The following is a 57,140-nucleotide window of genomic DNA, read 5'->3' as shown; positions in this document are numbered from 1 at the left end:
GGAGCAGCCGTTGCCTGATCGAACTCGCGCCCCGCGCAAGCTGCGCCTGTGGGAAGCCCTGGCCCTGTCGGTGGGCCTGATGGGCCCGACCCTCGCGATGGGCCTCAACGGCGCGGGCGTCGCGGCCACCGCCGGGAAGGCCGTGCCGCTCGTCTTCGTCCTCGGGCTGATCGGCGTTGCCCTGGTCGGCTACGGGTTCTGGCGGCTCACGCAGCACTTCAACCACGCCGGTTCGGTCTACGCCCTGGCCGGGGCGACGATCGGGCCGCGCGCCGGGTTCTTCGGCGGCTTCGCGCTGCTGGGCACCTACCTCTTCTTCCTGACCTGCACGCTCGCCGCGACCGGCGTCTTCGCGCACGCGTTCCTGCAGGCGCTGGGGATCCCGGCCGCGACGCCGTGGCTGGTCGTGGCCCTGCTCGCCGCCGTCGCAGTCGGCCTGCTCAACTCGCGCGACACCCGCATCACCGCGCGCACCCTGCTGATCGTCGAAGGCGTCGGGATCGTCGCGATGGCGGTGCTGGCGTTCGTGGTCATCGGCCGGGTGGCGGGCGGCTCGGCTCCACGCGGGCAGACCCTCGACCTGTCGGTCTTCACCGCGCAGGGAACGACGCTCGGCGCGGTCATGACCGCGACCGTGTTCGCGTTCGTGTCCTGGGCGGGCTTCGAGGCGTGCGCGTCGCTGGGCGAGGAAACCGACAACCCGCGCCGCAACATCCCGCGGGCGCTGGTCGGCAGCGTGCTGCTGACGGGCGTGCTGTACGTCTTCTTGATGTTCGCCCAGACCATCGGTTTCGGCACCGACGAGGCCGGCGTCGCGGAGTTCGCCGGCTCCGAGGCCGCCCTCGCGACGCTGTCCGAGCAGTACGTCGGGGCCTGGTTCGCGCTGGTCATCGCGTTCACCGCGGTGGCATCGGCGTTCGCCTCCGCGCTGTCGTCGTCGGCCGCCGCCGCGCGGCTGGTCTACGCCCTGGCCCGCGACGGTTTCGGCCCCGCCCGCCTGGCCCGGACCAGCCCGCGCACCGGCGCACCGACCGCCGCCTTGGCGTTCGTGTGCGCGGTGGCGGCGATCCTGGTGGCTATCGTCGCCGGGTGCGGGGTTTCCGCGTTCGACGCGTACTACTGGTTCGCGACCATCGGCGTGCTGTGCATCCTGGTCGCCTACGCCGTCGCCGGGGCCGGGGTCATCGCGTTCACGCTCTCCGGTCGTGCCTCGATCCCCAAGTACGAGATCGTGCTGCCGATCGCGGGCATCGCCTACCTCGGCTTCGTGATCTTCACGCAGTCGGCCGGTCAACCCGCGCCGTTCTCCTACTTCCCGTGGATCGCCGGGGCCTGGTGCCTCGCCGGCGCCGTCGTGCTGCTGGCCGCCCCCGGGCTGGCCCAGCGCATCGGCGAGCGGCTGACCGCCGAACTCGCCGCCCAGGAACTGCAGGCCGAGAGGAGCGCGCTGTGACCACCGTTTTCGTCGCCACCTGCGATCTCGCCGGGCTGACCCGCGGCCGGTCGGTGCCGGCCACCGAGCACGACGCGGTGCTGCGCAGCGGCGTCGGCTGGGTGCCCGCCGACCTGGCGGTGTCGGCTTTCGGCCCGATCGCCCCGGACAACGTCTTCGGCTCGCAGGGCGACCTGCGGCTGCGCCCCGACCCCGCCACCGGCATCGACATCCCGGCCGACGGCGAGCAGCCGGGCCTGCGGCTCTACCTGGCCGACCAGACGCTGCCCGACGGCAGTCCCTGGCCGTGCTGCCCGCGCACGTTCCTGCGCGACGCGGTGGACGAACTGCGCGCCCGCACCGGCTTCGAGGTCGTCGCGTCGTTCGAGCACGAGTTCGTGCTCTCAGGGCTGCCCGCTTCGGCGCCCTTCTCGCTGCACCGGTTCCGGACCGCCGAGCCGTTCGGCTCGGACCTGGTACGGCTGCTGGCGGACGCCGGGCTGCGCCCCGAGACGTGGCTGCCCGAGTACGGCGACGGGCAGTTCGAGATCACCCTGCACCCGGATTCCGCGCTGGTCGCGGCGGATCGCGCCGTGCTGCTCAAGGAGCTCGTCCGCGACCTGGCCCGGCGGCGCGGGCTCGGCGCGAGCTTCGCGCCCCTGCTGGATCCGGCCGGGGTGGGCAACGGCGTGCACATCCATCTGAGCCTGCGCGACGCCGATGGCAGGCCGGTGTTCTTCGACGCCGGACGGCCCGGGCGGCTGTCCACAGTGGGCACCCGATTCGCGGCGGGCGTCCTGCGGCACGCGGCGGCGCTGACCGCCTGGACCGCGCCGAGCCCGGTGTCGTTCCTGCGGCTGACCCCGCACCGGTGGAGCGTCGGCGGCGCGTTCCTCGCCGAGCGCAACCGCGAGGCGATGCTGCGGATCTGCCCGACCTCCGGCCCCGACCCGGCGGCGCAGTTCAACCTGGAGTTCCGGGCCGCCGACGCCACCGCCAACCCGTGGCTCGCGCTCGGCGTGCTGATCCGGGCCGGACTGGCGGGCCTGACCTCGGACTACGACGAGCCGGTGGTGTGGCCGGAGGACACTGCCGAGGCCGATCTCGCCGGGGTGCCCGCGCTGCCCGACTCGCTCGAATCGGCGCTGAAAGCGCTGGAATCCGATGATGTGGTGCGATCGTGGTTCGGCCCGTCGCTGCTGGCCACGCAGCTCTCGGTGAAGCGCACCGAGCTCGCGCACCTCGACGGACTCGACGAAGCGGAACGCACCCGGAGGATCGCGGATGTCTACTGAGGACCTCGCGGCGGCCGTCGACGGCCTGCCGCTGGTGGACCACCACGTGCACGGCGCGCTGGCCGGTGAGGTGGACCGCCCGGCGCTGGAACTGATGCTCACCGAATCCGACCGGCCGGTGCCGGCGTGGATGACCCAGTTCGACTCGCAGCTGGGCTTCGCCATCCGCCGCTGGTGCGCCCCGCTCCTCGGCCTGACCGCGCACGCCGATGCGGCCGACTACGTGGCGCGGCGGGAAGAACTCGGGGCCGAGGAGGTCACCCGGCGGCTGCTGGCCGCCAGCGGCATCGGGCACTACCTGGTCGAGACCGGCTACAAGGGCGACGAGATCCTCTCCCCCGACGGGATGGCGTCGGCCTCCGGCGTCCCGGCCGACGAGGTGGTCCGCCTGGAGGCGGTGCTGGAAGACCTCGCGCGCAGCGGAGTGGGCGCGGCCGAGCTGCCGTCGCGGTTCCCGGAGGTGCTCGCGCAGCGCACGGTCGATGCGGTCGGGCTCAAGAGCATCGTCGCCTACCGCTACGGCTTCGACTTCGATCCGCAGCGCCCGTCGGAGGCGGAAGTCGTCGCAGCCGCCGGGAACTGGCTGCGGTCCGGCTCCACGCGCGTGGACGACCCGGTGCTGCTGCGCTTCCTGCTGTGGTCGGGCGTCGACCGGGGCCTGCCGTTGCAGCTGCACGCCGGGTACGGCGATCCCGACGTCGAGCTGCACCGCTGCGACCCGCTGCTGCTGACGCGGTTCATCAAGCTGGTCGAGCCCTCCGGTGTCGACCTGATGCTGTTGCACTGCTACCCGTTCCACCGCAACGCCGGATACCTGGCCCAGGTGTTCCCGCACGTGTACTTCGACGTGGGGCTCGGGGTGAACTACAGCGGCGTCCGCTCCGACGCCGTGGTCGCCGAGTCGCTGGAGCTCGCGCCGTTCGCGAAGATCCTGTTCTCCTCGGACGCCTGGGGCCCGCCGGAACTGCACTACCTCGGCGCGCTGCTGTGGCGGCGGGGAATGCGCAAGGCGCTTTCGGAGTGGGTCGAGGCAGGCGAGTGGTCCGAGCCCGACGCGTTCCGGGTGGCCCGCATGATCGGCCAGGACAACGCGCGCCGCGTCTACCGGCTGGACCAGCAGTGAAGCGGCTGCTGGCGGAGCTGGAGCGGCAGCTGGAGTCCGCAGTGGACATCCGCCACCAGATCCACGCCCGGCCCTGCGTGTCCGGCGCCGAGGGCCCCACCCTGAACCTGGCGCTGGCGAACCTGCCGGGAGCGGTGACCAGGATCGGCGACACCGCCGCGGTCGTGCGGGTCGGCGGCGAGGGCCCGGCCGTCGCGGTGCGAGCGGAGCTCGACGCGCTCGCGATCACCGAGCGGACCGGCGTCGACTGGGCATCGCGGCATCCGGGTGCGATGCATGCGTGCGGCCACGACGTGCACCTCGCCGCGTTGATCGCGCTGGCGCGCGCCGTCGACGCGGTCGGTGGCCCGGCGCCGCTGCTCGCGGTGCTGCAACCGCGCGAGGAGACCTATCCTTCTGGGGCGGCGGAGATCGCGGAAAGCGGTGTCCTGCAAGCAGAACAGTGCCGTTCAGTGATCGGCGCGCACGTGCAGCCGCTGCTGCCCGCGGGGACGGTGGCGTGCACGCCGGGCGTGGTCAACGGCTCGTCGGACGAGTTCACGCTGACCGTGCGCGGCGAGGGCGGGCACGCCGCGTACCCGCACCGCACGCGCGACCCGGTGATGGCGCTCGCGCACGTGATCGTCGCGCTGCAGAGCATGATCAGCCGGGCCATCGACCCGATGGCCTCGGTCGTGCTCAGCGTGACGACCCTGTCGGCGGGCACCGCCGCGAACGTCGTTCCAGGGCAGGCCGTTGCGCGCGGCACGGTGCGCGCGATGACGACCGCCGACCGCACGGATGTCCACAAGAGACTGGTCGAGGTCGCCGACCTGACCGCCCGCGCGCACGGCTGCTGCGCCGAGGTCGAGTTCGTGCACGGCGAGCCGGTCCTGGACAACGACGCGAATCTGGTGAAGGCGACCGCCCCGCTGCTCGGCGAGCTGGGCCTGCGGGTCTCCGAGGACCTGCGCTCGGCCGGGTCGGACGACTTCTCCTACTTCTCCGAGCTGCTCCCGTCCCTGATGATGTTCGTCGGCACCCACGGCGGCGCGGAACAGCTCCACTCCCCCACGTTCCTCCCGCCGGACGACCGGATCCGCGACGTCGCCCACGCCATGCTCGCGGGCTACCTCGCCGCCACCTGACGCCGCGCCCCAGGCTCGTGAGTACTTTGTGCTGCCATAGCGACACAAAGTACTCACGGGCCACTACCAGCGGAAACGGAACCGCTACTCCGCGACGTCGTCGGCCAGGTCGTCGTAGCGGGCCAGGCGCTTGCGCGGTTCGTCGCCGAGCTCGTCGACCAACGCCGCCACCACCGCCTCGACCAGGGCGAGGGCCGGGACCAGGGAGTCGAACGGGGACGGCGCCTGCACGCTGGCGGGCAGCACGATGTCGGCCGAGCTCGCCAGCGGCGACAGCCACGGGTCGGTGAACAGGATCAGCGCCGCGCCCTGCTTCTTGGCGAGGTCGCCGAACCGGATGGTCCCCTTCTCGTACCGCCGGTAGTCGAACGCCACCACCACGTCGCGGCGCCCCATGTCGAGCAGCGCGGCCGCGCGGTCGCCGCCGCCGTCGGGCACGTGCGCAGTGCGCGGCCGCAGCTCGCGGAGGTGCCCGGCGAGGTACTGCGCCAGGATCCCGCTGAAGCGGCCGCCGATGGTCGTCACCGGGCGGCGCGCGTCGGCGAGCAGGGCTACCGCCGCGTCCACCTCGGCGGCGGGCACCGCTTCCAGGCTCGACCGGATGCCCTGCGTGAAGGTCTCCACCGACCGGTCGAGGGCGTGATCGCCGCCCCGGCCCGCGGTCCTGGCGTACATGTCCAGCGGCGAGGACAGCCGCTCGCCCAGCTCGTCCTTGAGCGCCTGCTGGAACTCCGGGTAGCCGACGAAACCCAGCTTGCCGACCAGCCGGAGCACGGTCGGGGCACTGACCCCGGCCCGGGCCGCCAGCCGGGCCACCGGCTCCAGCCCGGCGAGCGGGTAGTCGGCCAGCAACAGCCGGCAGACCTTCCGCTCCCCGGCGGTGGCGGTGCCCTGCTGCTGCCGGAGCAACTCCACCACGGGAGCTCGACCACTCATGAAGAACCCCACCAAGTCCGCGGAACCCCACCACATCGGACTATAGAGCCTGCTTCCAAACTTGCTCTGCGTGGCGGTGCGGGTAGCGGCCCCCCTGCGGGAATTACGGTCGCCTTCTCGCTGTGGGATCCCCGACTCATGAATGCCAATTCACCACGTCGGGGCTGTCCTCGCGAGAAGACACCTGAGAACCCGCGGCGGTGCAAGCTGCGAGGGCGGCTAAGCGGCGCCGCTTCAAAGACAAAACCCCGCGATACCACACCTCACACCACGACATCCAAAACAGCCTCTATAGCCATCCGGCGGCGGCCGCGGGCGGTCCTCAGTGGACCGCGGGCTTGACCGGGCGAGGACGGGGCGTTTAGGGTCGCTGGGTTCTGGGCATCTGAAGTCGCGCGAGGGGGTCCGGGTGTCGCTGCCGGAAGAGCTCGCCGAGCGGCTGCTCGGGGCGATCATCGACGGCACCCATCCGCCCGGGGTCGCGCTGCCGTCCGAGAGCGAGCTCGCCGAGCAGTTCTCCGTGAGCCGGCTGACCGTCCGCGAGGCCGTCAAGGCGCTCCGGGTGCAGAACGTCGTGCGCATCCAGCGGGGTCGCGGAACCTACGTGAACCCGCCCGCGCAGTGGACCGCGCTGGATCCGATGATCCGGGCCGCCACCGCGCCCCGGTCGAGCCGGGTGGTCTCGGAGAGCCTGATCGACGCGCGCCGACTGCTGGAGGTCGGGGCCGCCGAGCTCGCCGCCGTCAAGCGGACCGCGACCGACCTGGCGCAGCTGCGCGAACAGCTGCAGGACATGCAGTCCGCCGCCGACACCGACGACGTGGAGCTGTTCGTCGCGGCCGACATCGCCTTCCACAACACCGTGATGCAGGCGACGGGGAACGCGTTCATCCCGCTGATGTTCGAGCCGTTCGGGCGGCTGCTGGTGGAGGGCCGGCGGGAGACCTCGTCCGTCCGCGAGATCCGCGCCAACGCGATCGAGCACCACACCAGGATCCTGCACGCGCTGGAGTCGGGAGATCCGGCGACGGCCAGGCAGGCGATGATCGACCACCTCGCGCAGACCTCCGAAGACCTCCGCACCCACGTGATCGACAAGCGCCCCTGAAGCTAGCGAATACGCACTTTCAGGCAAAGTCGGGCACCTCTCGAGGCTCCCAATTTTAGGCAAAATTGGGAGCCTCTCCGGATTCCAGAAACGATTCCCAATTTTAGGCAAAATTGGGCGACCGCTCGCGGGGCCCCAGGTGGAGGTCGGACCAGGGGTCGGTGGGGACCACCTCGGTGCTGCGGCCGAGGTCGTCCAGCAGGCGGGACTGGCGCTTCAGCTGGTGCAGGGTGATCGCGCGTTCCGCCAGGGACAGCGACGGCAGGCGGGCCGCCAGGCGCTCCTCCAGGTGCTGGCTGTCCTCCGTCGACCGCAACCAGACGATCATCACCAGGTTGTGCCGTCCCGTCACCGCCGCGCAGAACCGGATCTCCGGCAGCTTCGCCAACGTCCGGCCCACCGCGGCGAGCTCGTCGGGCGGCACGTTCGCCCAGAAGATCGCCGAGATCGGCCAGCCGGTGAGGCTCTGCGCGACCTCGCAGCGGATCGACACCAGGCCGTGGTCCACGAGCCGCACCAGCCGCCGCCGCGCGGTGGACACGCTGGTGCCGGTCAGCGCGGCGAGCTCCGCCACGGAACGACGGCCGTCGACGCTCAGCGCGACGAGCAGGTCGCGGTCCTGCTCGGTCAGCACGCCCTGGCGGGCGCGCGGCGGCGCGTGGTCCGCCAGCTCGGCGCGCTGTGCGGGGGTGAGCGCGTTCAGCCGCCAGTGCGCGCCCTCGCCGTAGACCGTGGTGGCCGTGTGCACGCTGGTGCGCCGGACGCCGGGATGGTGGCTGAGCTCGTCCAGCACGAACCGGGACAGCGCGGGCAGGCTCCGCGCGTTGATGATCACGAACAGGTCCCGCCCGCTGCCGACGTGGTGCACCGAAACGACCTGCGGCAGCCGCGCGAGCAGCATCGCCAGCCCGTCCCGCTCGGCCGGCAGGCAGTCGATCTCCACGCAGCCGAGCACGTGCGCCGACGGCGCGGTCAGCCGCGCGTACGCGGTCATCCACACCAGGCCTTGCTCGGTGATCCGCTGCCACCGGCGGGCCACCGTGCTCGGGTCGACTCCGAGCACCGCGCCGAGCACCTGCCAGGAGCCGCGCGGGGCGATCTGCACGGCGTTGACCAGGGCCAGGTCCAACTCGTCGAGATTGGACGAATCTTGCATGCAGGAACCTTCATGTGACCGTTTCCGGCAATCCAAGCAGCGCGACTGACGGCTTGTCCACCCTTGCCCCACTGCGGGTTCGAGCCCGCGACGAGTTCGACTGCGCCCGGAGATCACATGGACACAGCGCGTACCCGGCCCACCCGACTGGATCGGGTCTTCGCCGGGATCGAACGGCTCGGCAGCCGGATTCCCGAGCCGTTCTTCCTGTTCGTCTACCTGCTGACCGCGCTGGCGGTGATCTCCACCGCGGTGGCGGCATTCGGCGTCACCGTCGAAGTGCCGGGCAAGCCCGAGCCGATCCCGGTGCGCGCGGTGCTCAGCACCGACGGCCTGGTGTGGTTCCTGACGAACTTCGTGGACAACTTCATCGGCTTCCCGCCGCTGGGCACGGTGCTGGCGATGATGCTCGTCGTCGGATTCGCCGAGCGGACCGGGTTCCTGACCGCCGCGGTCACCCTCGTCTTCGGCCGCGCGCCGCGCTGGCTGCTGCCCTACGTGGTGGCGTTCGTGGCGTGCCAGGCGCACGTGATGTCCGATCCGTCGCTGATCGTCATCCCGCCGCTGGCGGCGCTGATGTTCAAGGCCGCCGGGCGGCACCCGGTGGCCGGCCTGATCGGCGCTTTCGCCTGCGGCGCAACGGGTTACGCGGGCGGCATCCTGGTCGGTTCGCTGGACGGGCTGCTGGAGGGCATCACCCGCAAGGCGCTGCAGATCGCGCCGCTGGCCACCGAGGTGCACACCCACATCGCGATGAACTACTTCTTCGCCGCGACCGCGGGCCTGCTGCTCCCGCTGGTCGGTGGATTCCTGATCGACCGGGTGCTGGAGCCGCGGCTCGGGCCGTGGACCGATCCCGACGGCGAGCAGGTGGCGGAACTGACCGCGCGGCAGCGCAAGGGCGTGTGGCGGGCGTTCGCGGTGCTCGCCGGCTACGTCGTGCTGGCGTTCGGCACCTGGCTGCTGCCCGGCAGCTTCCTGCGCGGCGACGGCGGCGCGCTGGTGCCCTCGCCGTTCCTGGAGAGCATCGTCCCGCTGATCATCATCGCCTTCCTGCTGGCCGGGCTGGTCTACGGGCGCACCGCGGGCACCGTCGCCGAACGCGCCGACGTGCCGCGGATGATGACCGAGACGGTCAAGGACATGGCCGGCTACATCGTGTTCATCTTCGTCGCGGCGCAGTTCATCGCGCTGTTCACCTGGTCGAACCTGGGCACGCTGATCGCCGTCGGCGCCGCCGACGGGCTGCGGGCTGCGAACCTGACGGGCTTCCCGGCGATCATCGTGATGGTGCTGCTGGCGACCGTGGCGAACCTGTTCGTCACCTCGGGTTCGGCGCTGTGGTCGCTGCTGGCGCCGGTGATGATCCCGGCGTTCACCATCCTCGGCTACGACCCCGCGTTCATCCAGGCCGCGTACCGGATCGGCGACTCGACCACGCAGGCGGTCAGCCCGCTCAACGCCTACGTCTACATCCTGCTGAGCGTGAACCGGAAGTACCAGCCGGAGACGCAGCTGGGCACCCTGCTGGCCCGGCTGAGCGTCTTCGTGCTGCCGTTCTTCGCGGTGTGGCTGCTGATCCTCGCGGTGTTCTACTTCTTCGACCTGCCGGTGGGACCTGGCGCCGGCATCCGACTGTGACCGTCTACAAAGGAGAGATGATGCAGTTCGACGAGCTCGTGGCGCTGCGGCGCGACTTCCACCGGTACGCCGAGCCCGCGTTCCTGGAGATCCGCACGTCCAGCATCGTCGCGTCGCGGCTGCGGGCGCTGGGCCTGGAGCCGCTGACCGGCCGGGCCGCGATGCGGGCGGACGCCGTGGTCGACTACCCGACCGCCGAGCGGCGCGAGCTGTTCGCGGAGCGGGCCGTGAACACCGGCGCCGACGCCGCGGGCGTCGAGCACGCTGCCGAGTTCGGCACGGCGGTGATCGCCGAGGTCGAGGGCAACCGGCCGGGTCCGGTGTGGGGCCTGCGGTTCGACATGGACGCCCTGCCGCTGGCGGAGTCCGACAGCCCGGAACACGCCCCGACGGCAGGGGGATTCCGCTGCGACTACGGCGCGATGCACGCCTGCGCGCACGACAGCCACACCGCCATCGGCCTCGGCCTGGCGAGCCGATTGGTCGCCGACAACGACTTCGCGGGCACGGCCCGGTTCCTGTTCCAGCCCGCCGAGGAGGGCGGCCGCGGGGCCGCGTCGATGATCGCCGCCGGGGCGGCCGAAGGCATCGACCGGTTCGTCGCGGTGCACCTCGGGCTCGACGAGCCGGCGGGGAAGGTCAGCGGCGGGATCCAGGGCCTGCTCGCGACCACCAAGATGCGCGCCAGGTTCACCGGCACGGCCGCGCACGCCGCGGGAGCGCCGGAGCAGGGCGCGAACGCGCTGGTCACGGCGGCGAGCGCGCTGCTCAACGTGATGGCGCTGCCGCGGTACTCCACCGCGGACACCCGGATCAACGTGGGCACGCTGCACGGCGGCGACAACGTCAACATCGTGCCGTCGTGGGCGGAGATGACGTTGGAGGCGCGGTCCACGGACTCCGACGTGAGCGCCGACCTGACCGAGCGCATCAAGACCGCGCTGCGCGGCTCGGGCGCGATGCACGGGGTCGGCGTGGACGTGGTCGAGACCGGCGGATCGGCCACTATGGACTGCGACGCGGAGCTGGTGGACGCCATCGACCGGATCGCGGCGGAGCTCCCCGACGCCGGAACCACCGACGGGTTCAAGCAGATGGGCGGCAGCGACGACGCCAGCCTGTTCGCCCGCGAGGTCCAGCGCGCAGGGGGCATCGCCACCTACATGACGGTCGGCGGCGGGAACACGGCGCCGCACCACAACCCGCTGTTCGACATCGACGAGTCGGCGATGCCGGTCGCCCTCGACGTCCTGGACCGCCTCATCCGCAGCTGATCGGGTGAACGTCCGCAATTTCAATGGAAATCAGAGGTCCGATTTCCATTGAAATTGCGGCACCGGCGAACAGGAATCAGCTCCCGCAGAGCTGCGCGCGCAGGAGCTCGAAAACCCACTGCTCCCACTGCTCCGGCTTCCAGCCGCGATCGCGCACCACGAGCAGGTAGAGCTCGGGGCTGAGCAGCCCGAACAGCACGTCGGCGGCCTGTTCCGCGGGCACGTCGGCGCGCGATCCAGGCTTGGCGACGAGGGCCTCGGCAGCGGCGGCCTGGACGGTGTAGCGCGGGTCAGGCCCCTGCGGCCACAGCTCGGTGACCTCGGGTTCGGTCGCGGCGGCGATGCGCAGCACCTCGGTGATCGCCGCGACCCGCTCCATGATCAGCCGCGTGCCCGCGACGTGCGCCCGCAGCTGGGCCTCCGCGGTCTCGGCTCCGAGGGCCTCGCGGAACCACTGCCGGTCCATCGTCGCGATCGGCTCGTCGTCGCCCGCGATTGCGGTGTCCACGACCTCCTTCAGCAGGTTCCGCTTGTTGCGGAAGGTGAAGTAGATGGTCTGCACGGCGACGCCGGCTCGGTCGGCGATGTCCTGCAGCGGCGTCGCGCCGTAACCGCGCTCGACGAACAGCTCCCCGGCGGCCTGCAGCATCCGCAGCCGCGTCTGTCTGGCCTTCTCGGCCCGCTTGCCGCCCTTGTTGACCGAACTCATGACCGGAGTCTATAACTAGAGTCGTTCTCTAGAGTTCAACTCTAGTCAATTCGGAAGGAGTCACCGATGCGATCCGTGGCCAACACCCAGCAGGCCGAGGCGTGGAACGGCTGGGAAGGCGAGCTCTGGGCGGAGAACTCCAGCCGCTACGACGGGATGCTCGACGACTTCAACGGCCCGTTGTTCGCCGCCGCCGAGATCGGCGAGACCCACCAGGTCCTCGACGTCGGATGCGGAACCGGGCACACCACGCGACTGGCGGCCGGACTCGCGGCACGAGCCGTCGGCGTGGACATCTCGGCCCCCATGCTGGCCCGCGCCCGCGCCGACGCGGCGGAAATCCCGAATATCGAGTTCGTGCAGGGCGACGCCCAGGTCCACCCGTTCCCGGCCGGCGGGTTCGACGTGGCCATCAGCCGGGGCGGCGTGATGTTCTTCGCCGATCCGGTCGCCGGATTCGCCAACATCCACCGCAGCCTCCGGCCCGGCGGACGACTCGCGTTCATCGCCCCGACCGCCCCCAACCCCGACGGCGACTACGCCCGCGCGACCGCGGCCCTGGCCGAGTTCCTCCGCGGTCCGTCCCCGGCGGCGCGCGGCATGATGTCCCTGGTCGCCCCGGACCGCATCCGAGAGGTGCTCACCGAAGCCGGATTCGGCGACATCACCATCGACCGGACCGAAGCCACCGAGACGCTGGGCGCGAACGCGGCCGACGCCGCCGAGTTCGTGTGCTCGCTGGGCCCTGTCCAGTTCAACCTCCAAGACGTCCCGAAATCCACTGTGGACCGGATCAGGAACGAGGTGCGCGCCGGATTCGAGCCGTACGAAACCCAGCAGGGAGTCCAGGTCCGCGGCACGGTCTGGCTCGTCCGGGCAACCAGTTGATCGAGGAGAAAACCGTGAAGTCCATCGTGAACACCGGCCAAGCCGAAGCGTGGAACGGCTACGAAGGCGAGCACTGGGCCGAACACCAAGACCGCTACGACGCGGTGAACAGCGGCTTCAACGAGCCCCTGCTGAACGCCGCGAACATAGCCGAGCAGGACCGAGTGCTCGACATCGGCTGCGGCAACGGGCAAACGACCCGCCTGGCGGCAACACGAGCCGCACACGCGGTCGGGCTCGATCTCTCGGCACCCATGCTGCAACGAGCACGGAACACCGCGGCCCGAGCGGGCATAGCCAATGTGTCTTTCGAGCAAGGCGACGCCCAGGTGCACCCGTTCCAGGACGGCGAATTCGACGTGGCCATAAGCAGATTCGGAGTGATGTTCTTCGCCGACCCGGTCGCCGCATTCACCAACATCCGCCGAGCCCTGCGCCCAGGCGGACGCCTGGCCTTCGTGTGCCTGCGCGAGCGGAGCGGCAACGACCTCGGGGCCGTGCTGGATGCGGCTGCGGAGCACCTGCCGGCACCGGAACCTGCCGCCCCGCACGCCCCAGGGCCGATGTCGCTGGCCGACCCGCAACGCATCCGCGAAGTGCTGACCGGTGCCGGCTTCTCGGACGTGAACGTGAGCCCGGTCGATGCGCCGCAAACGTGGGGCCGCGACGCGGCGGACGCGGCCGATTTCCTCTTCGAATGGGGCCCCGTCCAGGCGATGGTCGGCAACGCCGATCCGACCGCCGCCGAACGAGCCCGCACCGCACTCAGGGCGGCGATGCGGCAGCACCAGCAGGCCAACGGCGTCCGACTGCGCGGCACGGCATGGCAAGTCACCGCCACACGGTGAGGCCAAGCACCGATCACCCTCTGTGAGCAGCCTTCCTGATCACAGTTCGCCGAAACCGGTTGATCACCGGTTGTGCGTGCCCTAGGACTGCGTGGGGTGCCGCAGTTCTAGGGGGAATGGGATGGACCGGTTCGCTGTCCGCTACGCCGCGATCGGTGAGGCGTGGGAAAGCGTCCGCGATGCCACCGGGCAGGTTCGGACCAAGCTGGCCGATCTCGACGGATCGCTCGGGCCGCTGCGGGCGTCCTGGACCGGACAGGCCGCGGACAGTTTCGAGGTCGCGCGGGCGACATGGGTTCGCGAAGCCGAGGAGATGACCGAGTTCCTCGACGGCATGGCGGACCTGCTGTCGCTGATCGACGAGAACTACCGCAGCGCGCACCAGGCGAACCTGGCCATCTGGGACGCCCCCACAGGTTCGTCAGGCGGCTCTTCCACCGTGCCGATGTCGGCAGGCTCGGCCGGCGGGCCCGGCGGCGAAGTCGACGTCTCCATCGAGGAACTGCGCCGCGCCGCGCGGTCGTTCCACGGACTCCAGCAGCAGCTGGCCGACAACATGGGCTGGATCAGCCGGAACCTGCACGGCAGCGCCACCGGTATGGCCGGAGCCGACCCGGTTCTGGCCCCGTGGCGCACCCTCTACGACGAAACAGCGCGGGCGGTGTGGGCGGTGCTCAGCGCGGCCACCGATCTGCTGGGCGGCATCGCCCAGGGCATGACCGACACCGGCAACAACTACGTCGACTCCGAAGAAGCCTCCACCGCCGGACACGGCGCCACGCTGCCGGAACGATTGCCGCAGCTCCCGGTCGACACCGTCAGCCCCGGCCCCGAACCACCCCCCAGCGGCTCGGGCGCCCCGGCGCAGAGCTTGGAGGACTGGGGCTACGAGTACTGGCCCGACGGTGACCCGGCGGGGCTCATGTTCGCCTACGACGAGTGGAGACGCTTCGTCGAAACCCTGACGGAGGTCTCGCGGTCCGGGGACGGACTGATCAACGGCTTGGTGGAGTCCAACCACGGTGCGGTCTTCGACAGCATCCGCCAGTACTGGGCCACCAAGTCCCAGATCTGCGGAACCTCGGAAATTCTGCCGGTCCTCACGTCCGCATGCAGTGCGCTCAGCGAATCGTGCAAGGTGATGTCCAAAGCGGTGCGCAACGCCCAGGCAAGCATCGCGAGGCTCCATCAGATAGTGGGCGATCTGGACATCTTCTCCGCGCTTGGCTTCTGGCGGCAAAATCCGCTCGCCACAGCCGCTGAGCTCGGCGCCGAAGCTGGCAAGTACATGGCCGTCAAGACGATCACGCCCAGAATCAAAGAAACGTACGAATACGAGCGCGGCGACGCCATGCAGCTGCTGACCACCGGAATCGCCGACCAGTTGCACACCTGGGCACGCGATGCCGAGGCGGTCACACTGGAGTCCGAGCGGCGGGCCTACCATCAGGCAGACCATGGACTCGAACAACACCTCGGCACCGCGCCGTACGACGCCTGGGCTGGAGTGGACGAGCCGCACCCCGACCCGGCATCCGTGCACGTCACCGCCGACCGGGCGACCCACATCCTCGACGGTGATCCACCTCCGAGGAACGCTGGCGGCCACCTCGCCGGAACAGGGAAACCAGGAAAGTCCGAATTTCCACCCGGCTGGAGCCGAATGGATGTTCTGAACCGGATTCAGGACGTGGCGAAGGATCCCGACAGCCCGCCAGAGCTCCAACCGAACGGAAAGTGGAAGGCCGTCGGCGTCCGAGACGGTGTTTTCATCGAAGTCGTCCTCGACGGGAATGGCAGCGTCGTCACCGGCTATCCCAAGGGCGGGCCGGGCGTGCACGAGAATCCGAGAGAAATGTGATCATGAACGAAGTCGAACTCATGAACAGGACGGACTCACTTTTCCAGGGAATGCGGGAACGCATCCCACAGGAGACGTACTCGTTCATGTCCAGCGCTGCGCATGCCGGTGAGCATTACGAGGTCCTCGACGTGCTGTTGGCCATGCTGAAGCAGGGCCGCTTCCCGATCTCGCGTCCGGAGCGGGACGAACTTCGCACGATCATGGAATCAGTCCCACTCCCTATCGACATGTGTGACTTCATCAACGACTGGAAGAACATCGTCGCGTCGCTGAACGTCGTCGACGATGCGCCGGAGAGGGACGACCCCGAGCCGCCGATGGCGTCCGGACCGTCGGTGGTCATCCACGAGAACCCCGACTTCGGTCGCACCTTGCGGACCCAGGTGGGGCTCCACGTCGATTTGCCGCCCCGACTGTACGAGCCGTTCGTGGATCACTTCACCGCTGCCGTCGGAGTCGGTGTCGAGATCAACCTCGCCCGCACCAACCCCGACCAATACATGCGGCGCGGGAAGGTCCGCAAACCCACCGAGGCGGAAGCGAACTTCGTTCCCCTGATGATCCGGGTGATCAGCGACGGCTCCATCTGGGGCGGCGGCATTCTCCTTCGCGGCTTCGAGCAGTGGTGGACCAAGAACCGCACCGATGCCGAATCCCTGGTCCGCCAGATCCCCACGATCCTGGCGGCCGAGCAGTACGGCGACGACAACTTCCACATCGCCCTCGCGGACTTGTCGTCATCCACTGTGGAGCAGGTCATCACTGTACTGACCGAATCGAAGATCGAGGAAATTCTCGGCGCCGTCCCACCCATCCCAGTGTTCAAATATCCGCCGATGTGACCGTCAGCCCCGCGCGGCCAGCCAACCGAAGCGGCGCACGGCGCTGGCGAAGCGCTCGGTGTCGGCGGCCAGTCGGCTCAGGCGCGCCGTATCCACCTCACCGGTTGGGATGCGCCGCGCTTCGTCCGCTAGATCCTGCTGCAGGACCAGCATCGCGGACGCCATCTCGCGCGGTGTGTCGATCCGCGCCGGGATCATCCCCTCCTCCCGCGGTCGGTTGACGAGCCCCGGAAACTCCGCGACCAAAAAGCAATCCGTGCATTCGCGTATCCCTACCGGTAGCCCGGCGCACGGCTCCCCTGGCGGGGAGCACTCCTCCACCTCGCCAGCCTGGAACAACTGGCGGCACCAAGACCGAATCAAGGAATCGCTTGCGCCGCAACAGATATGCGCGAACCGACACCACTCCGGCACCACCCCTTGCCGGTACTGGAAATGCCGGATCTGATCACCTGACCGACCAACGTGTTGCATGAGACGCCCTCCCAGCGCAAGCAGTTCCGTTGCCACAATGTGGTAATTCCTAACTTTCGCGCAGCCTGGCATCATCAACAATGTCGTGACCGTGGGCGCAACAGGTGAGACCGTGGAGACCCGCAATGACCAAGACGCCGAAAGGCCGCGCGCTGGGGAACGCACTGCGCCAGGCAAGGCAGGAGCGAGACCTGACGGTGCGGGCGTTCGCCGCTCAGCTCGGACGTGATCCCGGAGTGCTGTCGAGATGGGAGACCGGAGACCGCACCCCCAAACCCGAGCAGGTTGCGCAGATTCTCACATCGCTTGGCGTCAACGGTGACCGGTACGAGGAGATCGTCGATCTGGCCTATGGAGCGGACGACTCGAACTGGGTCGCCACGACGCTTCCGGCTCAGCGCCAGCAGTCGGCCGCCTTCATCGACTTCGAGCAGAACGCGTCGAAGATTCTCGAAGTGTCGCCGATGCTGATTCCCGGACTGCTCCAGACAAACGACTACATCCGTGCGGTCATGACGGACGCACGCGTTCCAGTCGGTGAGCTGGCCGCGCGGATAGCCGTTCGGATCGGGCGCCGCGATGTGATAACGCGCAACCGGCCCACTCAGTTCACCGCACTGGTCGGCGAAGCCGCCCTCCGGCAGCTGCTCGGCGGCCGAAAAGTGATGATCGAGCAGCTCAGGTACCTACTCGAGATGGCCCGACGACCCAACATCGAACTGCGGGTCTTCCGTTTCGGCACCGGCTGGCACCCGGCACTCGAAGGACAATTCCACCTCATAGAGACCGGTGATGGCACGGTCGTACATCTGGAGAACCTCAAGTCCGCGTTGTTCTTGCATGAAGACTCCGACGTGCGCATCTACCAACGAGCGGCAGAGAAGGTTCTTGACGTGGCTATGAACCAGGCCGAGTCTGCCAAGCTGATCAGGTACATCGCCAACAGCATGGAGAAGGGCAATGAACGCTGAAACGACCTGGCGCAAATCCAGCTACAGCGCCAACGCCGGTACCTGTGTCGAGCTCGCGAGCTCCTTAGACCGCATCCGCGACTCCAAGAACCCCTCCGGGCCGACCTTGCGGGTTGACGTCGTTGGGTTCGTGCGGGCCGTCAAGAACGGGCGGTTCGACCGCTGACACTATGCGGGCAGCCTCCGGCCGGAGTGCTTGGTCGGAGGCGGCCTGCGTAACCCGGTGCGGTTCTGATCGTTGATCTCCCGGACTCCCCGGGAGGTCTTCATGCGCCGCTCCGCGCTGGCTCTGCTTCTTGCCCTGGCTATTGTCTTCGCCGGGTTGACCACCGCCGAAACCAGTTCCGCTCGGCCCGCTTGGGCTCCTCGTGGCGAGGAATATCCCGCCGCAGCCACCGAAACCGACGTGTCCATCCCGATGTCCGACGGCGTGGTCCTGCGCGGCGACATCCAGCGTCCCGCCGACGCCGACGGCCGGCCGGTCGACGGCCGCTTTCCCGTGCTGCTGACCATCACCGCCTACAACAAGGCCGTGCTCAACGGTCCCGCCTCCGCCGCGCTCGGCGACCCGGGTTACTTCGTCAAACGCGGCTACGTGCAGGTCACCGTCGATGCGCGCGGCACCGGCGGTTCCGGTGGTTCTTGGGCCGCTTTCAGCGCTCGGGAGAACACCGATGCCGGTGAGATCGTCGACTGGGCCGCCTCTTCCGAGCGGCCTTGGAGCAGCGGTTCGGTGGGCATGCACGGCGCTTCCTACATGGGCATCAGCCAGCTCTTCGCCGCCGCCGAACGGCCCGCCGGGCTCAAGGCGATCTTCCCGCAGGTCCCCGCCGCCGACACCTACCGGGACGTCGTCGCCTCCGGCGGCGCTCTCGACGTCGGGTTCATCCCGCTGTGGCTGGGCCTGGTCACCGGCACCGGGCTGATCCCGCCCGCCTACGGCGCCGGCGAGCCGGACAACGCGCTGCAGATGTACCTCTCACGGGTGCAGGGCGCCACCGGATTCACCGCGCCGATGCTGCTGTCCGCGACGCTGGGGCTGGACTCCGCCTTCGACGGGCCGTTCTACGCCGAGCGCTCGCCGATCAACGCGCTCGACCGCATCGACGTGCCCACCTTCCTCGTCGGCGGCGAGTACGACCTGTTCCAGCGCGGCACGCCGATGGTGTTCGACCGGCTCCGGGAGCGCGGCGTCCCGGTGAAGATGATCTTCGGGCCGTGGGACCACCTGCAGGGCAGCACCGGCGCCGGGATCGGCGAAGCCGGGCACGGCACGCTGCAGGAGCTCCAGCTGCGCTGGTTCGACCGCTACGTGCGGGGGCTGCCCGACCCGGCCCTGGACGCCGACATCCCGCCGCTGACCTGGCACGAGATCAACTCCGGCGAGTGGCACCACGCGCAGGGCTGGATCGACGAGCAGCGCGCCACCACGTTCCGGCTCTCCGGCACCTCTTTCCCCGGCGCACCAGGAAAACTGGTCGCCGAGGGCGCCGAGCAAGGGCAGAGCACCGTCGCGCCGGTCCCGGTCTCCGGGCTGTGCACCCGCTCGGCCAACCAGTGGACCGCCGGGCTGCCCAACGCCGTCGGGATCTCGCGACTGTGCGAGGACAACCGGTGGAACGACTTGTCCGGCGCGGTCTTCGAAACCGAACCGATGGCGCAACCGCTGCGAATGCGCGGTCCGATCAACGCGCGGCTGCACACCTCGACGCCGACCGGCAACGGCATGCTGTCGGTATCGGTGTCGTCGGTGTCGCCGACCGGCGAGGTCAACCGGCTCACCGGCGGCTGGCAGGTGCTGTCGCACCGGACGCTGGACGAAGAGCGCTCGCGCTACCTCGACGGGCAGCTGATCCAGCCGTACCACCCGTTCACCAAGGAGACGCAGAACCTGTTGCAACCAGGGGAAATCGCGCCGATCGACGTGGAGGTCTTCCCCACCGGCGCAGTGATCCCGCCCGGTCACCGGCTGCGGATCTCCGTGCAGGCCTTCGACGTGCCGCACCTCCTGCCGACGCTGCGCGACCTGCCGGCGGCGCTGTCACCGCTGACCATCCACAACTCCACGCAGCATCCGTCGCAGATCACGCTGCCGGTGATTCCCGCGGAGGACTAGCGGAGGGGCCCCTGACCGAACCTCGGTCAGGGGCCCCTCCGCGCTGTCAGGTTACTCCTTCAGCTCGCAGAGCGTGGTGCCCTGGGACACCGAGTCGCCCGGCTGCGCCGACAGGCCCGTCACAGTGCCCGCCTTGTGGGCCGTCACCGGGTTCTCCATCTTCATCGCTTCCAGCACCGCGATCAGGTCGCCCGCCGCGACCTCCTGGCCGTCGGCCACCGCGACCTTCACGATCGTGCCCTGCATCGGCGCGATCACGGCGTCGCCGGACACCGCCGCACCGGCTTTGCCCGCGGAACGCTTGCGCGGCTTCGCCTTCGCCGCCGGGGACGCCGACGAGACCGCGAGCTCCGCAGGCAGCGAGACCTCCAGGCGGCGTCCGCCGACCTCGACGGTGATCGTCTGCCGCGCCTCCGGCTCCTCCGCCTCGACGCCGCCGGTGAACGGCTCGATGTTGTTGTCGAACTCCGTCTCGATCCACCGGGTGTGCACGGTGAAGCCGTCGGCCCCGACGAACGCCGGGTCGCGGACGATCTCGCGGTGGAACGGCAGCACCGTGGCCATGCCCTCCACGACCATCTCGTCCAGCACCCGCCGCGAGCGCTCCAGCGCCTGCTGCCGGTCCGCGCCGGTGACGATCACCTTCGCCAGTAGCGAGTCGAACTGGCCGCCGATCACGCTGCCCGACTCGACCCCGGCGTCCACCCGGACGCCCGGGCCGTGCGGCGCGACGAAGCGGGTCACGGTGCCCGGCGCGGGCAGGAAGTTGCGTCCCGCGTCCTCGCCGTTGATCCGGAACTCGATGGAGTGGCCGCGCGGCTCGGGGTCGGCCGTGATCCGCAGCTTCTCACCGGCGGCGATGCGGAACTGCTCGCGCACCAGGTCCAGGCCCGTGGTCTCCTCCGACACCGGGTGCTCCACCTGCAAGCGGGTGTTGACCTCCAGGAACGAGATCGTCCCGTCCAGGCCCACCAGGAACTCCACGGTGCCCGCGCCGTAGTAGCCGGCCTCGGCGCAGATGGCGCGCGCCGCCTCGTGGATGGTGCGGTGCTGGTCGTCGCTGAGGAACGGCGCCGGGGCCTCCTCGACGAGCTTCTGGTGCCGCCGCTGCAGCGAGCAGTCGCGGGTGCCCACGACCACCACGTTGCCGTGCTGGTCGGCGAGGACCTGCGCCTCGACGTGCCGCGGCCGGTCCAGGTAGCGCTCGACGAAGCACTCGCCGCGACCGAACGCCGTCTCGGCCTCGCGCACCGCCGAGGCGTACAGCTCGGGGATCTCCTCCAGCGTCCGGGCGACCTTCAGGCCCCGGCCGCCGCCGCCGAACGCGGCCTTGATGGCCACCGGCAGCCCGTGCTCCTCGGCGAAGGCGACGACCTCGTCGGCGCCGTTGACCGGGTCCTTCGTCCCCGGCACCAGCGGCGCGCCCGCGCGGGTCGCGATGTGCCGGGCGGTGACCTTGTCGCCGAGGTCGCGGATCGCCTGCGGCGACGGCCCGATCCAGATCAGGCCCGCGTCGAGCACCGCCTGGGCGAACTCGGCGTTCTCCGACAGGAAGCCGTAGCCGGGGTGCACGGCGTCGGCCTCGGCGCGCTTGGCGACGTCGATGATCTTGTCGATGTTCAGGTACGACTCACCGGGCGTCGAACCGCCCAGCGCGAAGGCCTCGTCGGCCAGCCGCACGAACACCGCGTAGGCGTCCGGCTCGGCGTACACGGCGACGGAGGCGATGCCCTCGTCCTTGCAGGCGCGGATCACCCGCACCGCGATCTCACCGCGGTTGGCGATCAGGACCTTGCTGATCGGCGTCACGTCCACAGTGGTCAACTCCTCATTTCCCGGCGCGACGCCGGACGGCTGGCGAAAACTTGTTGGCGGGCAACGACATCAGCCCGGGAGGGCCGACGCGCGCCAAGCGTGCGGGCCGGGGCGCAGCGGCCGGCGGCCCGCCGGGTGGCGCAGCGCGGCGGACCGGTCGCCCCACAGCGACATCGGCCGCTGCTGCGGCTCGGCCGCGGCGCTCGCGGCGGCCAGGCCGCTCAGCGCCGCGGTCAGCGCGGCGATCTCGGCGTCGTCGGGATTGCCGCGCACGATGCGCAGCACCGGACGCTCCTCCGGCGTCGCGTCCTGGCTCATCTGGCACCTCCTCGCGGGTGGGACGACGTCACAGCGGGATGTTGCCGTGCTTCTTCGCGGGCAGGCTGGCGCGCTTGTCGCGCAGCATCCGCAGCGACCGCGCCACGTACCCGCGGGTGTAAGACGGCGGGATCACCGAGTCGACGTAGCCGCGTTCGGCGGCCACGTACGGGTTGCAGAGGGTGTCCTCGTACTCCTGCTGCAGCTGCGCCCGCGTGGCCTCGACGTCCTCGCCGTTCTCGGCCGCTTCGGCGAGCTGCCGCCGGTAGAGGATGTTCACCGCGCCCTGCGCGCCCATGACCGCGATCTGCGCGGTCGGCCACGCCAGGTTGACGTCCGCGCCCAGGTGCTTGGAGCCCATCACGTCGTAGGCGCCGCCGTAGGCCTTGCGGGTGATCACGGTGACCAGCGGGACGGTGGCCTCGGCGTAGGCGTACAGCAGCTTTGCGCCGCGCCGGATGATGCCGTTCCACTCCTGGTCGGTGCCCGGCAGGAAGCCCGGCACGTCCACGAAGGTCAGCACCGGGATGTTGAAGGCGTCGCAGGTGCGGACGAACCGCGCGGCCTTCTCGCTGGCGTCGATGTCCAGGGTGCCGGCGAACTGGGTGGGCTGGTTGGCGACCACGCCCACCGGGTGGCCCTCGATGCGCCCGTAGCCGGTGATGATGTTCGGCGCGAACAGCGCCCCGACCTCCAGGAACTCCTCGTCGTCGACGACGCGGGAGATGACCTCGAGCATGTCGTAGGGCTGGTTCGGCGAGTCCGGGACCAGCGCGTCCAACTCGCGGTCGGCGTCCGTGATCGACTCCAAAATCGAAACGGAGCCCGTGACGGCGTCATTCTCTGGACCGTCGAACACCGGCGCCTCGGCCAGGTTGTTGCTGGGCAGGAACGACAGCAGCTCCTTGACGTAGGCGATGGCGTCCGCCTCGTCAGTGGCCAGGTAGTGCGCGTTGCCGGAGCGCGAGTTGTGGGTTCGCGCGCCGCCGAGCTCCTCGAAGGTCACGTCCTCGCCGGTGACCGTCTTGATGACGTCGGGGCCGGTGATGAACATGTGCGAGGTCTGGTCGACCATCACCGTGAAGTCGGTGATCGCCGGCGAGTACACCGCGCCGCCCGCGCACGGGCCCATGATCAGCGAGATCTGCGGGATCACGCCGGAGGCGTGGGTGTTGCGCTTGAAGATCTCGGCGTACAGGCCCAGCGCCGCGACGCCCTCCTGGATGCGCGCGCCGCCGGAGTCGTTGATGCCGATCAGCGGGCAGCCGGTCTTCAGCGCCAGGTCCATGACCTTGACGATCTTCTCGCCGAACACCTCGCCCAGCGAACCGCCGAAGACGGTGAAGTCCTGGGAGAACACGCACACCTTGCGGCCGTCGACGGTGCCGTAGCCGGTCACCACGCCGTCGCCGTAGGGGCGGTTCGCGTCCATGCCGAAGTTCGTGGAGCGGTGCCGCGCGTGCTCGTCGATCTCCACGAACGAACCCGGGTCCAGCAGCATGTCGATGCGCTCACGGGCGGTGTTCTTGCCCTTCGCGTGCTGCTTGGCCACCGCGCGCGCCGAGCCGGCGTGCACCGCCTCGTCATTCCGCCGGTACAGATCCGCCAGCTTGCCGGCGGTCGTGTGGATGTCCGGCACGTCCACCGGCGGCTGACCGACCGGCTCCGTCGCGCTGCTCATGCAACCAACCTGTCCTCGTTACCTGCTCGGCTCCAGTGTCTGCCGCCCGCTCGCGACGTTCCAGGCCCGGAACCCGGTGACGCGCCTCGGCGCGTGGCGGCCGGTTCGTCACCCCAAGGCCGGGCGCGGCGTGCGTGCTGGCAGACCTGGTCAACGCGGAGCCTAATGCGGCGCGACGGCCGAAGTCAATTTCGAAGTGAGCTGCCCCTAGTTCAACCAGGCCAGCCAATCAAGCATTCTCCTGCGGGGATGATGCTTAAGTGAATATCTAGTAGTAGTCATCCGGCGGCCGGTCACACGGGCTCGACGGGCGTGTCCAGCATCAGCGCCGAGCCGATCCGCAACAGCGCTTCGACGTCGCGCACCGAGCCGGTGCGCACCATGTCGTTGGCGACCGTCAACGCCGCCTGCACCAGGATCCGGGCGCGCACCGGGTCGAGCCCCGGCCGCGCCTCGCACAGCAGCCCGACCCACTCGGCCACGTAGGCGTGCTGGGTCTGCCGCGCCCGGTGCCGTTCCGCGTCCGGCAGGTGGTTGACCTCGCTGACCAGGATGTCGATGAACCGGCCGTGGTCGAAGGCGAAGCCGATGTAGGAGCTCAGCAGCTCGCGCAGCGCGTCGTCGGCGGCCGGCGTGCTGGCCAGGGTCCGTTCGAGCTCGACCTCCAGCCACGCGTTGCCGCGGGTGATCACGGCGCCGAGCAGCTCCTGCTTGCTGGCGAAGTAGTTGTACAGGCTGGGCCCGGCGATGCCGGCCGCCGCGCCGACGTCCTCGGTGGTCACCTCGGTGTAACCGGCGTCGGAGAACAGCCGCATCGCCGCGGCCAGCAGCAGCCGCCGCCGGGAGGCGCGCCCGGCGAACAGCGCGGCCCGCTGGTCGGCATCGGGCTCGTGGTGGTCGGCGAACCGCTGCGGCGGCTGGGTCCCGATGACGACCACCATGGCACGCAGCAGCTGCTCGAACTGGCGCCGCGGCAGGTCCACCTGGTGGTAAGACGGACTGGTCAGGACGCTGAACATGCACCAGGCGCGGAACCGGGCGTCCTCGCCGGTCAGCTCGGGCCGGAAGGCGCGCGCCACCTCGGCCAGCCCGGTGGCCACACCGCGCAGCTCCTCGCGCAGCACATCGCGCTGCTCCTCGGGCAGGTGCCGGGCTTCGCGCTGCCAGAGCACGCCGAGCTGGCGGTGGTCCAGCGCGGCGGCGGCGAGCTGTGCGACCACGTCGTCCAGGTCCCGGTCGGCCACCTGCGCGGCGATCGCGTTGAACGGCTGGAGCTCGTCGAGGACGACCCGGGTCAGCAGCTGCTGCTTGCCCGCGAAGTGCCGGTACAGCGCCGACGAGCCGACCCCGACCGCCTCGGCGATGTCGCTCATCCCGACCCGCGCGTAGCCGAGCCGGTAGAACAGGTCCGCGGCGGCCGCGGTGATCAACGCCCGGCGATTGCGGGGACGCGTGTTGCGAGCAGGTGGATTGGTCACCTCAGCCATCGCCGCCTCCCCTGCTCGCCCGGCACAGCGAGCATACTTGCGCGCCGTGCTCGGGCGACGCGGCCGAGGACTCTCCACATGAGATCGTCAGCGGCCCCGGGCACTACGCGCTCATCCGCGCCAGGTGGCCGTGACCAACCATCCGGAGGACTTCGCCACGACGGAGCCACCTCGCTCCAGGGTCCGCAGCGCGGCGGTGGCTTCCTCGCGCGCCCGGCCGACGGACGCGTCGTCGGCATCGGACATCCAGAACCGCATCGGGCCCCAGCCGAAGATGAACTCGGCGGCGTCGGCCGCGTTCTCGCCCAGCACCATCTCGGACTCGACTTCCCGGAGGACGACGTCCGCGAAGCCGGCCCCGGTCAGGACCTCGCGGATGCGCCCGGGGTCGGTGAACGTGGCCGGCCCTGGCGCGGTGTCCTCGGCCGGATCGGGCAGGGCGACGTGCGCACCGATCGCCGCCCACACGGCGCTGAAGTCGGCGTCGGAGGCGTCCCGGCCGCACCCGAAGACCAGCCGCCCGGACGGCTTCAGCGCCGCGCCGATGTTGGCGAACGCGGTCACCGGATCGGCGAAGTACATGATCCCGCCGCGACTGATGGCCACGTCGAACCGGTCGGCCGGGAAGTCGTGGACCTGCGCGTCGCCCTGCTCGAACGTCACGTTGCCGATGCCTTCGGCCGCGGCCGTGCGCCGGGCTCGTTCGAGCATCGGCCCGGACAGGTCGACGCCGAGGGCGTGCCCGCCGGCCGCCAGGCGCGCGGCGATCCGGGTCGTCTGCCCGTTGCCGCACCCGATGTCGAGCACGTGATGGTCGCTCTCGATGCCCGCCGCCTCGAACAGCTGGACGTCGTTGCGGCCGCCGAGCCCGCCGACCATCACTTCGTACCGCTCCTGGTTCTCCGCCCAGTGCGTGCCTTCGTAGCCGTTCCAGGCTTCCGCCTGATGAGTGTTGACGATCTTCATGCGGGCAACCCTGCCCGGACGCGCTCACAACTCCCTCGCAGAACGCACACACCACCCGTTGTCCGCAATTTCCATTGAAATCGAACCTTCGATTTCAATGGAAATTGCGGACGACCCGATCACCAGCACCAGCGGGTGCGGGCGGCGAGCTGCTCGGGCGTGGCGTCCGCGCATCGTTGCGCTTCCGCTCGGCGAACCGTGAGCATCGCGTCGTGCAGTTCCTTGCCCAGGGCTTCGGCCAGCACGTCGGAGGACTCCAATGCATCAGCCGCCTCGGCCGCGTTCGTCGGCAGGCGGTGGATTCCCGCCGCCGCGCGCTCGTCGTCGGTCAGCGCCGCCGGGTCGCCGGTGATCTCCGCGGGCAGCCGCAGCTCCTCGCGCACGCCCGCGAGGCCCGCCGCCAGCACCGCGCCGACCGCCAGGTACGGATTCGCGGTGGCGTCGAAGCACTTCACCTCGGCGTTGGCGGCCCACCGCTCGGTGCCGATCGTGCCGGTGATCAGCCGCATCGCCGCCTCCCGCGCCTCCCGGCCCCACACCTGCCACACCCCGGCCCACCGGGACGGCTCCAGCCGCAGGAAGCTCGCCGGGTTGCCGCCGCCGATCGCTTGCAGCGCGGGAAGTTCTCGCAACACACCGGCCAGGAACGCTTCGCCGACGGGCTGCAAGCCATAGCGTCCCGAGCCGCCCGCGAAGAGGTTGCCGTCCGAGTCGTGCACGGACAGGTGCAGGTGCCCGCCTGAGCCCGCGCCACCGGGCACGAGGCAGGGCGCGAAGCTGGCCCGCCAGCCGTGGCGGCGCGAGACCGCACGCACGGTGTGCCGCACCAGCAGGGCATCGTCGGCCGCGCCGAGCGGATCCTTCGCGGCCACCGACAGTTCGACCTGCCCGAGCGCGTATTCGGGGTGGAACTGCTGCACTTCGAGCCCCTGCTCGCGCAGCGCGGAGACGAGTTCGAGCGCGTAGTCCGCCGTCGCCTCCAGCCGCACCTGGCCGTAGGCGGGGCCGGTGAACGCCGGGACGAACTCGTCGGTGCCGGACTCCCCCAACGCCCATTCGTGTTCGAAGGCGGTGCGGACGGTCAGCCCCGCGTCGGCGGCGGCCTGCGCCTGGCGCGCGGCGAACGCGCGCTGGCAGGCGACGAACCGCTGGCCGTCCTGGCCGAACTTGTCGGCGGGCGCCCACGCCCAGCCCGGCAGCGCCGCCAGGCGCACCAACCGCCCGAGGTCCGGCACCAGCCGCAGGTCGCCGTCCGGCCCGCCGAGGTAGCGGCCCGGCACCATCACATCGTCGAAGCTGAACGTCTCGAAGCACGGCGAGGCCCCGACGCCGAACCGGGCCGCGGCCGACAACCGTTCCAGCGGAACCGATTTCACCCGCACGATCCCGGCGTTGTCCACAAAGGACATCTCGACCAGCTCGACGCCCTCGTCGCGCAGCCGCGCGATGACATCGGCCGAACCGGCCGGCTCGTCCCGGGGAATCCGCTCGCTCATACCTGCCACGTTATCCAGCGCCGCAAGCGGAAGCGCACCACCAGCGGAAGCCACCCGTCGCCCAGGTGTGCGCAGATGACTTCGCGAAGGCGGGGTGCGGGTACCCCGGAAGGCGCGATGAGTTTCGGCCCTCCGGCAGGTCATCACTGCCGAGGCCACCGATGCGCGACCGGAGAGGGAAACCGATGGAAGCGAACAGCACGCACCCGTTGCCCCACATCGTCGACCGGGCTTCCTGGCAGGCGGAGCTCGACCGGTTGCTGGTCCGCGAGAAGGCGCACACCCGCGAGGGCGACGCGATCGCGGCCGCCCGGCGGCGGCTGCCGATGGTCGAGGTGGACGCGCAGATCCCGCTGGTCGGAGCGCAGGGCGAGGTGCCCCTGGTCGACGTGTTCGAGGGACGCCGGCAACTGATCGTCTACCTGCACATGTGGCACGACGGCAAACCCGCCGCCGAGCAGTGCGAGGGCTGCACGTTCTTCACCGGGCACGCCCGAGAGCTGTCCTACCTGCACAGCCGCGACGTCACCTACGCGACGTTCTGCCAGGGCCCGTACGACGAGAGCGCCCGGTACCGGGACTTCATGGGCTGGGAGATGCCCTGGTACTCGGCCCGCGACTCCGGGGACGCGTTGCTCGCCGGGCGCGGCTTCGGCGGCTACCTCTGCTACCTGCGCGACGGCGACAGGGTGTTCGAGACGTACTGGACGACCAGCCGCGGCGTCGAGGCCGGCGCCACCAGCTACCACCTGCTCGACCTCACCACCTACGGCAGGCAGGAGACCTGGGAGGACTCGCCGGAGGGCTGGCCGCAGCCCTACGCGACCGCCGGCGAGCAGTTCCGGACCGACGGTCGGCCCACGGCGCAGTGGTCCCGGCTCGCCGCGGGCCGGTCCGACGACCTCTCCGGCTAGTTCCGGTTCTGGGACAGGAGTTGTTCGAAGGGGACCGGTTCTTCGAACGCGTCGGCGCGGGCGGGCGCCGGGCGGTGGTCGACGAGGGCCGCGAACTCGCCCGCCGCGCGGTCGACGCGATCGGCCAGCGCCGCTCCGTCGCCCGCCGAACCCCAGTCCTCCGACGCCGCGTACACCGCGGTCGGCACCACCACCGCCCGCAGGTAGCTGAACATCGGGCGCATCGCGTGTTCCAGCGCCAGCGAGTGGCGCGGCGATCCGCCGGTGGCGCCGATCAGTACCGGCTTGCCGACCAGCGAATCGGTCTCCACCACGTCGAAGAACGACTTGAACAGCCCGCTGTAGGACGCCTGGAAGATCGGCGTCACCGCGATCAGGCCGTCGGCCGCGGCCACCCGGTCGAGCACCTTCCGCAGCTCCGCGCCGGGAAAGCCGGTGACCAGGTTGTTCGCCACCTCCTTGGCGTGGTCGCGCAGCTCGACGACCTCGATGTCCGGCGGCTGCGCCAACGCGCGGCCGGTCGCCGCGGCGAGCCGGTCGGCCAGCAGCCGGGTGGACGACGGCTGGCTCAGGCCCGCCGAGATCACGACCAGGTTCCGCTCGCTCACTTCGCCACCTCCGCCTTCTTCGCTTCCTTCGCGGCCAGCAGCGACGCGTGCGTCGGGGCGTCCGGCACGTGCGCGGGCCGCATCGACTCGAATTCCTTGCGCAGCACCGGGACGACCTCCTCGCCGAGCAGGTCGAGCTGCTCCAGGACGGTCTTCAGCGGCAGCCCGGCGTGGTCCATCAGGAACAGCTGGCGCTGGTAGTCGCCGACGTACTCGCGGAAGCCCAGCGTCCGGTCGATGACCTCCTGCGGGCTGCCGACCGTCAGCGGCGTCTGCTCGGTGAACTCCTCCAGCGACGGCCCGCCGCCGTACACCGGCGCGTGGTCGAAGTACGGCCGGAACTCGCGGACCGCGTCCTGGGAGTTCTTGCGCATGAACACCTGTCCGCCGAGGCCGACGATCGCCTGGTCCGCCGCGCCGTGCCCGTAGTGCTCGAACCGCCGCCGGTACAGGTCGACCATCCGCTGGGTGTGCTCCTTGGGCCAGAAGATGTTGTTGTGGAAGAAGCCGTCGCCGTAGTAGGCGGCCTGCTCGGCGATCTCCGGGCTGCGGATGGAGCCGTGCCAGACGAACGGCGGGACGCCGTCCAGCGGCCGCGGGGTCGAGGTGAACGACTGCAGCGGCGTGCGGAACTTGCCCTCCCAGTCGACCACGTCCTCCCGCCACAACCGGCGCAGCAGGTCGTAGTTCTCGACGGCCAGCGGGATGCCCTGGCGGATGTCCTGGCCGAACCACGGGTACACCGGGCCGGTGTTCCCGCGGCCCATCATCAGGTCGACGCGGCCGTCGGCGAGGTGCTGCAGCATCGCGAAGTCCTCGGCGATCTTCACCGGGTCGTTCGTGGTGATCAGCGTGGTCGAGGTGGACAGGACCAGCCGCTCGGTCCGGGCCGCGACGTAGCCGAGCATGGTCGTCGGCGAGGACGGCACGAAGGGCGGGTTGTGGTGCTCGCCGGTGGCGAAGACGTCGAGTCCGATCTCCTCCGCCTTGAGCGCGATCCGCACCATGGCCTTGATCCGCTCGGCCTCGGAGGGCGTGCGGCCGTTGGTCGGGTCGGTGGTGACGTCACCGACCGTGAAGATCCCGAACTGCATGTGAACTCCCTCGCTGGCCAGATCCCGATCATTTAGTACGAGATTCAACTATTTCCACGAACGATTCTGCCCTGCGAGTTGTTCCCGCCGAAGGCCCGGCCTCCCCGACGGGACGCACATCACAGGCGGCCCGACACGCCCCCGCATGTCGGAACGCACGGCCCCGGGCCCAGTCGTGGGTGCTGCTAGAACTGACTTGTCTTTGTCTTTGAAGCGGCGCAGCCGCTTAGCCCGCCCTGGCAACTTGCACCGCCGCGGGTTCTCAGGGGTCTTCTCGCGAGGACAGCCCCGACGTGGTGAATTGGTCATTCATGATGTCGGGGATCCCACAGCGAGAAGACGCCTGAGGTTCCGCCACCCGCACCGCCACGCAAAACGAGTCGGAGACAGGATCTAAGATGCGCGCCGTGGCTTCCCCCGGTCTTGAGGTGTCCGACGCCCGGCAGGTCCTGCAGCGCGTTTTCGGTTACGACTCCTTCCGCGGTTCCCAGCAGGAGATCGTCGACCACGTGATCGGCGGCGGCGATGCGCTGGTGCTGATGCCCACCGGCGGCGGCAAGTCGCTCTGCTACCAGATCCCGTCGCTGGTGCGGCCCGGCGTGGGCGTCGTCGTGTCGCCGCTGATCGCCCTGATGCAGGACCAGGTGGACGCGCTCAACGAGCTCGGCGTGCGGGCGGGCTTCCTCAACTCGACGCAGAACTACGAGCAGCGCCGCCAGACCGAGGCCGCGTTCGCCTCCGGCGAGCTCGACCTGCTCTACCTGGCGCCGGAACGGCTGCGGCTGGATTCGACGCTGGACCTGCTCGGCCGCGGCGAGGTCTCGGTGTTCGCCATCGACGAAGCGCACTGCGTGGCGCAATGGGGCCACGACTTCCGCCCCGACTACCTGGCGCTTTCGGTGCTGCACGAGCGCTGGCCCGAGGTGCCGCGCATCGCGCTGACCGCCACCGCCACCCAGGCGACCCGCCGCGAGATCGCGACCCGGCTGGAGCTGACCGGGGCCCGGCACTTCGTCTCCGACTTCGACCGCCCGAACATCCAGTACCGGATCGCGCCGAAGAACGATCCGCGGAAGCAGCTGCTGCAGCTGCTGCGCACCGAGCACGCCGGGGACGCGGGCATCGTGTACCGGCTCTCCCGCGCCGAGGTGGAGCGGACCGCGGAGTTCCTGGTGGCCAACGGGATCGACGCGCTGCCCTACCACGCGGGCCTGGACAAGGAGGTCCGCGCCGCGCACCAGTCCCGGTTCCTGCGCGAGGACGGCCTGGTCATGGTCGCCACCATCGCCTTCGGCATGGGCATCGACAAGCCCGACGTGCGCTTCGTCGCGCACCTCGACCTGCCGAAGTCGGTCGAGGGCTACTACCAGGAGACCGGCCGCGCGGGCCGCGACGGGCAGCCGTCGACGGCCTGGATGGCCTACGGCCTGCAGGACGTGGTTCAGCAGCGCAAGCTGATCGAACTCTCCGAGGGCGACGACGCGCACCGCCGGACGCTGTCCCGGCACCTGGACGCGATGCTGGCGTTGTGCGAGACCGTCGAATGCCGCCGCACACAGCTGCTCGCCTACTTCGGCCAGGACTCCGCGATGGCCTGCCAGAACTGCGACACCTGCCTGGCGCCGCCGGAATCGTGGGACGGCACGGTCGCCGCGCAGAAACTGCTGTCGACCGTGGTGCGGCTGGACCGCGAGCGCAACCAGAAGTTCGGCGCCGGCCAGATCATCGACATCCTGCGCGGCAAGAAGACCCCGAAGGTCGAGCAGTTCCGGCACGACTCGCTGAGCGTGTTCGGCGTCGGCGCCGACCTGAGCGACAACGAGTGGCGGGGCGTGATCCGCCAGCTGCTGGCCCAGCGCTTGCTCTCCGTGGAGGGCGACTACGGGACGCTGGTGCTCACCGAGTCCAGCGGCGAGGTCCTGCGTCGCGAGGACCCGCGGCAGGTGCTGCTGCGCACCGAGCCCAAGCGCGCCGCCGCGCCGACCGCCAAGTCCAAAACGGCAAAGCAGGCCGCGCAGGACATGCCGCCGGAGGCGGAGCCGGTCTTCCAGCGACTGCGGGCCTGGCGTGCAGCCACCGCGCGCGAGGAGAACAAGGCGCCGTTCATCATCTTCCACGACTCGACGCTCCGCCAGATCGCGGCGGCCCAACCGTCTACTCTGGACGAACTTGCCGGGATCAGCGGGGTCGGCGAGCAGAAGCTCGCCAAGTACGGCCAGGCCGTCCTTGACGCCCTCGCCGACGAGCCATCCTCAGGGAGCGAGCTGTTCCAGGACTAGGACCTGGGCTTCGCCGACGATGAAGCCTAGGGCCGGGTCGACGCCGCCTCACGGCCGCCGCGTCCTGGCTCGCTCGCGGAGGACGTTCTTCTGCAGCTTGCCGGTGGACGTCTTGGGGAGGTCGCCGAAGACGATCCGCTTCGGCGCCTTGAATCGCGCGATGCGCGCGCGGACGAAGTCGATCAGGTCGGCCTCGTCGGCGGTCGCCGCGTCGCGCAGGGTCACGTACGCGATGGGGACCTCGTCCCACTTCGGGTCCGGTGCGCCGACCACGGCCGCTTCGAGGACGTCCGGGTGCGCGGTGAGCGCGTTCTCCACCTCGATCGACGTGATGTTCTCGCCGCCGGAGATGATCACGTCCCTGATCCGGTCGCGCAGCTCGACGTAGCCGTCCGGATGCCGGACGCCGAGGTCACCGCTGCGGAACCAGCCGTCCAGCGTGGCCGCGGCGGTCGCCGCCTCGTCCCGGTAGTAGCCGAGCATGACATCGTTGCCGCGCAGCAGGATCTCGCCGGTCGTCAGCCCGTCGGCGGGCACGTCGCGCCCCTCGGCGTCGACCACCCGCAGCGGCTCGGCGATCACGTTCGCGATGCCCTGCCGCGCGACCAGCCGGGCCCGTTCGTCGCCGGCCAGCCCGTCCCACTCCGGCTGCCACTCGCACACCACCGCCGGGCCGAAGGTCTCGGTCAGGCCGTAGAGGTGCCGGATGTCGATGCCGAGCTCGGTCATCCGCTCCAGCAGCGCCGGCCACGGCGGGGCGCCGCCGGCGAACACCCGCAGCTGCGTCCCGTCGACGACCGCCGGACGATCGGCGAACACCGCCGCCGCGCGCTCCAAAAAGGACACCGGTGACAGTTCCCGAAACGCGATACCGCTCACCACGCGCCCCTCCCGCCCGGGTCGCGGAACACTCGGCACCGGGCCATGATCCCGGCGCTGGGTGACCGGAGCATAACCACATCGCCCCGGCAAAAGCGAGAGTCCGCGCACCTCACCCGGGCGGCCGGCGGGCTCAGAAGGCGAAGCCGCCGGGCTTGCCGTTGCGGTCGGCCAGCAGGCCCGCGAGGGTCGCGATGGCGATCTCCGGCGGCGTGCGGGAGCCGATGTTCAGGCCGATCGGCCGGTGCACCCGCTCGATCTCGGCATCCGGGACGCCGAGATCCCGGAGTGCGGCCACGTGCGGACCGGCGTGGCGCGGGTTGCCCATGACGCCCACCCAGCGGACGTCGTGCTTGAGCACGTCGCGCAGCAGCGGGCCGAGTTCCGGGCGGTGGTGGTCGGTCACCACGACGTCCGCCTCCGGCCCCAGCACCGGCACCGCCGGGACCGCCTCCGCCCCGGCCCGCTCGGTGTCCGGTTCGACCAGGATCGTCCGGAAACCGAGGTCCCGGCCGTAGCGCAGCAGGAATTCCGCCACCGGCGTGGCGAACACCGCCGCCAGCACGCGGCCACCGGACGACGCCGACGGGGCTTCACCGTGCGCCACCGCGCACGCAGCATCCTCGGTCATCAGCCCAGTGTGCCAGCCGCGCCCGGCCGGGACCACACCCCCAGTCGGTCCAATGTGGACTTCAGAGGCGGGCGGCGGTGGCCAGCCAGGCGGCCAGGTCGACGAGCGCGCCGTCCTCGACGCCGAGCGCCTCGGCCCGCTCGCCCAGCGCGACGCCCCGGTAGCGGCTCAGCCGGACCTCCTCCAGCCGCCAGCCCTCGCCGGCGAATGCCTCGCGGATAGCCGACTCGGGGATGCGCGGGCCGAAGCCGGGCTCGACGTCGGCCAGCGCCAGGACGTGCACCGTCGCCCCCGGGCGGCACACGCCGTGCAGACTGCGCACGTACTTCGCCCGGTCCTCCGGGCCGAACACGTGGAACAGCGCGCTGTCCACGACGGTGTCGTACGGCCCGCCGGTGAGCTGCAGCGCATCTGCGACCTCGAAGCGGGCGGCGACGTGCTGCGCGGCGGCGTTGGCCCGGGCGTGCTCGACAGCCGGCCGCGAGAAGTCCACGCCGCGGACGTCGTAGCCCAGCTTGGTGAGCAGGATCGTGTGCTCCCCCGCGCCGCAGCCGGGATCGAGCACCGCGCCCCGGATGCCCCCGGCCTGCTCCAGCCCGACGATGGCCGGCTGCGGCTCGCCGATCACCCATGGAGCGCTGTTCTCCTCGTAGGCGGAGTCGAACACCGTGCGTTCCACCGAAGTCCCCATTCCACACCCCTTCGAAGCCGTCGATCTGCTGAGGACAGCTTCGAACTTCGACCTTGCTGGAAGTCAATCCCCCATCGCAGGCGTCTTCGCCGCCGGCGCGGGCTCCGGTGACTTCGCGCGCGGCAGGGCGATGATGAGCGCCGCGACCAGCAGCGTCGCCACGCCCGCCACCACCAGGCTCAGGTGCAGGCCGGCGGTGACACCGGCGCCGAACAGACCGTCTGCGCCGCCGCTTGCCATGGCCCGCTGCGCGGCCGGCCCGCCGATGTCATCGGCCAGCACCGCGGTGATCCTGCACGGCAATGCGCCCGAACGGCGCTGGCAGGAGGTCGTGGAGCAGCGGATGGCCGCGATCCGCTCCGAGCAGGAGCGGCTGGCCAGGGCCGAGCGGTGCCTGGGGCCGTTCCTGACCTGCACCCGGGGTCATCCGGCCGAGGAATGCCCGTGCCTGCGCGACGGGATCGACCGGCAGCTCGACGAGGGCGCCTGGACGTCCGATCCGCTGTGGACCAAGATCGCCTAGGGCGGTTTGGGCGGTTCATTCCTCGTCGGGCGTGTGAGATCATCAGCCCGTGACGGTGATCAGAAAGGGCCATGGCGCGTAGGTCGCCGGCGGCGGTGCGCGCCGCTCTCCCCCGCCGGCTCCGGCCGGGCGTGAAGTTGCCGGTCGTCGACGGGCTGTCCGCCAGGGCCGTCAACGAGATCCAAGTCCTGGAGCGCTCGGAAAGCCTGCCCCCGGGCTCCGTCGCCCGCGCACTGGCCGATTGGCGGCACGCGGTCCACTCCGACGCCCGGCACCTGCTCGACGAGGCGGTTCGGCACGGATGTCCGTGCTGCGATCCGACGGAAGCCCGTGGCGTCTTGGAGCTGGCGCTGACCAAGCTCGGTCCTCGATCCCGGCGGGCGTTGTCGGCCAAGGTCGAGCCGTTGGACGAGGCGTTCCGCCGACGAACGATTCATGATCCGCAAACACCGCCGGATTGGCCGTGGTGGCGCAGACGCGCATGACCAGAGTCCAGTGCCGGACCGGCAGCCTGGTCGTATTGCCTCCTGGGAATATTGCCGAAGAACCATGTTGAGCTTGCCGCGATGCGGCAGATAGTGACGCGCGCCACTTGTGGGACTGGTTGGAATTACCCGGACCCGACTGACGTTGGTTGACAGCAACGGACTCAAGTAGATGGCGGCGGAAGCCAGCAACACCGTCGCGAGGAGGTTAGGAATGGCGACGTTCTTCGGACCGGCAGGCGGCCCGTTCGACGAGTACTTCGCGCGCTTCTTCGGTGCCGACGACGCTGCGCCCGGCTCGCGCCGGATCGACATCACCGAGCTGATGACCGAGCAGGCGCAACAGCTGCTGAGCGGGGCCGCGCGCTTCGCCCGCGACCGCGGGCAGACCGACCTGGACGCGCTGCACCTGCTGTGGTCGGCCGCACACGAGACGCCGACTCGCGAGCAGCTGGCGCAGCTCGGCGTGGACACCGAGGCCTTCGCCGCGCAGATCGAGGAGCACCTCCCGGCTGCCGGCGAAGCCGCCGGCGACCGGCCGGTGACGCTGACGCTGGCGGCCCGGACGGTGCTCGCCGACGCGCACCGGGTGGCCCGCGCGCTCGGCTCCACCTACATCGGCCCGCACCACGTCCTGCTCGCCATGTCGGCGAGCCCGGACTCCGAGACCGGGCGGCTGCTCGGCTCCGCAGGCGCCGGGCCCGAGCAGTTGCGCGCCGCGAGCCAGCGCCCCCGCGCCGAGCAGGAGGCGCCGGCCAAGGACAGCGACACGCCCACGCTCGACCAGTACGGCCGGGATCTCACCGCCCGCGCCCGCGACGGTGAGCTGGACCCGGTGATCGGCCGCGCCGACGAGATCGAGCAGACCGTCGAGATCCTGTCCCGCCGCACCAAGAACAACCCGGTGCTCATCGGCGAGGCGGGCGTCGGCAAGACCGCGATCGCGGAGGGCCTGGCCCAGCGCATCGCGGCCGGGAACGTGCCGCGGGTGCTGACCGGCAAGCGCGTGGTCCAGCTGGACCTGTCCGGGATGCTGGCCGGCACCCGGTACCGCGGCGACTTCGAGGAGCGGATGACCAAGGTCATCGACGAGATCTCGCAGCACCGCGGCAAGCTGATCGTGTTCATCGACGAGCTGCACACCGTCGTCGGCGCCGGCGGCGCCGAGGGCGCGGTGGACGCGGGCAACATGCTCAAGCCCCGGCTGGCCCGCGGCGAACTGCACGTGGTCGGCGCGACGACGCTGGACGAGTACCGCAAGCACATCGAGAAGGACCCGGCCCTGGAACGCCGCTTCCAGCCGGTCCAGGTGCCGGAGCCGAGCGTGCCGGACACCGTCTCGATCCTGCAGGGCCTGCGCGAGCACTACGAGGCGCACCACCAGGTCCGCTACACCGAGGACGCGGTGGAGGCCGCGGCCCGGCTGTCCGACCAGTACATCAACGACCGGTTCCTGCCGGACAAGGCGATCGACCTGATCGACCAGGCCGGCGCGCGCAAGCGGCTGTCGGCGGCGCCGGACGGCGCTGAGCTGCGCAGTCGCATCGAGCGGCTCGAGCAGGAGAAGGACGCGGCGGTCGCCGCGGAGGACTACGAGCGGGCCTCGGCGTTGCGCGACGAGATCGGCAAGGCGCAGGGCGAGCTCGGCGACGCCGGCGAGGCCGTTGTCCTGGAGGTCACGGCCGAGGACATCGCCGAGGTCGTCGCGCGGGCGACCGGGGTGCCGGTCAGCCGCCTGACCGCCGCCGAGAAGGTCCGGCTGCAGGGGCTGGAGCAGGAGCTGCACCAGCGCGTGATCGGCCAGGACGACGCGGTGCGGGCGCTGGCCCGCGCGGTGCGGCGGTCGCGCAGCGGGCTGGGTGACCCCGACCGGCCGGTCGGCAGCTTCCTGTTCCTCGGTCCGACCGGCGTCGGCAAGACCGAGCTGGCCAAGGCGCTGGCCGAGTCGCTGTTCGGCGACGAGCAGCGGATGGTGCGGCTGGACATGAGCGAGTTCCAGGAGCGGCACACCGCCAGCCGGCTCGTTGGCGCGCCCCCCGGCTACGTCGGGCACGGCGAGGCCGGTGAGCTGACCGAGGCGGTGCGGCGGCACCCGTACTCGGTGATCCTGCTGGACGAGGTCGAGAAGGCGCACCCGGATGTGTTCAACACGCTGCTGCAGGTGCTCGACGACGGCCGCCTGACCGATGGCCAGGGGCGCACGGTCGACTTCACCAACACGGTGCTGATCATGACGAGCAACCTCGGCTCGGAGGTCGTCTCCACTGCCGGCGGCAAGATCGGCTTCACCGCCGGGGACGCCGACCCGGCGCTGGACGAGCGGATCATGCCGCGGCTGCGCGAGGCGTTCCGGCCGGAATTCCTCAACCGCATCAACGAGATCGTGGTCTTCAAGCGGCTCGACGGCGAGCAGCTGCACACGATCACCCGGATGCTGCTGGAGCAGACCGTGCGCCGGCTGCAGGCGATGGGCATCGGCGTCGAGTTCGACGCGGCGGCGGTGGCCTGGATCGCCGAGCGCGGCTACCGGCCCGAGTTCGGGGCCCGGCCGTTGCGGCGGGCGATCGAGCGGGAGGTCGACGACCGGATCAGCGACCTGATCCTGGACGGCGAACTGGCCGAGGGAGCCCGGCTGCGGGTGTCCGCGGCCGACGGCGAGCTGACCCTCCAGGTCGGCGAGCCGGCCGCGACGGCGGCCTGATCAGGCAAAACACGGGGGCGGGCGCGAGGAGCGCCCGCCCCCGTTCTCGTATCCGCCGGAGGCGTCCGGCGGGAAGGGCCGACCTTCCCCGCCGGTCAGTCGGTCCCCGGCAGCACCGATCGCACGGCCTCCGGGGTCCGGGCGACGACCGTGGTGCCGTCGTCGGCCGTGATGATCGGGCGCTGGATGAGCTTCGGGTTCGCCACCAGCGCTTCGATCCACCGGTCCCGGTCCGCCGGCTCCCGGCCCCAGGTCTTCAGGCCGAGCTCCTTCGCCACCGGCTCGGCCGTCCGGGCGATGTCCCACGGCTCCAGCCCGAGCCGGTCCAGCACCTCGGCCAACTCGGCGGCCGTCGGCGGCTCGTCGAGGTACCGGCGCACGGTGTACTCCGCGCCCGCCTCGTCCAGCAGCGACACCGCCGAACGGCATTTCGAACATGCCGGGTTGACCCAGATCTCCATCGGAAGCTCCCTGCCGCGACGACTGCGGACACAGGTTAGCCGCAGGAACCGGCAACCGTGCCAATGGACCCTTCACAGCGGAGGACATCGTTGCAATACTTGTTCAACGAGGCGGATGGACCGTTGGAGGTGGCCATGCTACCGAGGGACGAGCGGCGCCGCCTGAGGGAGATCGAGCAGCAGCTCGCCGGCGACGACCCCAAGTTGGCCCGCCGCTTGACGGAGACCAGCGCGTGGCGGCGGATCTGGGCTCTGATGTCGCCGCGGATGACGCTGGTGGTGTTCGCGGCGCTCGTTGCTGTGGTGTGCCTCTTCCTCGGCGAGGGTGGCGGCGTGCTGTCCGCCGGGGCGCTGGCCGCGATCGTGTTCTTCTCCCGCAACTGGCACATCCGGCTCGAATGAGCCGCCGACTCCGATCACCATCCACAGTGGCCGGACGATGGCCGCCGCGCTCCCAGCGGCCCGCGGGAGCCGGGCGTTCTCGATCCGTGGGAGCCTTCCGCTCCTCGTTGACTCCTCCGCCAGGCGGCTGACAGCATCGTGATCGTGTCCGGACGCTTCGCGTTGACCTGGCGCCTGCACGTCGATCTGCGACGGCAGGCCAGTTCCGCATGTCGTCCCTGCTGACCTCTTCGCGCTGATCCCCGCCCTTCCCGGGCCGCTTCGCGCTGCCCGCAGGCGTGCCACTTCCCCCGCAACGATGGAGCAATCGACCGTGCGTCGTCGTGAATTCCTTGCTGTCCTTGCTCTTTCCGCCACCTCCGCCGGGCTGCTCAGCGCCTGCGCGAGCGGCCGCGGCGACCCGGCCCAGGCGCCGGTGCCCGCGCCGGTCGACGCCGGGCAGCTGGCGCGGGTGACCCTGCGCGTCGGCGACCAGAAGGGCAATTCCCGTTCCCTGCTGCGGTCGGCCGGCCTGGACGACTTCCCGTACACCGTGCAGTGGGCGACCTTCCCGTCCGGCCCGCCGCTGCTGGAAGCCGTGTCCGCGGACGCCATCGACCTCGGCGGCGTCGGCAACACTCCGCCGCTGTTCGCCGCCGCGGCCGGGGCGAAGATCAAGATCATCGCCGCGTCGAAGGGCAACGTCGCGAGCGATGCCCTGGTGGTGCTGCCGGACTCGCCGCTGCGGGGCCGCGATCAGCTCCGGGGCCGCAAGATCGCGGTCGCCAAGGGCAGTTCGGCGCACGGCCAGATCCTCCTGACGCTGCGCGCGGCCGGGCTCACGCCCGACGACGTCGAGCTGGTGTTCCTGCAGCCCTCCGACGCGCTCGGCGCGTTCAAGCAGGGCTCCGTGGACGCGTGGGCGATCTGGGACCCGTACTACTCGCAGATCCAGCTGGAATCGGGCGCCAGGACGATCGCCGACGGGCAGGGCACCGCCAACGGCCTGAGCTTCCAGGTCGCCGGCCCGGCCGCGCTGGCCGATGCGGGACGCAACACCGCCATCGCCGACTACCTGGTGCGGCTGGCCAAGGCGCAGCGCTTCGCCGACGGCAACCGCGAGCAGCGCGCGCAGGCCTGGTCCGCGGACACCGGGCTGCCGATCGAGGTGACACGGCGCGCCACCGAACTGGGGCCGGACGTGCCGGTCGCGCTGGACGACGCGGTGATCCGCTCGGAACAGGAACTCGCGGACGCGTTCGTGACGGCCAAGGAGATCCCGCGCCGCTTCAAGTTCGCCGAATTCGTCGACACCCGCTTCGCCGCCTGACCTTTCTCCGGACTCGTCTTGCGTGGCGGTGCAGGTGGCGGAACCTCAGACGCCGTCTGGACTGTGGGAGCCCCGACTTACGTATGACCAATACGCGGCATCGGGGCTGTCCTCGCCAGGCGACGTCTGAGAACCCGCGGCGGTGCAAGCGTCGTAGGTGGGCTAAGCGCCTTCGGCGCTTCAAGAACAAAGAAGAAACCACCGGGAGAACAACGCATGAGCGTCACCACGCACTGGTTCCTGCCCACCCACGGCGACGGTCGGTCCATCGTGGACCGCCCGCACGTCACCCCGACCGGCGCCGACACGCCGCGCCAGCCGGACATCGACTACCTGGCGCAGGTCGCGCAGGCCGCCGAGCACCTCGGATTCACCGGGATGCTCACCCCCACCGGCAGCTGGTGCCAGGACGCCTGGGTCACCACCGCGGCGCTGCTCGCCCACACCCGGCGCATCAAGTTCCTGGTCGCGTTCCGGCCCGGCGCGCTGACCCCGACCCTGGCCGCCCAGCTCGCCGCCACCTACCAGCGGGTCTCCGGCGGACGGCTGCTGCTGAACATCGTCACCGGCGGCGAATCCGTCGAGCAGCAGCGCTTCGGCGACTGGCTGGACCACGACCAGCGGTACGCGCGCACCGACGAGTTCCTCGCCGTGCTGCGCGGCATCTTCGCAGGTGAGCCGTTCGACTTCGACGGCGAGCACTACCAGATCCGCGGCGCCGTCGCGTTCGAGAAGCCGGACCCGCAGCCGCCGCTGTACTTCGGCGGCTCCTCCGACGCCGCCCTGCCGGTGGCCGCGCGCCGCGCGGACGTGCACCTGACCTGGGGCGAGCCGCCGGGCGCGGTGGCGCAGAAGGTGCAGCGGCTGCGCGAGCTCGCCGCCGAGGAGGGCCGCACCCTGCGCTTCGGCATCCGCGCGCACATCATCACCCGGGACACCAGCGCCGAGGCCTGGGCCACCGCGCAGAAGTTCGTCGACCAGATGGACCCCGCCGACGTGGCCGCCTCCCAGGCGAAGTTCGCGGCCACCGAATCCACCGGCCAGCGCAACATGGCCGCCCTGCACGGCGGCGTGCTGCGCGCCGACGCGCGGGAGCTGGAGATCCACCCGGGACTGTGGGCGGGCGTGGGGCTGCTGCGCGGCGGCGCGGGCACCGCGTTCGTCGGCAGCCACGCCGAGGTCGCGGACCTGATCGAGGAGTACCACGCGGTGGGCATCGAGGAGTTCGTGCTCTCCGGCTACCCGCACCTGGAAGAGGCGTACTGGTTCGGCGAAGGGGTGCACCCGGAGCTGGCCCGCCGCGGTCTGCTCGCGCCGGCCGGGGCTCCGGCGCCCGAGCCGGTGGCTGCGGGCCGGTGGTGAGCGCCGCGCCGGTCAGCGCATGCAGCGCAGATCGGCGGGCGGCTCGGTGCCCGTGACCTGGCGCCACTCCTGCGGTGCCAGGTCACGGCCGACCGCCGCGCAGGCGCGCTGGGCCCAAGCCCGCGGGTCCAGCGGCCAGCGCAGCAGCTCACCACCAGAGGTGAGGCTGAGCAGCTCGCGGGAGTCGGGGGTGAAGGCGATCGTAGTGCTACGCCCCACGGCGCCGGTGATTCCCGAGGCGGGTTGCGGCAAGGAGAACTGCCCGATCCGCCCACCGGACGCGAGGTCCAGCAGCACGAGCAGACCGTCACCGCGCACACCTGCGGCGTACCTGCCGTCGGCGGAGACGGCCATGCTGTCTTCGAGCAGGTCCGAGGCCTCCAAGGTGCGGGCCTGGCTGCCCTGCGGCACGTTCCACACCTCGACCTGCCCGTAACTGCGCTGCACCAGCAGTTCGCCGGCCGGCGTGAACTCCACGTCGTCGCCACCGCCCGGGGAGACGAGCACCGCTCGCGCGGCGCGCAGGTCGATCACCACCAGCACGTTCCGGTCGATCAGCGCGACGTGCTCACCACTCGGCGATATCGCCATCGCGCTGGCGACATCCCCTTCGCCGCTGAGCCATTGCGGCCACGGCCCGCGGAGGTCCTGCAGCACCTCGCCATCGGGCAAGGACCGGACCACCACCCGGCCGTCCTGGTCCACCACGACCACCCGGTCGCCCCGCACCTCCCGCATGATCAACGCCGGCTCCGGCGAGCCGCTCATGTCGACGCCACCGGGCGAATCCCAGGTCGCCTGGACGTCCGCCGGGTCGGCGGCCGAGATGAGCCGGGCGGTGCCATCGGTGCTCGCCATCAGCACGCTTTCCCCCGACCGGACCCAGATCGCCCGCTGCGCATCGAACGCGGCGAACTCCTTCTCGTCCGAGCCGTCGCGCAAACCCACCCGGCGCAGGTGCTCGGCACCCAGCTTCGGCAGCACCAAGGCGTTCTCGCCGCTCGGATCGACCGCCAGGTCCGGCTTTCCGATGAAGCTGTACTCGTCCGGCTCGTCCGTAGCGATCCGCTCCGCGAGCCGGTCGGTCTGGTCCAAGTCCCACAGCACCACCGAATCCCCGGTGGATCCCGCCAGGTAGCGGCCGTCGCCGCTGAAGCTCAGCCGGTTGAGCTGGCTGTTGCCCGGCACTTCCAGGGACCCCTCCGGCATCCGGTCGCCGAAGACCTGCAGCAGCCCGGAGACCGCCACCGCGAACCCCGAACCGCCTGCGGCGACCGCCAGCACCTCGGGATAGGTCCGGGGCGAGAACTCCTGGCGCCGTTGCGGCTTCGGCGGGGTGCCGGTCCGCTCGTCGGCGGGCATGCCTTCGAAGACGAAGCCGCCGACGACCGGGTCGTTGGCCGCGAAGCCGAAGAAGTCGCCGTTCGGCGAATACGCGCTGAAGAAGCGGTTCTGCGGCGATCGCGCCCCGACCTCCGCCAGCACCCGCAGGTCCGGCAGGGCCAGGTAGGCGGTGGAACCGGTCACGGTCCCGAGCATCAACCGCTGATCGTCGAGGAACGCGATCTTGTCCGGGGCCACGATTTCCCACGGGGTCGGCGCCCGCCTCAGTTCGGCACCGGTCGCCGCGTCGTGGAGCACGATGTAGCCCGCATCCTCCGTCAACGCGAGCAGGCGGCCATCTGCCGACAGCGCGATCTGGTCGACGGTCCCCCGGGCCTCGACCCGCACCTGCCGACCGCTGCTCGGCTCGACCACCACCGTCGCGTTGCCGTCCGTGGCCGCCAGCCGGGTGCCGTCCGCGCTCGCTTCGACGGCGAACGGGGCCGGTACCGCCACGGTCACGTCTTCGGCCCGGCGGGGCTCGCCCGCCAGGTCCCAGCGCAGGATCCGGCCGCTCTTCGTGCCGGCCACCAGCACGTCGCCGGTGCTGGAAAGCGCGGTGACCTCGCTGCCGGCGGGGTGGTAGCCGACCAGCTGAGGTGTTGCGGTGACGGCCTCCAGCAGCGCGGAGCTCGTTTCCGGGCCGGGGCGCATCCGGTATGCCTCGACCGCCAGCAGCTGGCTGAGGTCGAGGCGGGTGCTCAGGTTCTCCCGCGCCGCCGAGGCGAGCAGCCGCGTCATCGCCACATCCGCCCGCTCCCGGGCCAGGTTGCCCTGGTTCACCGCGATCGCCGTGGCCACCAGCGCGACGACCAGCAGCATTGCCAACGCCGACACCGCACCCCACGCCGTGCGCAGATTCCGCCGGTGGTGCTGGATGTGCTCACCGATCAGCTCGTCCTTGGACATGTCGCGCAACGGGGCGGCCAGGTCTGCGACGCACTCGCGGAACCGCGGATTCGCGCGATCGACCTGCTCGGCATCGCTGAGCCAGCTCAGGTCCACCCACCTCGGCTCCGCGTGGAACGCGCCGCGCAGCACCTCCGGTAGGGCGTCCGTGCGCGACCAGTCGATGTCGTCGCCGCCCCACACCAGTTCGCCGCCGGCGAGCACGATCAGCAGCGTGTCGGCGGACTTCTCCCGCAACCAGAACTCGACTTCCCGGGCCACCCACTGCGACCGAGCGGCTTCCGGGGAGGCGAGCAGGATGAACCAGCGGCTGGCCCGCAACGCCTGCTCGATGGACGCCCACAGGCCCGGGTCCGCCGCGAGGTTCGTCCGGTCGCGGAAGATCCGCAGGGAACGGCGCCGGTACCAGGGCTTGGCGAAGCTCTGCAGCTCGTTCTGCACCGCGGGCGCCAGCCGCTGGTCCAGGGCGTGGCTGTAGGACAGGAACGCGTCGTACTCCGGCTTTTCGGCCATGTTCCCCCCAGCGGTCCCCCACCCCCAGGCCGGAGATCGTACGGTCGCGGCGCCGCGGCCAGCACCGCCGAACGACGCATCGCCGATCACCGGCTGCCGGTGCCTTGCGCGGCCGGGGCGGGGCGGGTCATCATGGCCGGGTGATTTTGGACCGAAGCGGTCCGAAATGATCCGGGCGCCGCGCAGAGGAGGCAGCGTTGACGGGCTCCGCAGGACGCCGACCGGTGATCGCCGGCCTGGGCATGACCGAACTGGGCAAGGTCTACGGCCGCACCGCGGGGCAGTTCGCCGCCGACGCCGTCCGCCTCGCGGTCGCCGACGCCGGCCTCCAACTGTCCGATGTGGACGGAATCCTGGCCAACTCCGGGGTCTCCGGCGGCGTCGACATCTGGACGCTGCAGCAGGAACTCCAGGTCCGCGACCTCCGGCTGCTGACCGAGATGCAGGCGTTCGGCTCGTCCGCCGGCTCGATGCTCGCCTACGCCTCGATGGCCGTGCAGGCCGGCATGGCCGACAACGTGGTGTGCGTGTTCGCCGACGCGCCCCGCCTGCCCGACAAGGGCAGCGCCGCGGCCTACACCGGGCGGCGCAAGGCCACCGGCTTCGAAGGCCTGCTCGGCGCCAGCGGACTGACCAGCGTGAACGCCATGTACGCGCAGGCCGCCCGGCGGCACATCAACGCCTACGGCACCACCTCCGAGCAGCTCGGCGCGATCGCCGTGGCACAGCGGGCGTGGGCCGCACGGAACCCGCTGGCGCAGATGCGGGAACCGATCACGCTCGCCGACCACCAGGAATCGCGGATGATCGCCGATCCGCTGCGGCTGCTGGACTGCTGCCTGGTCAGCAACGGCGGCATCGCGATCCTCGTGACCTCCGCCGACCGCGCCGCCGACCTGCGGCAACCGCCGGTGCACGTGCTCGGCTTCGCGCAGTCGCACCCCAACTACCCGGCCGCGCGCGGCAGCGAGTTCGGCTTGCGCAGCGGCGCGGCGCAGGCCGGCCCGGCCGCGCTGAAGATGGCCGGTGCGTCCATCGCCGACGTCGACGTCCTCGAACTGTACGACTGCTACACCTTCACCGTGCTGATCACGTTGGAGGACTACGGTTTCTGCGCCAAGGGCGAGGGCGGCGAGTTCGTCGCCTCCGGCGCGCTGGCGCCCGGCGGGACGCTGCCGGTCAACACCGGCGGCGGCCAGCTGTCCGCCTATTACATGTGGGGCATGACGCCGCTGTCCGAGGCGGTGATCCAGGCCCGCGGCCACGGCGGCGAACGGCAGGCGCCGCGCAACGACGTGGTCATGGTCAGCGGCAACGGCGGCATCCTGGCGCACCACTCCACGACCGTGCTCAGCCCGAACGCCCCCAGCTGACCCGGGAGGACCCGTGATCTCCGTTGCCCGCAACGAGGCGTCCGCCGAGTTCTTCGACGGCACCGCCCGCGGCGAACTGCTCGTCCGGCGCTGCCCGCGGTGCTCGCCGCTCATCGCGCCGAACGTGCCGCAGTGCCCGGCCTGCGGCTCCACCGAACTCGCGTGGGTACCGGCGAGCGGCCGGGCCACCCTGGTGACCTGGACCGTGGTCCCCGTCCCGGACGGTGGCCACGTCGTCGCCGGTATCGTCGAACTCGCCGAGGGCCCCTGGCTGCACGCGCGGATCCTCGGCGTCGCGCCCGAGGACCTCGCCGAAGGCATCGCCCTCGAAGTCGGCTTCGAGCGGCACGCCGACGGCGAGACTGTGCCGGTGTTCCACGCCTGAAGGACGAGCATGCTCACCGAAGTGCTGGCCGATCTGCGCGCCGAGAGCGCCGACCTGGATTCGCTCGTCGCGGGCCTGGACGCGGCGGGGTGGGCGACGTCCACGCCCGCGCCGGGCTGGACCATCGCCCACCAGATCGCGCACCTGGCCTGGACCGACGACCGGGCCAACCTGGCCATCGACGATCCCGACGAGTTCCTCCGGCAGCGCCGGGAATCCGAGGACATCGGGGTCGACGCCGGAGCCGCCGAAGGCGCCCGCGCCGAGCCCGGCGAGCTGCTCGCGCGCTGGCGCGCGGGCCGCGAGCGGCTGCAGGCCGCGCTGGCCGCGGCGCCGGCCGACGGCCGCCTGGTCTGGTACGGGCCGCCGATGAAGCCCGCGTCGATGGCGACCGCGCGGATCATGGAGACCTGGGCGCACGGCCAGGACGTGGCCGATGCCCTCGGCGTCCAGCGCGAGCCCACCGCCCGGCTGCGCCACATCGCGCACCTGGGCGTGCGCACCTTCGGTTTTTCCTTCGCCGCCAACGAATTGCCCGTCCCGGACGTGCCGCTGCGCGTGGAACTCCGCGCCCCGGACGGCGAGGAATGGGCTTGGGGACCGGAGAACGCCGCCGACCGGGTCAGCGGCCCGGCGCTGGACTTCTGCCTGCTGGTCACGCAGCGCAGGCACCGCGACGACCTGGCGATCACCGCCGTCGGCAACGACGCGCGCCGGTGGCTGACGATCGCGCAGGCCTTCGCCGGGGCGCCCGGACCCGGGCGGGCCCCGACCGGTTCGTGAGTGCTCGTTCCGGTAAGAACCGGCACCATCGCTCACGAGGGTTGGGCAGCCAGCGCGATGTCGTCCGGGCGCACCGGGACCCGGCCGAGGGCGAGGCCGGTCGCGTCGCGCAGGGCGTTGACGATCGCCGGGGTCGACGACAGGGTGGGCGGCTCGCCGACGCCGTTGAGGCCGTACGGCGAATCCGGGTGCGGGAACTCGAACACCGAGATCGGCATCGGCGGCACGTCCAGGATGGTCGGGATCAGGTAGTCGGTGAACGACGGGTTGCGCACCCTGCCCTGCTCGTCGAGCACGATCTCCTCCATCAGCGCCAAGCCGAGGCCCTGCGCGCTGCCCCCCTCGATCTGCCCCTCGACGGACAGCGGGTTCATCGCCTTGCCGACGTCCTGCGCGGTGGCCAGCTCCACCACCTTGACCAGGCCGAGCTCGACGTCGACGTCCACCACGGCGCGGTGCGCGGCGAACGCGAAGGCGATGTGGGCGTCGCCCTGGCCGGTTTCGGGGTCGATGGTCTCGGTCTTGCGGTGGTGGTACTCGAAGACCCGCTCCAGCACGTCGTCCCCGACGATGTCCGAAATGGACACCAGCGGCGAGCCGCCGGGGTCGACCACGTGGTCGTCCAGCAACGCCAGGGATTCCGCCGGCCTGCCGGTGCGATCGGCCGCACGGCGCCGCAGCTCTCGCGCGAGCTCGCGGCAGGCGCCCTGCACCGCACCGCTGGACATCCAGGTCAACCGGGACGCCGAGGCCGAGCCAGCGTCGCCGATCCTGGTGTCCGCGGGCAGCACCACCACCCGCGAGACGCCCAGTTCGGTGGCGGCGATCTGGGACTGCACCGTGGTGATGCCCTGCCCGCACTCGGCCGCCGCGGTGTGCACCGACACCGAGGGCCGGCCCGCGGTGACCGACAGCTCCACCCGCGCCGTCGAGATGTCGTCCACGCCGCCGGAGTAGCCGATCGCCTTGACGCCGACCGCGTAGCCGACTCCCCTGCGGACGCCCTCGCCGCGGGTGGTGTTGGACAGCCCGCCCGGCAGCAGGTCCGCCCCGGCGGGCGGTAGCGGCCGGTTCCGCAGGTCGGCGAGCAGTTCGGCGACCGGCGCCGGGCCGTCCACGGCCTGCCCGGTCGGCAGCACGGTGCCGGTGGTCATCGCGTTGCGCAGCCGGAGTTCCAGCGGGTCCATGCCCAGCTCGCGGGCGAGCTTGTCCATGTTGGACTCGCAGCCGTAGGCGGACTGGACCGCGCCGAAGCCGCGCATCGCGCCGCAGGGCGGGTTGTTGCTGAACACCGCGAAACCGTCGATCTCGGCGTGCGGGACCTCGTAGGCGCCGGTGACGAAGTAGCAGGCGTTGGCGATCACGACCGGCGAGGTGGAGGTGTACGCGCCGCCGTCCATGACGAGCTTCGCCTTGACGTAGAGCAGCTTCCCGTCCCGCGTGGCGCCGTGCTCGTAGTGCATCTTCGCCGGGTGGCGGTGCACGTGGCCGAAGAACGACTCCTCGCGGTTGTAGACCATCTTCACCGGCCTGCCCAGCCGCATCGCGAGCATGCAGGCGTGCACGTGCACGGAAAGGTCCTCGCGGCCGCCGAACGCGCCGCCGACCCCGGCCAGCGTGAGGCGGACCTTGTCGGCGGGCAGCCCCAGGCACGGCGCGATCTGTTCCAGGTCCTTGTGCAGCCACTGCGACGACACGTACAGCTCGACGCCGCCGTCCTCGGCGGGCAGCGCCAGGCCCGACTCCGGGCCGAGGAATGCCTGGTCCTGCATGCCGACCTCGTACTCGCCGGTCACCACCACGTCGGCCCGTTCGCGCGCGGCCGCGAGATCGCCGTGGCGGATCTTGACGTGCCGGACCAGGTTTCCGCCCGGGTGCACGTCGCGCGCGGTGCCGTCCAGCGCGCGCTCCGGGTCGGTCACCGGCTCCAGGAGCTCGTAGTCGACCTGCACCAGCTTCGCCGCCCGCCGCGCCGTCTCCGGATCGTCGGCGGCGATCAACGCGACCGGCTCGCCCTGGTAGCGGACCTCGTCGATGGCCAGCACCGGCTGGTCTGCCACCTTCATCCCGTAGGTCTTCGCGCCCGGCACGTCCTCGTGGGTGAGCACCGCGTGCACCCCGTCCAGCGCCAGGGCCTTCCGCGCGTCGATGGACCGGATGCGGGCCGAGGCGTGCGGGCTGCGCAGCGTCGTCGCCCACACCATGCCCGACACCCACAGGTCCGAGGAGTAGGCGAACTGGCCGGTCACCTTCAGCGCGCCGTCCGGCCGCGGCGTGCTCCGGCCGATCCCGGCGGCGCGTTCCGTCTCGGCGCTGGGGTGCGGGGTTCGCACGTCGCCGGCCGCGGCCCGGGTGTCCGGTCGGTGCAGTGACTTGTCGCGCATGCCGCCTCCAGGGGCTCAGGTGACACCGGCATCGCACAGCTGGTGTGCCGCCACGGCATGTCGGGACTCGTACCCGGCCTTGTTCCGCAAGGGTTTTCGTGCTCGCACGGCCGAAAACCCTTGGCCGCACAGAGTGAACCCAGCCGATCGCACGCTGTCAAGAGCGGCCGGTCGGCCCGCCGCGCCGCGCCGACCGGGCGTCCGGGGCGAACGGACCGGGAGATTGCATGTAATATCGAGCCGTCCCGCTTATCGAGTGAGGTTCCCGCGATGCCCCCGGCACCCCGTCTCGCGCCGCTGACCGGCGAAGGCCTGCTGGCCGACCGCACGTACGCCGCGCTGAAGAAAGCCATCCTGGACAACACGCTGCCGCCCGGCACCTCGCTGAGCGTGCCGGAGCTGGCCCGCCAGCTCGACGTCAGCCGCAGCCCGGTCCGCGAGGCCGTGCAGCGGCTGATCCACGACGGCCTGGCCACCCACGCCCCGCACCGGGGCGCCGAGGTCAGCCGGGTGGACATCGACGACCTGCGCCAGCTCTACGTGGTGCGCGAGCAGCTGGAGGGCCTCGCGGCGCGGCTGGCCACCGAGCACCTCGACGGCGACGGGCTGGCGCAGCTGCGCGGGATCCTCGCCGAGCACGAGGCGGCGCTGGCCGCCGACGCGGACAACGCCGCGCAGATCGAGCTGGACATGCGCTTCCACCGGGCGGTCCGGGAATTCGCCGGGAACCCGCACCTGCTGGCGGCGCTGGAACCGATCGCCGGCCGCTCGCACTTCGCGCTGCACTCGCTGTGGCGCGGCGCGGAAGCCCCCCGGCTCGCGCTGGACGAGCACCGGGCGGTGGTGGACGCGATGGCCAGCGGCGACCCGGAGATGGCCGAGGCGGCCGCCCGCCGGCACATCTCCCGGCTGCGGGTCCGCCTCGGCCAGGCCACGGCCCGCGAAGCGGCCCCCCGCCGCCTCCGCCCCAGCTCCTGAGCCGGCGCGAACGGACCGTTCACCTCGCTAGACGAGGCGAACAGGCCGTTCACCCCAACCCACCGGCACCGGCCCCCGCTCCGAGCAACGAAGCGAACGGACCGTTCACCTCGCTAGACGAGGCGAACAGGCCGTTCGCTTCGCGCCACCGCCGCCGGGCGTCAGCTGGCCGGGTCGAGTTCGCCTTCTTCCAGCCAGGAGTCCGGGGTGTAGCCCGCGTAGGCCTCGGCGTGGGAGTTCGTCGCCGACGCCTGCGTCACCTCTCCCCGCAGGTAGGCCTCCGCTTGCGCCTTGTCCTTCGGCGGCGGGGTCGGCTGCAGGCCGAGCAGCTTGGCCATGTTGTTGCCGAGGTAGCCCTCCAGGTCGTCCTCGGAGAGGTTCAGGCCCTGCGGCGGTTCGTGGCACAGCACCTCCAGCTCGCGCGCCCACATGCCGGGCTCGTTCGGCGGCGAGTCGGTGCCGTAGACCATCTTGGTCTTCTTCATCTCCTTGGCGAACTCCACGATCCGCGACTGCAGCAGCCAGCCGGACTCGCCGATGACGTTGTGCGAGTCCTGGATCATCCAGAACGCCTCGAAGCAGTACACGCCGCCGGTCTGGATGCCGAAGTGGCCGAGGATGAACGTGACGCCCGGGAACTCCCGGATGATCGGGTAGAACTGCGTCGGGATGGAGTACGGGCCGTCGCCGGTGTGGATCAGCACGATCACGCCGAGCCGGTCGCAGACCCGCATCACCGGCCGCAGCCAGTCCAGCGCCCGGTCCGGCCGGTAGGCGTGCATGTTGGCGTGCAGCTTGAGCATCCGGTAGCCGTGCTCCTTGATGTGGAACTCCAGCTCCTTGGCGCCGTTCTCCGGCCCGAACCGCGGGTTGTAGATGAAGTTGCCGATGAAGCGGTCCGGATAGCGCTGCACCAGCTCGGTCACGTACGCCTGGTAGTCGCGGATGCCCTCGCGGCCGCCCCGGTTGCCCTCCCGCCAGGCGGTGTTGCCCGGCGGCGGCATGATGCAGCTGATGTCGACCCGGCGCGGCTTGCCGTTGATCCACATCGGACCGTCCATCATCTTCAGGGTCCGCTCGCCGGTGAACGGCTCACCGGTGTGCCGCCAGGCCTCGTCTACCAGGTTCGTCGGGTGCACGTGCGTGTCGATGATCAACGGATCTCTCCTGTAATGATCGGTCGCACCCCGGCCGCGATTCACCGCACCTACGGGTCGCCGCACTTCGACAGCGGCGCGTTCGAGTGCAACACCGGTCTCGGCACCGTGTCAACAAGTTGCATGTAATTTCCCCGAAACCCGAGTTTCGAGCGCTTAAAGGTGCAGTCGGCCAACCAACAGGGTCGCCTGGAAGGGTTGACATGACACATGCACCTTGATTTACATGTTATCCGCGAACGGGCCTCCAGCCTGACGGCATCACCGTTCGCGCCAGCGCCGGTGACCTCCCTGACCTCCTCGTCGTGGGCCAACCGTTCGGCGAATCCCTCCTCAGGATGGGGGCGGTCGCGCACCGCCCAGGAAGCGAGGCGGCATGCCTCCGACCAACGAGAAGCACTGCGACCTGCTGCTCACCGGGGCGACGGTGCTGACCGTCGACGACCACCGCACCATCCACCGCCCCGGCGCCGTCGCCGTGACCGGCAACCGGATCGCGGCGGTCGGTCCGCAGTCCGAAATGGCGTCCTGGCGGGCCGAAACGGTGCTCGACTGCACCGGTCAGGCCGTGCTGCCCGGCCTCGTCGACGGGCACAACCACCTTTACCAAGCGCTGGCAAGGGGTTTGGGCGAGGGCATGTCGATCGTGCCGTGGCTGTGCGACTTCATGTGGCCGTACTCCATCGCGGTCGACAGCGACGACGCGGTGGCCGCGGCCCGCCTCGCGGCGGCCGAAGCGCTGCGGCACGGGACGACGACGGTGGTGGACAACCACTACGCGCCCACCGACCTGGCGACCACCCTCGCCATCGCCGACGTCATCGAGCAGGCCGGGCTGCGGGGCGCGGTGGCGCGCGGAATCGTCGGTCCCCGCACCGAGATAGCCGCGCGGCGCGGCCAGCCCGAGGCCCTGTTCCGGTACTCCGCGGCCGACGAGATCGCCATCACCCGCGAGGCAATGCAGCACCGGCCGGCGGGATCACGGGTCGAGATCTGGCCCGCGCCGCTCAACCTCACCTACGTCGACCAGGACCTGGTCCGGCGCAGCGTCGAGCTCGCCGGCGAGCTCGGCACCAGCTGGCACGCGCACTGCTGCGAAGGCAGATCCGATCCGCAGAGCTACCTGGACGCCTACCAGGCGCGTCCGGTGCAGTGGCTGGCGAAGGCCGGGCTGCTCGACAAGCGCGCCACGCTGGCGCACGCGATCTGGCTCGACGAAGCCGAATTCGACGCGGTCGCCGCCGCCGGCGCGCGCATCGCGCACAACCCCACGTCCAACGCCTACCTGGCGTCCGGCACCCTGCCGCTGGCCGAGCTGCGGGCCCGCGGGGTCGCCGTCGCGCTGGGCACCGACGGGCCGAGCTGCGGGCATCGGCAAGACCTGTTCGAGGTGATGAAGCAGTCCATCTTCGCCCAGCGGCTGGCCACCCTCGACCCGGCCGCGATGCGCGCGCAGGACGCGCTGGACCTGGCGACCCGCGACGGCGCCCGCTACGCCGGGATCGACGCCGGGGTGCTCGAACCCGGCCGCCTGGCCGATCTGATCGTGGTCGATCTCGACCGGCCGCACCTGCAACCGCTGCACGACGTGGTGAGCTCGCTGGTCTACGCGGCCCGCGGCACCGACGTCGTGGCCACCGTCGTCGACGGCGAAATCGTCCAGCGGCACGGGCATTGCCTGCGCGTCGACGAGCAGTCCGCCGTCCGGCAGGCCCGGGAACGGGCCGAACGCCTGCTGCACCGCGCCGGGATGACCGGCCTGCTGCGCTGAGCCCCCACGAATCGCGCTGACGGAACACGGAGGAACCATGCGCTTCCGCCCCAGACCTCGCGCCACCGCCCCGCCCGATGCCGTCGACACCGTTCCCCCGCTGCGCCAGCTGCTGCCGCTGGGCCTGCAGCACGTGCTGGTCGCCTACTCCGGGATGGCCACCGTCCCGCTGCTGATCGGGCTCGGCATCGGCATGTCCACCGAGCAGATCGCCGTGCTGGTGTCGGCCAACGTGCTGGTCAGCGGCCTCGCCACGCTGCTGCAGGCGCTCGGCGTGTTCAACATCGGCGTGCGGCTGCCGATCGTGATGGGCTCGACGTTCACCGGGATCACCCCGGCGATCCTGGTCGGCAAGGACTGCGGACTGCCCGCGGTGTTCGGCGCGACCATCGTCGCCGGGCTGCTGACCTGGGTGGTCGCGCCGTGGTTCAGCCGCCTGATGCGGTTCTTCCCGCCGATCGTGACCGGCACGATCATCGCGATCATCGGCTTCTCGCTGCTGCCCTCCACGTCGAAGCTGATCGCGGGCACCGACCCGGCCGCCGCCGACTTCGCCTCGGCGACGAAGCTGCTGATGGCCCTGGGCACGATCGCGCTGGTGGTGCTGGTTGAGGCGTTCGCGCCGGCGGCCGTGGCCCGGTTCGCGATCCTGATCGCCCTGGTCGCCGGCACGCTGGTGGCGCTGCCGCTGGGCCTGGCCGACTTCTCCGCCGTCGGCGAGGCGTCGTGGTTCGGCGCGGTGCAGCCGTTCGCGTTCGGGCTTCCCGAGTTCACCATCGCGGCGATCCTGCCGATGATCATCATCCAGCTGGTCAACATGGTGGAGTCCACCGGGGACACCATCGCCATCGGGCAGATCGCGGGCCGCGACATCGGGCGCGACGAGCTGGCCCGCGCACTGCGCGCCGACGGCGTGGGCACCGCGTTCGCCGGGGTCTTCAACTCCTTCACCATCGTCACCTTCGGCGAGAACGTCGGGCTGGTCAGCATGACCCGCGTGCTCAGCCGGTTCGTAGTCGCCACCGCGGGCGCGCTGCTGGTGCTGATCGGCCTGCTGCCGAAGCTCGGCGCCGCCGTCGCGTCGCTGCCCGGGCCGGTGCTCGGCGGCGTCGGGGTCGTCATGTTCGGCACCGTCGGCGCGATCGGGGTGAAGATCATGGCGCAGGCCGATCTCGGCCAGGCGCGCAACATCCTGATCGTCGCCGTCTCCTTCGGCTTCGGGCTGCTGCCGGTGGGCGCACCCGAGTTCTACGCGAACCTGCCCGGCGTGCTGCAGCCGGTGCTCTCCAGCGGCATCGCGGCCGGTGGCATCGCCGCGTTCCTGCTCAACCTGGTGCTGAATCGGAACGCGCCGGCGGCCGCCACCGCCGGGCCGCGGTGAGGACGGTCGGACATGGTGCGCAACGAACCGGAGCAGTCCACATCGGACATGGGGGTCGACGACCGGCCGCCGTGGGGGCACACGATCCTGCTGGGCCTGCAGCACGTGCTGGTGATGTACGCCGGGGTGGTCGTGGTGCCGATGGTCATCGGCGCCGCGCTCGGCCTGAGCCAGGACGAGATCGCCACGCTCGTGTGCATCGACCTGGTGCTGGCCGGCATCGGCACCATCCTGCAGTCGCTGGGCCTGTGGAAGTTCGGCATCCGGATGCCGCTGGTCGTCGGCGCCGCCTCCAACGGCATCGTGCCGATGATCCTGATCGGCCAGACCAAGGGACTGCCGACGGTGTACGGGTCGCTGCTGGTGGCCGGGATCCTGTGGGTGCTGCTGGCGCCGTTCTTCGGCAGCCTGCTGCGGCTGTTCCCCGCCGTGGTCACCGGCACCGTCATCACGCTCATCGGCCTGACGCTCATCCCCGTCGGGCTGCGGCTGATCGCGGGCAAGGATCCGGACGCGCCCGGCTACGGCGCGCCGGGCAACCTCCTGCTCGCCGGGTTCACGGTGCTGCTGGTGGTGCTGTTCTCGCGGTTCCTGAAGGGCTTGCTGGGTCAGATCTCGCTGCTGCTGGCGCTGGTCGTCGCGGCGGCCGTCGGCTGGCTGTTCGGGGCCGGGAACCTGGCCGAGGTCGGCGCCGGACCGGTGATCGGCGTGCCGCTGCCGTTCCACTACGGCCCGCTGCAGTTCGACATCCCGTCGATCCTGCTGTTCCTGATCGTCGTGCTGGTGCTGACCGTGGAGGCGTCCGGGCAGGGCCTGGCCGTCGGCCAGGTGGTCGGCCGCGAGGTCGGGCCCGCCGAGATCAGCCGGCTGCTGCGGGTGGACGGGCTGCTGACCGCGCTCAGCGGCATCTTCAGCGGCTTCGCCTACACCACCTTCGGCCAGAACATCGGTCTGATCGCCCTGACGAAGGTGCGCAGCCGGTACCCGGTCGCCGTGGGCGGCGTGATCCTGGTGCTGCTGGGCGTGATCCAGCCGATCGGCCGGCTGGTCGCGGCGATCCCGCAGCCGGTGATCGGCGCCGTCGCGGTGGTCACCTTCGCCGCGCTGACCGTGTCCGGCATCGAACTGTTGTCCAAAGTGGACTTCAAGCGGTCGGGGAACCTGATCATCGTGATGGTGTCGCTGGGCATCGGCCTGGTGCCCACCGGCGCGCCGGAGTTCTACCACCAGCTGCCGTTCGTCGCGCAGGTCTTCCTGCACAGCGGCGTGGCCACCGGAACGGTGCTCGCGGTGGTGCTCAACGCCCTGTTCCACCTCCGGGAAGGCAAGCATGCGTGACCGACTCGTCGTGGGCGTGACCGGCGCCAGCGCGCCGCAGCTGGCGATCCACCTGCTCACCAGCCTGCGGCAGCTCGGCGCGGTCGAGACGCACCTGGTCGTCTCGCGCGCCGCGCACCGCACCATCGAGCTGGAGACCGGGCTGCGGCCCGCCGATGTCGCCGCACTGGCAGACGTGTGCCACCAGCGCGGCGACATCGCCGACAGCATCGCCTCCGGGTCCTTCCCCACCATGGGCATGGTCGTGGTGCCGTGCTCGATGAAGACGCTGGCCGGCATCGCGCACGGCTACAGCGACGACCTGCTGACCCGCGCCGCCGACGTGTGCCTGAAGGAGCGCCGCCGGCTGGTGCTGGTCACCCGCGAGACGCCGCTGAGCCTGGTGCACCTGCGCAACATGGTCACGGCGACCGAGGCGGGCGCGGTGGTGCTGCCGCCGATGCCCGCGTTCTACCACCGGCCCGGCTCCGTCGACGACCTGCTCGCGCACATCACCGGCAAGATCCTCGACCAGTTCGGCATCGACCACGACCTGTTCCCGCGTTGGCACGGAGCAACCCAAAACACAGTTCGCACCGGACTTACGTAGCGGTGCCGGTAGCGGAACCTCAGACGCCCCCTCGGTCCGGGATCCCCGACTCATGTATGTCCAGCTGGGGCTGTCCTCCCGAGGAGACATCTGAGAACCCGCGGCGGTGCCAGTTGCGCACGTGGTGAAAAGAGAAAGCGGCTTCGCCGCTTGCAGACAACTACTAGTAGTGCTTTGTTAGGTTTTGGCGTGTCGTTGTGATCATCTACTGTGGATTGTGGTTGACTTCGGTGGTGACTCCGGATGAGATCGATCGGATGCGTCCGCGGCTGGTGGAGTTCGCTGCACGG

General features: G+C 70.8%; 50 protein-coding genes. 30 read left to right on the top strand and 20 right to left on the bottom strand.

The window, feature by feature from the left end; all coding sequences use genetic code 11:
* Positions 1-10 precede the first annotated feature (10 nt).
* From E1288_RS24805 to E1288_RS24790, 4 genes are read left to right on the top strand one after another with little or no spacing between them, the layout of a single operon-like run.
* On the top strand, positions 11-1,453 hold the full coding sequence (locus E1288_RS24805; protein WP_207954542.1) for an APC family permease: 1,443 nt from the start codon (positions 11-13) through the stop codon (positions 1,451-1,453).
* Positions 1,450-2,727: a glutamine synthetase family protein gene (locus E1288_RS24800; RefSeq protein WP_132488999.1), complete on the top strand. Its 1,278-nt coding sequence runs from the start codon at positions 1,450-1,452 to the stop codon at positions 2,725-2,727. Before E1288_RS24805 ends, E1288_RS24800 begins: the two co-directional genes overlap by 4 nt.
* Positions 2,717-3,850: an amidohydrolase family protein gene (locus tag E1288_RS24795; RefSeq protein WP_132488997.1), complete on the top strand. Its 1,134-nt coding sequence runs from the start codon at positions 2,717-2,719 to the stop codon at positions 3,848-3,850. The genes E1288_RS24800 and E1288_RS24795 overlap by 11 nt, the downstream gene beginning before the upstream one ends.
* Positions 3,847-4,977, top strand: a complete 1,131-nt coding sequence (locus E1288_RS24790) for a M20 metallopeptidase family protein (protein ID WP_207954541.1) — start codon at positions 3,847-3,849, stop codon at positions 4,975-4,977. The genes E1288_RS24795 and E1288_RS24790 overlap by 4 nt, the downstream gene beginning before the upstream one ends.
* Before the next feature lie 84 nt (positions 4,978-5,061).
* Here the strand turns inward: E1288_RS24790 and E1288_RS24785 are convergent, their stop codons facing one another.
* Positions 5,062-5,913, bottom strand: coding sequence for a MurR/RpiR family transcriptional regulator (locus tag E1288_RS24785; protein ID WP_132488995.1), 852 nt, complete (start codon positions 5,911-5,913; stop codon positions 5,062-5,064).
* Positions 5,914-6,322: 409 nt separating this feature from the next.
* On the opposite strand from E1288_RS24785, the gene E1288_RS24780 reads away from it, so the two are divergent.
* Positions 6,323-7,021: a FadR/GntR family transcriptional regulator gene (locus E1288_RS24780; RefSeq protein WP_132488993.1), complete on the top strand. Its 699-nt coding sequence runs from the start codon at positions 6,323-6,325 to the stop codon at positions 7,019-7,021.
* A 103-nt stretch (positions 7,022-7,124) separates the two neighbouring features.
* On the opposite strand, the gene E1288_RS24775 is transcribed toward E1288_RS24780, so the two are convergent.
* The gene (locus tag E1288_RS24775; protein ID WP_132488991.1) at positions 7,125-8,177 is read right to left on the bottom strand and encodes an Lrp/AsnC family transcriptional regulator; all 1,053 of its coding nucleotides are present in this window, start codon (positions 8,175-8,177) and stop codon (positions 7,125-7,127) included.
* Positions 8,178-8,294: 117 nt separating this feature from the next.
* Here E1288_RS24775 and E1288_RS24770 point away from each other — a divergent pair, with 117 nt between their 5' ends.
* Both E1288_RS24770 and E1288_RS24765 read left to right on the top strand, forming a co-directional pair.
* The gene (locus tag E1288_RS24770; protein WP_132488989.1) at positions 8,295-9,818 is read left to right on the top strand and encodes an AbgT family transporter; all 1,524 of its coding nucleotides are present in this window, start codon (positions 8,295-8,297) and stop codon (positions 9,816-9,818) included.
* Between the two features lie 20 nt (positions 9,819-9,838).
* Positions 9,839-11,092 (top strand): amidohydrolase, encoded by a 1,254-nt coding sequence (locus tag E1288_RS24765; protein WP_132489079.1) that lies wholly within the window; start codon positions 9,839-9,841, stop codon positions 11,090-11,092.
* 76 nt (positions 11,093-11,168) lie between these two features.
* Here the strand turns inward: E1288_RS24765 and E1288_RS24760 are convergent, their stop codons facing one another.
* A complete protein-coding gene (locus E1288_RS24760) occupies positions 11,169-11,801 on the bottom strand; it encodes a TetR/AcrR family transcriptional regulator (protein WP_132488987.1) in 633 nt (210 codons plus the stop codon).
* Between the two features lie 66 nt (positions 11,802-11,867).
* Here E1288_RS24760 and E1288_RS24755 point away from each other — a divergent pair, with 66 nt between their 5' ends.
* The 4 genes from E1288_RS24755 to E1288_RS24740 all read left to right on the top strand — a co-directional run bounded on the left by E1288_RS24755 (position 11,868) and on the right by E1288_RS24740 (position 16,243).
* Entirely contained in the window at positions 11,868-12,689 is an 822-nt protein-coding gene (locus E1288_RS24755) for a class I SAM-dependent methyltransferase (RefSeq protein ID WP_132488985.1), read from the top strand.
* Between the two features lie 14 nt (positions 12,690-12,703).
* Positions 12,704-13,537: a class I SAM-dependent methyltransferase gene (locus E1288_RS24750; protein ID WP_132488983.1), complete on the top strand. Its 834-nt coding sequence runs from the start codon at positions 12,704-12,706 to the stop codon at positions 13,535-13,537.
* 91 nt (positions 13,538-13,628) lie between these two features.
* Positions 13,629-15,398, top strand: coding sequence for a WXG100 family type VII secretion target (locus E1288_RS24745; RefSeq protein ID WP_132488981.1), 1,770 nt, complete (start codon positions 13,629-13,631; stop codon positions 15,396-15,398).
* A gap of 143 nt (positions 15,399-15,541) precedes the next feature.
* Positions 15,542-16,243, top strand: a complete 702-nt coding sequence (locus E1288_RS24740; protein WP_207954540.1) for a hypothetical protein — start codon at positions 15,542-15,544, stop codon at positions 16,241-16,243.
* 3 nt (positions 16,244-16,246) lie between these two features.
* On the opposite strand, the gene E1288_RS24735 is transcribed toward E1288_RS24740, so the two are convergent.
* A complete protein-coding gene (locus tag E1288_RS24735) occupies positions 16,247-16,441 on the bottom strand; it encodes a hypothetical protein (protein ID WP_132488977.1) in 195 nt (64 codons plus the stop codon).
* A 401-nt stretch (positions 16,442-16,842) separates the two neighbouring features.
* Between E1288_RS24735 and E1288_RS24730 the strand changes: the two genes are divergently transcribed.
* The 3 genes from E1288_RS24730 to E1288_RS24720 all read left to right on the top strand — a co-directional run bounded on the left by E1288_RS24730 (position 16,843) and on the right by E1288_RS24720 (position 19,804).
* Positions 16,843-17,688, top strand: a complete 846-nt coding sequence (locus E1288_RS24730; RefSeq protein WP_132488975.1) for a helix-turn-helix domain-containing protein — start codon at positions 16,843-16,845, stop codon at positions 17,686-17,688.
* Positions 17,678-17,854, top strand: a complete 177-nt coding sequence (locus tag E1288_RS24725) for a DUF397 domain-containing protein (protein WP_132488973.1) — start codon at positions 17,678-17,680, stop codon at positions 17,852-17,854. Before E1288_RS24730 ends, E1288_RS24725 begins: the two co-directional genes overlap by 11 nt.
* A gap of 102 nt (positions 17,855-17,956) precedes the next feature.
* Entirely contained in the window at positions 17,957-19,804 is a 1,848-nt protein-coding gene (locus E1288_RS24720) for a CocE/NonD family hydrolase (RefSeq protein ID WP_132488971.1), read from the top strand.
* Between the two features lie 51 nt (positions 19,805-19,855).
* Here the strand turns inward: E1288_RS24720 and E1288_RS24715 are convergent, their stop codons facing one another.
* The 6 genes from E1288_RS24715 to E1288_RS24690 form a co-directional block, all read right to left on the bottom strand.
* Complete coding sequence (locus tag E1288_RS24715; RefSeq protein ID WP_132489077.1) at positions 19,856-21,619, bottom strand: acetyl/propionyl/methylcrotonyl-CoA carboxylase subunit alpha; 1,764 nt, start codon at positions 21,617-21,619, stop codon at positions 19,856-19,858.
* Positions 21,620-21,688: 69 nt separating this feature from the next.
* Positions 21,689-21,937, bottom strand: coding sequence for an acyl-CoA carboxylase subunit epsilon (locus E1288_RS24710; RefSeq protein ID WP_132488969.1), 249 nt, complete (start codon positions 21,935-21,937; stop codon positions 21,689-21,691).
* Between the two features lie 28 nt (positions 21,938-21,965).
* The gene (locus E1288_RS24705) at positions 21,966-23,618 is read right to left on the bottom strand and encodes an acyl-CoA carboxylase subunit beta (RefSeq protein ID WP_132488967.1); all 1,653 of its coding nucleotides are present in this window, start codon (positions 23,616-23,618) and stop codon (positions 21,966-21,968) included.
* A gap of 293 nt (positions 23,619-23,911) precedes the next feature.
* The gene (locus E1288_RS24700) at positions 23,912-25,105 is read right to left on the bottom strand and encodes a TetR/AcrR family transcriptional regulator (protein ID WP_132488965.1); all 1,194 of its coding nucleotides are present in this window, start codon (positions 25,103-25,105) and stop codon (positions 23,912-23,914) included.
* Between the two features lie 111 nt (positions 25,106-25,216).
* Positions 25,217-26,071 carry a class I SAM-dependent methyltransferase gene (locus E1288_RS24695; protein WP_132488963.1) on the bottom strand — a complete coding sequence of 285 codons (855 nt, stop codon included), beginning with the start codon at positions 26,069-26,071 and terminating at the stop codon, positions 25,217-25,219.
* A 119-nt stretch (positions 26,072-26,190) separates the two neighbouring features.
* Positions 26,191-27,567 carry a type I glutamate--ammonia ligase gene (locus E1288_RS24690; RefSeq protein ID WP_132488961.1) on the bottom strand — a complete coding sequence of 459 codons (1,377 nt, stop codon included), beginning with the start codon at positions 27,565-27,567 and terminating at the stop codon, positions 26,191-26,193.
* Between the two features lie 185 nt (positions 27,568-27,752).
* Between E1288_RS24690 and E1288_RS24685 the strand changes: the two genes are divergently transcribed.
* Positions 27,753-28,481, top strand: a complete 729-nt coding sequence (locus tag E1288_RS24685; protein WP_132488959.1) for a DUF899 family protein — start codon at positions 27,753-27,755, stop codon at positions 28,479-28,481.
* On the opposite strand, the gene E1288_RS24680 is transcribed toward E1288_RS24685, so the two are convergent.
* Entirely contained in the window at positions 28,478-29,089 is a 612-nt protein-coding gene (locus E1288_RS24680) for an FMN reductase (RefSeq protein WP_132488957.1), read from the bottom strand. The two genes, E1288_RS24685 and E1288_RS24680, sit on opposite strands and share 4 nt — an antisense overlap.
* Entirely contained in the window at positions 29,086-30,183 is a 1,098-nt protein-coding gene (locus E1288_RS24675) for an LLM class flavin-dependent oxidoreductase (protein WP_132488955.1), read from the bottom strand. The genes E1288_RS24680 and E1288_RS24675 overlap by 4 nt, the downstream gene beginning before the upstream one ends.
* Positions 30,184-30,581: 398 nt before the next feature.
* On the opposite strand from E1288_RS24675, the gene recQ reads away from it, so the two are divergent.
* Positions 30,582-32,462, top strand: a complete 1,881-nt coding sequence (gene recQ, locus E1288_RS24670; protein WP_132488953.1) for a DNA helicase RecQ — start codon at positions 30,582-30,584, stop codon at positions 32,460-32,462.
* 48 nt (positions 32,463-32,510) lie between these two features.
* Here recQ and E1288_RS24665 read toward each other — a convergent pair whose 3' ends face one another.
* The 4 genes from E1288_RS24665 to E1288_RS24650 form a co-directional block, all read right to left on the bottom strand.
* The gene (locus tag E1288_RS24665; RefSeq protein WP_235883782.1) at positions 32,511-33,308 is read right to left on the bottom strand and encodes an AMP-binding enzyme; all 798 of its coding nucleotides are present in this window, start codon (positions 33,306-33,308) and stop codon (positions 32,511-32,513) included.
* 166 nt (positions 33,309-33,474) lie between these two features.
* On the bottom strand, positions 33,475-33,972 hold the full coding sequence (locus E1288_RS24660) for an XdhC family protein (RefSeq protein ID WP_132488949.1): 498 nt from the start codon (positions 33,970-33,972) through the stop codon (positions 33,475-33,477).
* Positions 33,973-34,033: 61 nt separating this feature from the next.
* Positions 34,034-34,663, bottom strand: a complete 630-nt coding sequence (locus tag E1288_RS24655; RefSeq protein WP_132488947.1) for a class I SAM-dependent methyltransferase — start codon at positions 34,661-34,663, stop codon at positions 34,034-34,036.
* A 63-nt stretch (positions 34,664-34,726) separates the two neighbouring features.
* Complete coding sequence (locus E1288_RS24650; RefSeq protein WP_132488945.1) at positions 34,727-34,945, bottom strand: hypothetical protein; 219 nt, start codon at positions 34,943-34,945, stop codon at positions 34,727-34,729.
* On the opposite strand from E1288_RS24650, the gene E1288_RS24645 reads away from it, so the two are divergent.
* The 3 genes from E1288_RS24645 (at position 34,929) to E1288_RS24635 (ending at position 38,372) form a co-directional block, all read left to right on the top strand.
* On the top strand, positions 34,929-35,186 hold the full coding sequence (locus E1288_RS24645) for a hypothetical protein (RefSeq protein ID WP_132488943.1): 258 nt from the start codon (positions 34,929-34,931) through the stop codon (positions 35,184-35,186). The two genes, E1288_RS24650 and E1288_RS24645, sit on opposite strands and share 17 nt — an antisense overlap.
* A 71-nt stretch (positions 35,187-35,257) precedes the next feature.
* On the top strand, positions 35,258-35,671 hold the full coding sequence (locus tag E1288_RS24640; protein ID WP_132488941.1) for a hypothetical protein: 414 nt from the start codon (positions 35,258-35,260) through the stop codon (positions 35,669-35,671).
* A 214-nt stretch (positions 35,672-35,885) separates the two neighbouring features.
* Positions 35,886-38,372 (top strand): ATP-dependent Clp protease ATP-binding subunit, encoded by a 2,487-nt coding sequence (locus E1288_RS24635; protein ID WP_132488939.1) that lies wholly within the window; start codon positions 35,886-35,888, stop codon positions 38,370-38,372.
* Between the two features lie 95 nt (positions 38,373-38,467).
* On the opposite strand, the gene E1288_RS24630 is transcribed toward E1288_RS24635, so the two are convergent.
* Complete coding sequence (locus tag E1288_RS24630) at positions 38,468-38,833, bottom strand: arsenate reductase family protein (RefSeq protein WP_132488937.1); 366 nt, start codon at positions 38,831-38,833, stop codon at positions 38,468-38,470.
* 135 nt (positions 38,834-38,968) lie between these two features.
* On the opposite strand from E1288_RS24630, the gene E1288_RS24625 reads away from it, so the two are divergent.
* The 3 genes from E1288_RS24625 (at position 38,969) to E1288_RS24615 (ending at position 41,906) form a co-directional block, all read left to right on the top strand.
* On the top strand, positions 38,969-39,235 hold the full coding sequence (locus E1288_RS24625) for a DUF3040 domain-containing protein (RefSeq protein ID WP_132488935.1): 267 nt from the start codon (positions 38,969-38,971) through the stop codon (positions 39,233-39,235).
* A 313-nt stretch (positions 39,236-39,548) separates the two neighbouring features.
* Positions 39,549-40,544 (top strand): ABC transporter substrate-binding protein, encoded by a 996-nt coding sequence (locus tag E1288_RS24620; RefSeq protein WP_235883781.1) that lies wholly within the window; start codon positions 39,549-39,551, stop codon positions 40,542-40,544.
* Between the two features lie 216 nt (positions 40,545-40,760).
* The gene (locus tag E1288_RS24615) at positions 40,761-41,906 is read left to right on the top strand and encodes an LLM class flavin-dependent oxidoreductase (RefSeq protein ID WP_132488933.1); all 1,146 of its coding nucleotides are present in this window, start codon (positions 40,761-40,763) and stop codon (positions 41,904-41,906) included.
* A 12-nt stretch (positions 41,907-41,918) separates the two neighbouring features.
* On the opposite strand, the gene E1288_RS24610 is transcribed toward E1288_RS24615, so the two are convergent.
* A complete protein-coding gene (locus E1288_RS24610; protein WP_132488931.1) occupies positions 41,919-44,711 on the bottom strand; it encodes a TIR domain-containing protein in 2,793 nt (930 codons plus the stop codon).
* Between the two features lie 197 nt (positions 44,712-44,908).
* On the opposite strand from E1288_RS24610, the gene E1288_RS24605 reads away from it, so the two are divergent.
* From E1288_RS24605 to E1288_RS24595, 3 genes are read left to right on the top strand one after another with little or no spacing between them, the layout of a single operon-like run.
* A complete protein-coding gene (locus E1288_RS24605; protein ID WP_328592483.1) occupies positions 44,909-46,084 on the top strand; it encodes a thiolase family protein in 1,176 nt (391 codons plus the stop codon).
* A gap of 13 nt (positions 46,085-46,097) precedes the next feature.
* Positions 46,098-46,469, top strand: coding sequence for a Zn-ribbon domain-containing OB-fold protein (locus E1288_RS24600; RefSeq protein WP_132488929.1), 372 nt, complete (start codon positions 46,098-46,100; stop codon positions 46,467-46,469).
* 9 nt (positions 46,470-46,478) lie between these two features.
* Positions 46,479-47,252 carry a TIGR03084 family metal-binding protein gene (locus E1288_RS24595; protein ID WP_132488927.1) on the top strand — a complete coding sequence of 258 codons (774 nt, stop codon included), beginning with the start codon at positions 46,479-46,481 and terminating at the stop codon, positions 47,250-47,252.
* 32 nt (positions 47,253-47,284) lie between these two features.
* Here the strand turns inward: E1288_RS24595 and pucD are convergent, their stop codons facing one another.
* On the bottom strand, positions 47,285-49,636 hold the full coding sequence (pucD, locus tag E1288_RS24590; protein ID WP_132488925.1) for a xanthine dehydrogenase subunit D: 2,352 nt from the start codon (positions 49,634-49,636) through the stop codon (positions 47,285-47,287).
* 270 nt (positions 49,637-49,906) lie between these two features.
* Between pucD and E1288_RS24585 the strand changes: the two genes are divergently transcribed.
* Entirely contained in the window at positions 49,907-50,614 is a 708-nt protein-coding gene (locus E1288_RS24585; protein WP_165968237.1) for a GntR family transcriptional regulator, read from the top strand.
* 161 nt (positions 50,615-50,775) lie between these two features.
* On the opposite strand, the gene E1288_RS24580 is transcribed toward E1288_RS24585, so the two are convergent.
* Positions 50,776-51,771 carry an amidohydrolase family protein gene (locus E1288_RS24580; RefSeq protein WP_132488921.1) on the bottom strand — a complete coding sequence of 332 codons (996 nt, stop codon included), beginning with the start codon at positions 51,769-51,771 and terminating at the stop codon, positions 50,776-50,778.
* A 376-nt stretch (positions 51,772-52,147) separates the two neighbouring features.
* Between E1288_RS24580 and E1288_RS24575 the strand changes: the two genes are divergently transcribed.
* From E1288_RS24575 to E1288_RS24560, 4 genes are read left to right on the top strand one after another with little or no spacing between them, the layout of a single operon-like run.
* Positions 52,148-53,542, top strand: coding sequence for an amidohydrolase family protein (locus tag E1288_RS24575; RefSeq protein WP_132488919.1), 1,395 nt, complete (start codon positions 52,148-52,150; stop codon positions 53,540-53,542).
* Between the two features lie 37 nt (positions 53,543-53,579).
* Complete coding sequence (locus E1288_RS24570) at positions 53,580-54,923, top strand: nucleobase:cation symporter-2 family protein (protein ID WP_165968236.1); 1,344 nt, start codon at positions 53,580-53,582, stop codon at positions 54,921-54,923.
* Positions 54,924-54,935: 12 nt separating this feature from the next.
* Entirely contained in the window at positions 54,936-56,261 is a 1,326-nt protein-coding gene (locus E1288_RS24565; RefSeq protein ID WP_132488917.1) for a nucleobase:cation symporter-2 family protein, read from the top strand.
* On the top strand, positions 56,254-56,850 hold the full coding sequence (locus tag E1288_RS24560; RefSeq protein WP_132488915.1) for a UbiX family flavin prenyltransferase: 597 nt from the start codon (positions 56,254-56,256) through the stop codon (positions 56,848-56,850). Before E1288_RS24565 ends, E1288_RS24560 begins: the two co-directional genes overlap by 8 nt.
* Positions 56,851-57,140 lie beyond the last annotated feature (290 nt).

Source organism: Saccharopolyspora elongata (assembly GCF_004348985.1).
Taxonomy (GTDB): Bacteria; Actinomycetota; Actinomycetes; order Mycobacteriales; family Pseudonocardiaceae; genus Saccharopolyspora; species Saccharopolyspora elongata.
The sequence above is the reverse complement of the archived record's forward strand: the minus strand, read 5'-3'. Positions and strand labels throughout refer to the sequence as shown.

What these genes read in the sequence shown, in the direction of transcription:
- E1288_RS24795 (WP_132488997.1), top strand. Translation starts at nt 2,717, where the DNA reads ATGTCTACTGAGGACCTCGCGGCGGCCGTCGACGGCCTGCCGCTGGTG.
- E1288_RS24785 (WP_132488995.1), bottom strand. Translation starts at nt 5,913, where the DNA reads ATGAGTGGTCGAGCTCCCGTGGTGGAGTTGCTCCGGCAGCAGCAGGGC.
- E1288_RS24775 (WP_132488991.1), bottom strand. Translation starts at nt 8,177, where the DNA reads ATGCAAGATTCGTCCAATCTCGACGAGTTGGACCTGGCCCTGGTCAAC.
- E1288_RS24770 (WP_132488989.1), top strand. Translation starts at nt 8,295, where the DNA reads ATGGACACAGCGCGTACCCGGCCCACCCGACTGGATCGGGTCTTCGCC.
- E1288_RS24765 (WP_132489079.1), top strand. Translation starts at nt 9,839, where the DNA reads ATGCAGTTCGACGAGCTCGTGGCGCTGCGGCGCGACTTCCACCGGTAC.
- E1288_RS24760 (WP_132488987.1), bottom strand. Translation starts at nt 11,801, where the DNA reads ATGAGTTCGGTCAACAAGGGCGGCAAGCGGGCCGAGAAGGCCAGACAG.
- E1288_RS24755 (WP_132488985.1), top strand. Translation starts at nt 11,868, where the DNA reads ATGCGATCCGTGGCCAACACCCAGCAGGCCGAGGCGTGGAACGGCTGG.
- E1288_RS24740 (WP_207954540.1), top strand. Translation starts at nt 15,542, where the DNA reads ATGCTGAAGCAGGGCCGCTTCCCGATCTCGCGTCCGGAGCGGGACGAA.
- E1288_RS24735 (WP_132488977.1), bottom strand. Translation starts at nt 16,441, where the DNA reads ATGATCCCGGCGCGGATCGACACACCGCGCGAGATGGCGTCCGCGATG.
- E1288_RS24730 (WP_132488975.1), top strand. Translation starts at nt 16,843, where the DNA reads ATGACCAAGACGCCGAAAGGCCGCGCGCTGGGGAACGCACTGCGCCAG.
- E1288_RS24725 (WP_132488973.1), top strand. Translation starts at nt 17,678, where the DNA reads ATGAACGCTGAAACGACCTGGCGCAAATCCAGCTACAGCGCCAACGCC.
- E1288_RS24720 (WP_132488971.1), top strand. Translation starts at nt 17,957, where the DNA reads ATGCGCCGCTCCGCGCTGGCTCTGCTTCTTGCCCTGGCTATTGTCTTC.
- E1288_RS24710 (WP_132488969.1), bottom strand. Translation starts at nt 21,937, where the DNA reads ATGAGCCAGGACGCGACGCCGGAGGAGCGTCCGGTGCTGCGCATCGTG.
- E1288_RS24705 (WP_132488967.1), bottom strand. Translation starts at nt 23,618, where the DNA reads ATGAGCAGCGCGACGGAGCCGGTCGGTCAGCCGCCGGTGGACGTGCCG.
- E1288_RS24700 (WP_132488965.1), bottom strand. Translation starts at nt 25,105, where the DNA reads ATGGCTGAGGTGACCAATCCACCTGCTCGCAACACGCGTCCCCGCAAT.
- E1288_RS24695 (WP_132488963.1), bottom strand. Translation starts at nt 26,071, where the DNA reads ATGAAGATCGTCAACACTCATCAGGCGGAAGCCTGGAACGGCTACGAA.
- E1288_RS24690 (WP_132488961.1), bottom strand. Translation starts at nt 27,567, where the DNA reads ATGAGCGAGCGGATTCCCCGGGACGAGCCGGCCGGTTCGGCCGATGTC.
- E1288_RS24685 (WP_132488959.1), top strand. Translation starts at nt 27,753, where the DNA reads ATGGAAGCGAACAGCACGCACCCGTTGCCCCACATCGTCGACCGGGCT.
- E1288_RS24675 (WP_132488955.1), bottom strand. Translation starts at nt 30,183, where the DNA reads ATGCAGTTCGGGATCTTCACGGTCGGTGACGTCACCACCGACCCGACC.
- recQ (WP_132488953.1), top strand. Translation starts at nt 30,582, where the DNA reads ATGCGCGCCGTGGCTTCCCCCGGTCTTGAGGTGTCCGACGCCCGGCAG.
- E1288_RS24660 (WP_132488949.1), bottom strand. Translation starts at nt 33,972, where the DNA reads ATGACCGAGGATGCTGCGTGCGCGGTGGCGCACGGTGAAGCCCCGTCG.
- E1288_RS24655 (WP_132488947.1), bottom strand. Translation starts at nt 34,663, where the DNA reads ATGGGGACTTCGGTGGAACGCACGGTGTTCGACTCCGCCTACGAGGAG.
- E1288_RS24645 (WP_132488943.1), top strand. Translation starts at nt 34,929, where the DNA reads ATGTCATCGGCCAGCACCGCGGTGATCCTGCACGGCAATGCGCCCGAA.
- E1288_RS24640 (WP_132488941.1), top strand. Translation starts at nt 35,258, where the DNA reads ATGGCGCGTAGGTCGCCGGCGGCGGTGCGCGCCGCTCTCCCCCGCCGG.
- E1288_RS24635 (WP_132488939.1), top strand. Translation starts at nt 35,886, where the DNA reads ATGGCGACGTTCTTCGGACCGGCAGGCGGCCCGTTCGACGAGTACTTC.
- E1288_RS24630 (WP_132488937.1), bottom strand. Translation starts at nt 38,833, where the DNA reads ATGGAGATCTGGGTCAACCCGGCATGTTCGAAATGCCGTTCGGCGGTG.
- E1288_RS24625 (WP_132488935.1), top strand. Translation starts at nt 38,969, where the DNA reads ATGCTACCGAGGGACGAGCGGCGCCGCCTGAGGGAGATCGAGCAGCAG.
- E1288_RS24615 (WP_132488933.1), top strand. Translation starts at nt 40,761, where the DNA reads ATGAGCGTCACCACGCACTGGTTCCTGCCCACCCACGGCGACGGTCGG.
- E1288_RS24610 (WP_132488931.1), bottom strand. Translation starts at nt 44,711, where the DNA reads ATGGCCGAAAAGCCGGAGTACGACGCGTTCCTGTCCTACAGCCACGCC.
- E1288_RS24595 (WP_132488927.1), top strand. Translation starts at nt 46,479, where the DNA reads ATGCTCACCGAAGTGCTGGCCGATCTGCGCGCCGAGAGCGCCGACCTG.
- pucD (WP_132488925.1), bottom strand. Translation starts at nt 49,636, where the DNA reads ATGCGCGACAAGTCACTGCACCGACCGGACACCCGGGCCGCGGCCGGC.
- E1288_RS24585 (WP_165968237.1), top strand. Translation starts at nt 49,907, where the DNA reads ATGCCCCCGGCACCCCGTCTCGCGCCGCTGACCGGCGAAGGCCTGCTG.
- E1288_RS24575 (WP_132488919.1), top strand. Translation starts at nt 52,148, where the DNA reads ATGCCTCCGACCAACGAGAAGCACTGCGACCTGCTGCTCACCGGGGCG.
- E1288_RS24570 (WP_165968236.1), top strand. Translation starts at nt 53,580, where the DNA reads ATGCGCTTCCGCCCCAGACCTCGCGCCACCGCCCCGCCCGATGCCGTC.
- E1288_RS24565 (WP_132488917.1), top strand. Translation starts at nt 54,936, where the DNA reads ATGGTGCGCAACGAACCGGAGCAGTCCACATCGGACATGGGGGTCGAC.
- E1288_RS24560 (WP_132488915.1), top strand. Translation starts at nt 56,254, where the DNA reads ATGCGTGACCGACTCGTCGTGGGCGTGACCGGCGCCAGCGCGCCGCAG.